Origin of the sequence: Paenibacillus sp. 7541 (assembly GCF_002276395.1) — a bacterium.
Taxonomy (GTDB): Bacteria; Bacillota; Bacilli; order Paenibacillales; family Paenibacillaceae; genus Paenibacillus_AQ; species Paenibacillus_AQ campinasensis.
Genome location: NZ_NQLZ01000040.1, coordinates 1 through 57,671, shown reverse-complemented (window position 1 = coordinate 57,671; position 57,671 = coordinate 1). Strand labels below are relative to the sequence as shown.

43 protein-coding genes and 1 pseudogene (1 of these 44 running past the window's edge) are annotated in these 57,671 nt (G+C 53.5%); 15 read left to right on the top strand and 29 right to left on the bottom strand.

The window, feature by feature from the left end; all coding sequences use genetic code 11:
- Positions 1-1,176, bottom strand: partial view of a 3-hydroxyacyl-CoA dehydrogenase/enoyl-CoA hydratase family protein gene (locus CHH75_RS21650; protein ID WP_095399135.1) — the 5' end (the start) only. The gene continues 1,263 nt to the left of window position 1, outside the view; the window shows 1,176 of its 2,439 coding nt (coding positions 1-1,176); its start codon is at positions 1,174-1,176; the stop codon falls past the left edge of the window.
- Positions 1,173-3,353 carry a (Fe-S)-binding protein gene (locus tag CHH75_RS21645; protein ID WP_095399134.1) on the bottom strand — a complete coding sequence of 727 codons (2,181 nt, stop codon included), beginning with the start codon at positions 3,351-3,353 and terminating at the stop codon, positions 1,173-1,175. The genes CHH75_RS21650 and CHH75_RS21645 overlap by 4 nt, the downstream gene beginning before the upstream one ends.
- A gap of 688 nt (positions 3,354-4,041) precedes the next feature.
- On the opposite strand from CHH75_RS21645, the gene CHH75_RS21640 reads away from it, so the two are divergent.
- The 10 genes from CHH75_RS21640 to CHH75_RS21595 all read left to right on the top strand — a co-directional run bounded on the left by CHH75_RS21640 (position 4,042) and on the right by CHH75_RS21595 (position 12,874).
- Positions 4,042-4,632, top strand: coding sequence for a fatty acid metabolism transcriptional regulator FadR (locus CHH75_RS21640; protein WP_095267756.1), 591 nt, complete (start codon positions 4,042-4,044; stop codon positions 4,630-4,632).
- A gap of 59 nt (positions 4,633-4,691) precedes the next feature.
- Positions 4,692-5,459, top strand: a complete 768-nt coding sequence (locus tag CHH75_RS21635) for an electron transfer flavoprotein subunit beta/FixA family protein (RefSeq protein ID WP_095267755.1) — start codon at positions 4,692-4,694, stop codon at positions 5,457-5,459.
- 381 nt (positions 5,460-5,840) lie between these two features.
- On the top strand, positions 5,841-6,818 hold the full coding sequence (locus CHH75_RS21630) for an electron transfer flavoprotein subunit alpha/FixB family protein (protein ID WP_095267754.1): 978 nt from the start codon (positions 5,841-5,843) through the stop codon (positions 6,816-6,818).
- Positions 6,819-7,162: 344 nt separating this feature from the next.
- Complete coding sequence (locus tag CHH75_RS21625) at positions 7,163-7,741, top strand: LOG family protein (protein ID WP_095267753.1); 579 nt, start codon at positions 7,163-7,165, stop codon at positions 7,739-7,741.
- Between the two features lie 249 nt (positions 7,742-7,990).
- A complete protein-coding gene (locus tag CHH75_RS21615) occupies positions 7,991-8,752 on the top strand; it encodes a kanamycin nucleotidyltransferase C-terminal domain-containing protein (protein ID WP_095267751.1) in 762 nt (253 codons plus the stop codon).
- Positions 8,753-8,823: 71 nt separating this feature from the next.
- Entirely contained in the window at positions 8,824-9,540 is a 717-nt protein-coding gene (locus CHH75_RS21610) for an alpha/beta hydrolase (protein WP_369680158.1), read from the top strand.
- Between the two features lie 71 nt (positions 9,541-9,611).
- On the top strand, positions 9,612-9,830 hold the full coding sequence (locus CHH75_RS25575; protein ID WP_369680157.1) for a hypothetical protein: 219 nt from the start codon (positions 9,612-9,614) through the stop codon (positions 9,828-9,830).
- 124 nt (positions 9,831-9,954) lie between these two features.
- Positions 9,955-11,007, top strand: a complete 1,053-nt coding sequence (locus CHH75_RS21605; RefSeq protein ID WP_095399133.1) for a hypothetical protein — start codon at positions 9,955-9,957, stop codon at positions 11,005-11,007.
- Between the two features lie 357 nt (positions 11,008-11,364).
- Positions 11,365-12,024, top strand: coding sequence for an RNA polymerase sigma factor (locus CHH75_RS21600; RefSeq protein WP_244908310.1), 660 nt, complete (start codon positions 11,365-11,367; stop codon positions 12,022-12,024).
- 19 nt (positions 12,025-12,043) lie between these two features.
- A complete protein-coding gene (locus tag CHH75_RS21595) occupies positions 12,044-12,874 on the top strand; it encodes a DUF4367 domain-containing protein (RefSeq protein ID WP_095267748.1) in 831 nt (276 codons plus the stop codon).
- A gap of 142 nt (positions 12,875-13,016) precedes the next feature.
- On the opposite strand, the gene pdxA is transcribed toward CHH75_RS21595, so the two are convergent.
- From pdxA to CHH75_RS21580, 3 genes are read right to left on the bottom strand one after another with little or no spacing between them, the layout of a single operon-like run.
- On the bottom strand, positions 13,017-14,018 hold the full coding sequence (gene pdxA / locus CHH75_RS21590; RefSeq protein WP_095399132.1) for a 4-hydroxythreonine-4-phosphate dehydrogenase PdxA: 1,002 nt from the start codon (positions 14,016-14,018) through the stop codon (positions 13,017-13,019).
- Positions 14,015-15,313 carry a four-carbon acid sugar kinase family protein gene (locus tag CHH75_RS21585; RefSeq protein ID WP_244908309.1) on the bottom strand — a complete coding sequence of 433 codons (1,299 nt, stop codon included), beginning with the start codon at positions 15,311-15,313 and terminating at the stop codon, positions 14,015-14,017. The genes pdxA and CHH75_RS21585 overlap by 4 nt, the downstream gene beginning before the upstream one ends.
- A gap of 18 nt (positions 15,314-15,331) precedes the next feature.
- Positions 15,332-16,321 carry a 2-keto-3-deoxygluconate permease gene (locus CHH75_RS21580; protein ID WP_095267745.1) on the bottom strand — a complete coding sequence of 330 codons (990 nt, stop codon included), beginning with the start codon at positions 16,319-16,321 and terminating at the stop codon, positions 15,332-15,334.
- A gap of 522 nt (positions 16,322-16,843) precedes the next feature.
- On the opposite strand from CHH75_RS21580, the gene CHH75_RS21575 reads away from it, so the two are divergent.
- Positions 16,844-17,341 (top strand): metallophosphoesterase family protein, encoded by a 498-nt coding sequence (locus CHH75_RS21575; RefSeq protein WP_095267744.1) that lies wholly within the window; start codon positions 16,844-16,846, stop codon positions 17,339-17,341.
- A gap of 162 nt (positions 17,342-17,503) precedes the next feature.
- On the opposite strand, the gene CHH75_RS21570 is transcribed toward CHH75_RS21575, so the two are convergent.
- The 9 genes from CHH75_RS21570 to CHH75_RS21530 all read right to left on the bottom strand — a co-directional run bounded on the left by CHH75_RS21570 (position 17,504) and on the right by CHH75_RS21530 (position 31,842).
- Positions 17,504-19,201 (bottom strand): sigma-54-dependent transcriptional regulator, encoded by a 1,698-nt coding sequence (locus CHH75_RS21570; protein WP_095267743.1) that lies wholly within the window; start codon positions 19,199-19,201, stop codon positions 17,504-17,506.
- 303 nt (positions 19,202-19,504) lie between these two features.
- Complete coding sequence (locus CHH75_RS21565) at positions 19,505-20,845, bottom strand: glycoside hydrolase family 30 protein (protein ID WP_095399131.1); 1,341 nt, start codon at positions 20,843-20,845, stop codon at positions 19,505-19,507.
- A 56-nt stretch (positions 20,846-20,901) separates the two neighbouring features.
- On the bottom strand, positions 20,902-22,512 hold the full coding sequence (locus CHH75_RS21560) for a type 2 periplasmic-binding domain-containing protein (RefSeq protein WP_413773623.1): 1,611 nt from the start codon (positions 22,510-22,512) through the stop codon (positions 20,902-20,904).
- Between the two features lie 114 nt (positions 22,513-22,626).
- On the bottom strand, positions 22,627-23,511 hold the full coding sequence (locus CHH75_RS21555; RefSeq protein WP_095267740.1) for a carbohydrate ABC transporter permease: 885 nt from the start codon (positions 23,509-23,511) through the stop codon (positions 22,627-22,629).
- A gap of 25 nt (positions 23,512-23,536) precedes the next feature.
- A complete protein-coding gene (locus CHH75_RS21550; RefSeq protein ID WP_176475633.1) occupies positions 23,537-24,526 on the bottom strand; it encodes an ABC transporter permease in 990 nt (329 codons plus the stop codon).
- Between the two features lie 270 nt (positions 24,527-24,796).
- Complete coding sequence (locus CHH75_RS21545) at positions 24,797-25,810, bottom strand: LacI family DNA-binding transcriptional regulator (protein ID WP_095399129.1); 1,014 nt, start codon at positions 25,808-25,810, stop codon at positions 24,797-24,799.
- A 401-nt stretch (positions 25,811-26,211) separates the two neighbouring features.
- Entirely contained in the window at positions 26,212-28,398 is a 2,187-nt protein-coding gene (locus tag CHH75_RS21540) for a DEAD/DEAH box helicase (RefSeq protein ID WP_095399128.1), read from the bottom strand.
- Complete coding sequence (locus CHH75_RS21535; protein WP_095267762.1) at positions 28,395-29,732, bottom strand: ATP-binding protein; 1,338 nt, start codon at positions 29,730-29,732, stop codon at positions 28,395-28,397. Before CHH75_RS21535 ends, CHH75_RS21540 begins: the two co-directional genes overlap by 4 nt.
- Before the next feature lie 142 nt (positions 29,733-29,874).
- Positions 29,875-31,842, bottom strand: coding sequence for a TerB N-terminal domain-containing protein (locus tag CHH75_RS21530; protein WP_095399127.1), 1,968 nt, complete (start codon positions 31,840-31,842; stop codon positions 29,875-29,877).
- 168 nt (positions 31,843-32,010) lie between these two features.
- On the opposite strand from CHH75_RS21530, the gene CHH75_RS21525 reads away from it, so the two are divergent.
- A complete protein-coding gene (locus CHH75_RS21525; RefSeq protein WP_095267736.1) occupies positions 32,011-32,670 on the top strand; it encodes a M50 family metallopeptidase in 660 nt (219 codons plus the stop codon).
- A gap of 220 nt (positions 32,671-32,890) precedes the next feature.
- Here the strand turns inward: CHH75_RS21525 and CHH75_RS25620 are convergent.
- Together CHH75_RS25620 and CHH75_RS21520 are read right to left on the bottom strand one after the other, a co-directional pair.
- Positions 32,891-32,988, bottom strand: a pseudogene (locus tag CHH75_RS25620) (transposase); the annotation flags it as partial.
- 15 nt (positions 32,989-33,003) lie between these two features.
- Positions 33,004-33,594, bottom strand: a complete 591-nt coding sequence (locus CHH75_RS21520; RefSeq protein ID WP_095267735.1) for a TetR/AcrR family transcriptional regulator — start codon at positions 33,592-33,594, stop codon at positions 33,004-33,006.
- Between the two features lie 304 nt (positions 33,595-33,898).
- Here CHH75_RS21520 and CHH75_RS21515 point away from each other — a divergent pair, with 304 nt between their 5' ends.
- Positions 33,899-35,071 (top strand): MFS transporter, encoded by a 1,173-nt coding sequence (locus CHH75_RS21515; RefSeq protein WP_095399126.1) that lies wholly within the window; start codon positions 33,899-33,901, stop codon positions 35,069-35,071.
- Positions 35,072-35,293: 222 nt separating this feature from the next.
- Here the strand turns inward: CHH75_RS21515 and CHH75_RS21510 are convergent, their stop codons facing one another.
- Positions 35,294-38,074: a glycoside hydrolase family 2 protein gene (locus tag CHH75_RS21510; RefSeq protein WP_095399125.1), complete on the bottom strand. Its 2,781-nt coding sequence runs from the start codon at positions 38,072-38,074 to the stop codon at positions 35,294-35,296.
- A 147-nt stretch (positions 38,075-38,221) separates the two neighbouring features.
- Here CHH75_RS21510 and CHH75_RS21505 point away from each other — a divergent pair, with 147 nt between their 5' ends.
- A complete protein-coding gene (locus tag CHH75_RS21505; protein ID WP_095267732.1) occupies positions 38,222-39,157 on the top strand; it encodes an ArsR/SmtB family transcription factor in 936 nt (311 codons plus the stop codon).
- Between the two features lie 93 nt (positions 39,158-39,250).
- On the opposite strand, the gene CHH75_RS21500 is transcribed toward CHH75_RS21505, so the two are convergent.
- Positions 39,251-40,222: a hypothetical protein gene (locus CHH75_RS21500; protein ID WP_095267731.1), complete on the bottom strand. Its 972-nt coding sequence runs from the start codon at positions 40,220-40,222 to the stop codon at positions 39,251-39,253.
- Entirely contained in the window at positions 40,183-40,794 is a 612-nt protein-coding gene (locus tag CHH75_RS21495) for an RNA polymerase sigma factor (RefSeq protein WP_095267730.1), read from the bottom strand. Before CHH75_RS21495 ends, CHH75_RS21500 begins: the two co-directional genes overlap by 40 nt.
- 226 nt (positions 40,795-41,020) lie before the next feature.
- Between CHH75_RS21495 and CHH75_RS21490 the strand changes: the two genes are divergently transcribed.
- Entirely contained in the window at positions 41,021-42,397 is a 1,377-nt protein-coding gene (locus CHH75_RS21490) for a helix-turn-helix domain-containing protein (protein ID WP_095267729.1), read from the top strand.
- A gap of 183 nt (positions 42,398-42,580) precedes the next feature.
- Here CHH75_RS21490 and CHH75_RS21485 read toward each other — a convergent pair whose 3' ends face one another.
- The 10 genes from CHH75_RS21485 to CHH75_RS21440 all read right to left on the bottom strand — a co-directional run bounded on the left by CHH75_RS21485 (position 42,581) and on the right by CHH75_RS21440 (position 57,468).
- A complete protein-coding gene (locus tag CHH75_RS21485) occupies positions 42,581-44,386 on the bottom strand; it encodes an adenine deaminase C-terminal domain-containing protein (protein WP_095267761.1) in 1,806 nt (601 codons plus the stop codon).
- 43 nt (positions 44,387-44,429) lie between these two features.
- On the bottom strand, positions 44,430-45,488 hold the full coding sequence (locus tag CHH75_RS21480; protein ID WP_095267728.1) for an ABC transporter ATP-binding protein: 1,059 nt from the start codon (positions 45,486-45,488) through the stop codon (positions 44,430-44,432).
- 17 nt (positions 45,489-45,505) lie between these two features.
- A complete protein-coding gene (locus tag CHH75_RS21475; protein WP_095267727.1) occupies positions 45,506-46,297 on the bottom strand; it encodes an ABC transporter permease in 792 nt (263 codons plus the stop codon).
- A 4-nt stretch (positions 46,298-46,301) separates the two neighbouring features.
- Positions 46,302-47,123 carry an ABC transporter permease gene (locus CHH75_RS21470; RefSeq protein WP_095267726.1) on the bottom strand — a complete coding sequence of 274 codons (822 nt, stop codon included), beginning with the start codon at positions 47,121-47,123 and terminating at the stop codon, positions 46,302-46,304.
- 126 nt (positions 47,124-47,249) lie between these two features.
- Positions 47,250-48,179 (bottom strand): nucleoside hydrolase, encoded by a 930-nt coding sequence (locus CHH75_RS21465; protein ID WP_095267725.1) that lies wholly within the window; start codon positions 48,177-48,179, stop codon positions 47,250-47,252.
- 27 nt (positions 48,180-48,206) lie between these two features.
- Positions 48,207-49,289, bottom strand: a complete 1,083-nt coding sequence (locus tag CHH75_RS21460) for an ABC transporter substrate-binding protein (protein ID WP_095267760.1) — start codon at positions 49,287-49,289, stop codon at positions 48,207-48,209.
- A gap of 334 nt (positions 49,290-49,623) precedes the next feature.
- Positions 49,624-49,965 carry a Na-translocating system protein MpsC family protein gene (locus CHH75_RS21455; protein WP_095267724.1) on the bottom strand — a complete coding sequence of 114 codons (342 nt, stop codon included), beginning with the start codon at positions 49,963-49,965 and terminating at the stop codon, positions 49,624-49,626.
- A 172-nt stretch (positions 49,966-50,137) separates the two neighbouring features.
- Complete coding sequence (locus CHH75_RS21450) at positions 50,138-50,665, bottom strand: TlpA family protein disulfide reductase (protein ID WP_095267723.1); 528 nt, start codon at positions 50,663-50,665, stop codon at positions 50,138-50,140.
- Positions 50,666-50,979: 314 nt separating this feature from the next.
- On the bottom strand, positions 50,980-56,112 hold the full coding sequence (locus CHH75_RS21445; RefSeq protein WP_095399124.1) for an S-layer homology domain-containing protein: 5,133 nt from the start codon (positions 56,110-56,112) through the stop codon (positions 50,980-50,982).
- A gap of 366 nt (positions 56,113-56,478) precedes the next feature.
- Positions 56,479-57,468, bottom strand: coding sequence for an alpha/beta fold hydrolase (locus CHH75_RS21440; RefSeq protein ID WP_176475632.1), 990 nt, complete (start codon positions 57,466-57,468; stop codon positions 56,479-56,481).
- Between the last annotated feature and the right edge of the window lie 203 nt (positions 57,469-57,671).

Below are 57,671 nucleotides of genomic sequence, written 5' to 3'. Positions count from 1 at the left end.
CTCGGCCGCGTAGACCAGCACCTGCTTCAGCACATGCCAGGCCAGCTCCGAATATCGGTCCGGGGTGCTGAGGAAGGCTTTGACCTTCTTCCGGGCCCCCTTTACGGCCTTGGCCGCTTCGAGCGATCCCGAGCTCACTTTGGCCACCGGATGATATTCCATGGAGTCCAGGTGAAGGGACAGAATCTGGCTCCCTTGCTCACCCTTGATTTTTTTGTAAAATCCCTGACCGGACTTCTCCCCGATCCAGCCCCGGGCGACAAGCTGCTCCATGACATGCGGAACCGCGAAGACCTCGCGCTCCTTCCCGGCTGGCGCCTGATCGTAGACGTTGCGGGCAACATGGCCGAAAGTGTCGATGCCCACAAGATCAAGCGTGCGGAAGGTCGCGCTCTTCGGCCGCCCCAGCACCGGTCCGGTCGCCGCATCCACCTCCTCGACCGTGTATCCGCCCCGGATCATTTCCTGCAGCGTCACGAGCAGGCCGTATGTGCCAATCCGGTTGGCGATGAAGTTTGGTGTATCCTTCGCCACCACCACCCCTTTGCCTAGACGCTTGGTACAGAACTGGACCATAAACGCTGTGATCTCAGGGTCGGTATCATAACCCGGAATAATCTCCAGCAGCTTCATATGCCTTGGCGGATTGAAGAAATGCGTTCCGAGAAAATGGCGCCGGAACTCCTCGCTGCAATCCTCGGCCATCGCATTTACGGAAATACCGGACGTGTTGGTACTGACGATTGCCCCTTCCTTGCGAACCGATTCGATCTGCTTCAGGATGCTTTTCTTAATATCCAGGCGCTCCGTGACGACCTCGATGATCCAATCGGCGTCCCTCAGCTGCGCCAGATGATCCTCCGTATTGCCAGGTGTAATTCTGGCGGCATCATCCGCCCGATACAGCGGTGCCGTGCTCGATTTCGGCAGAGCAGCTACAGCTTTTGCAGCCAGCCGGTTTCGGACCTGAGGATGCTCCAGTGTCAGGCCCTTCTGTTCCTCTTCGGGCGTCAGTGACGTTGGCACAATGTCGAGCAGCAGGCATGGAATGCCTGCATTAGCCAGATGGGCAGCGATGCCCGCTCCCATTACCCCGGAGCCGATCACGGCTGCTTTAGCGATGGTCCGGGTGGTCACCCCGGCACCCGCGGGCGTTCTTGCGATGGTTTTGTTCATTGCACGACAACCTCCTGTTCTTGAGTTTGAGACAGACCAAAGACCGATTCCTCCAAAATCTCCGCGATATCCCGCGTTCTGACGTGCTCCTCAACCTCCTTCAGCTTCGTGCCGTCCTCCAGCATCGTCAGACAGTAGGGGCAGGCGGAGCTGATCATCGTTGGCGATACGGCCAGCGCCTGCTCGGTTCGGGCCAGATTGACCCGCTTGCCCTCGTCTTCCTCCATCCACATCCGGCCGCCTCCCGCGCCGCAGCACATGCCGTTCTCCCGGCTGCGCGCCATCTCCAGCAGTTCTACGCCAGGAATCGCGCGCAGCACATTGCGGGGCTGATCGTACACATCGTTGTAGCGCCCAAGGTAGCAGGAATCGTGGTATGTGATTTTTTCCCGGACCGGATGTGTTGGCACCAGTCGACCTTCCTTCAGCAGCTGATCCAGCAGCTCCGTGTGATGAATTACCTCGGCTTCCAGCCCGAAATCGGGGTATTCGTTCTTGAATATATTGAAGGTGTGAGGACAGGCGGTAACGATTTTGGTCACGTTGTATTTGCGGAAGATCTCGATGTTCTCATGACACAATTGCTGAAACAGAAACTCGTTGCCGAGCCGGCGCGGCGTATCGCCGGAGTTCTTCTCCTCATTGCCGAGGATGGCGAAGTTGACATTTGCTTCGTTCATGAGCCGGACGAAGGCGCGGGTGATTTTGCGGCTGCGGTTATCGTAGGAGCCCATCGAGCCGACAAAGAACAGCACCTCAAAATCCGGGTTGTCCTTGACGGTGGGGATGCTCAAGTCCATCGTTCCTTCCGGATCGATCTCCTGCACCCATTTGCTCCGTTCCGAGCGGCTGATTCCCCACGGATTGCCCTGGCGCTCGATGTTCTGCATCGCCCGCTGGCCCTCCTGCGGCACGCTGCCCTCCATGAGGACGAGATGGCGGCGAAGGTCGACGATTTTGTCAACATGCTCGTTCGCCACAGGACACTGATCCTCACAATTCCGGCAAGTTGTACAGGCCCATATTTCCTCCTCGGTCATGACCTCCCCGATCAGCTGGACATCCCTCGGGCTTACACCTTCCACTTGATGCCAGGCGCGCTGCTGCACGGCCATCGTCGGCCCGATGTCTGTCATCCCCTGCCCCTTCCAGCCGACAAGCGCCAGATCCGTGGCAGCCATGCGGTGGACGCCCGGGGAACCGAATATGGCCTGCGGCATCCACGGGGATTTGGAGGTGAGGGCTGCGCCCTTTTCCGTAAGGTGATCGCGGAGTTTTACAATCATGTGCATCGGGGACAGCAGTTTACCGGTACTGGAAGCCGGGCAGACGCTGGTGCATCTCCCGCATTCCACGCAGGCGTATAGATCAAGCAGCTGTTTTTGCGTAAAATCCTCAATCGTGCCCGTGCCGAACGACTCTGCCTCCTCATCCTCCAGATCCAGCTTGCTGAGCTTGCCCGGAGGATCGGTGCGGCGGACCAGAATGTTGACTGGCGCGGTAATGAGATGAAAATGCTTCGACTGAGGTACGTACACCAGAAACGAGAGCAGAATCAGCAGATGAACCCACCAGAACCCATAATAAGCAGCCGCAACAGCCGCCTCCGGCATCCAGGCGAACCCGGCGGCAATGCTCGAAGATACCGGGGCCAAGGCCGACCACGGATGCCCTTCATGCAATCGCTCAAAAGCCATCGTCAGCAGCACCGACACCATCAGCGAGGTGATAAAATAGACCACAATGCTCGGCTTCCACCCCCGTTTCAGCCGTTTCAGCTTCTCGCCATAGCGGCGGTAGGCGGCATATCCGATGGCTGCCAGAATGAGCACCACGGTGATCTCCTGCATCAGAATAAAAGCTTCGTACCCCGGAATCGGCAGCGCATGCCCGCTTAATCCTTTCCAGATGATGTCCAGCGCCCCGAATTGCAAAATAATAAATCCATAAAACACAATGAAGTGCATGACCCCGCTCCTGCGGTCTTTCAACAGCTTGCTCTGGCCGAACACCTGAATGGCAAACTGGGACAGACGCGCTTTCAGCTCCCTTGTCAGCCGAACTGGCTTTCCCAGCCGAATGTACAAGTACCGGCGGTAAACAACGGCGGCAAACATATAGACCGCCCAGCCCGTAATTCCGACAAAGAGCAGGGCGTTGATCCATTGCAGTAACATAGCTTCTCAGCTCCTTGCGTTAATTTCCCCCTCTGCTTCACCTGAGTGTGAACGGTTGAATGGTTTTACTGATCAATAGACATGGTGCAGGTGCTGTTGTTCCGGTTGTCATCGGCATTTCACTCCTTCCGGCGTGTGCGGGATGTCCAATATTGTCACAACCACCATATTAAGCGCTTACATACGAGGAGCATGATTAGACCTTCCATGATCGCCCTGTGCGGTACCTGCGATGTCAGCTAAACGTCTGTCCTAGCGGAGTACGGATACTGCATGCTGCTTGCTGTTTGCTGAGCTCTCTGCCGGAGCACCATTCACAACGTGCTTAAAATGCTGCGTACTTCTACTGTGCGCCGTTGTACTGAGTGCTGAGTACTGAGTGCTGAGTCCTAATGCTAGGCTGAGCCTGGGCACGGATTTCCGTACTCGTTGCTGTTCCGGGCTGCCGTCACCGTTTCCGACTCCTCTCGCTGCCGAGCTCAGCAGTACACTGCCATCTTGTATTGCGATATGAAGGCCTATGTTATTCGATCCCAGAGGATGCCTGCTGCTCCATTTACGCCCGCTTGATCCTGGTTGGGCACAACCCGCCGTTGACAATGACCTGAACGTATTTTATGATGGAAAGCAAGAAATGAATGAGTATTCATTCATAATTTTAACTGTATTCTAACACCGGGGTGAACATATGACAAGTAAAAAAAATGAGAAGTACCACATGATCCTCCAGGGCGCCCTGAAAGTATTCGCCGAGAATGGCTACCATCGCTCACAGGTTTCCAAGATCGCCAAGGCCGCCGGTGTCGCAGACGGCACCATCTATCTGTATTTCAAACGGAAAGAGGATATTCTGATCCGCCTGTTCCAGGAGAAGCTCGGCGAGCTGGTCGGAAAGTTCCACGCCAGCGTGGAAGGAACATCCGGCGCAGTCGAGGCGCTTCGGACCGTGTGCAGCATTCACTTCTCGGAGCTGGAGAGCAATCCCGAGCTGGCTTACGTGACACAGATCGAGCTCCGGCAGAGCGACCTGGAGCTGCGCAAGGAAATTGGCAGTGCCTTGAAGCCATATATTGTGTTGATCGAGAATATTTTGGAACAGGGCATTCGGGAGCAGACCTTTCGTTCTGACCTGAACGTCAAGCTGGTGCGCAACCTCATTTTCGGTGCGATGGACGAAGCGGTAACCTCCTGGCTCATATCGGGACGCAAGTATTCCCTGTCCGAGCAGGTGGAGGAGACGCTGGAGTTTTTTCTGAATGGTGTGTCCAGCAGGAAATAACGCACGGCCTGCTGATTTTCATATTGATGAAGGCACCACTCGAAAGGAGAGCTGAACCGATGAAGATTGTTGTTCTGCTGAAACAAACGTTTGATACGGAGGAGAGAATTGAGATCGATAACGGATCTATTGCCGAAGACGGTGTCAAATTCGTCATCAACCCGTACGACGAGTATGCCGTGGAAGAAGCCGTCAAGCTTCGTGATGAAGCTGGCGGCAGCGTAACGCTCCTCTCCGTCGGGCCCGATCGGACGGTAGAGGCATTGCGAACCGCGCTGGCCATGGGTGCGGACGATGCCGTCCTGATCTCCGATGCGCGCATCCCCGATGACGAGCATGCGGTATCGAAAGTGCTCCATGCCTACCTGGCAACAGCCGCACCGGACCTGATCCTCGGCGGCAACTTCTCGGTGGACCGCGGCTCGGGCCAGGTGGCAATCCGGCTGGCACAGCTGCTCGGATTCGCTCATGCCGGCTCGATCACCAAGCTTGCGATCCGCGGCACGACCGCCGAGGTGCACCGGGACGCCGAGGGCGATCTGGAGGTGCTGGAGGTTCAGCTGCCTGCGGTCTTTACCGCCCAGCAGGGCCTGAACGAGCCGCGCTATCCGTCCTTGCCCGGCATTATGAAAGCGAAGAAGAAGCCGCTGCAGACGCTTACGCTGGATGACCTCGGCCTGTCTGAGGACGATGTCCTCCCAGCTACACGGCGCAGCGACCTGTCGCTTCCGCCGGAGCGAAGCGCCGGCCGTATGCTGAAAGGCGAGCCGGCTGAGGTTGCGCGCGAGCTGGTCACCCTGCTGCGGACACAATCCAAGGTGATCTAGGGAGGACAGCGGGGTCTACACGCTAGCGCGGTTGTCTTTTTACCCGCTTATCCACGTATCCGCTGCCTGCTTGCCGGACCCTAATTCACTCATCCAGCAGCTTGCTTGTAGGGATCGCTGCTATTCTTGCTGGCTTATGCGCCATCTGGCAGCAACTGTTCACACGCAATTGCAATTGTATGCGGTTACATCTCTTGAGCCAGCTATCCTTTGTTTGGCTGTGTACTCTGATTGTATGGCCTACGGGATGTCCGTCATGCACGCTTTTCACCATGCTTTCACCCGCCCTCACGCCAGCCTGCCGCTTGTTTCACTGCTTCAAGATGTGGCATGGGGAAACGGTCTTTTCCAATCTCGATAGGAACCTAAGGAGGTAATGTGATGAGCAAAACGATATTGGTATATGCGGAGAACCGCGACGGGAAGCTGCGTCAGGTCGCGCTGGAAACGCTGGGAGCTGCCCGCCGGATCGCCGCAGACGGAGACAGCATCCGCCTCGTGGTCATCGGCTCGAATGTCACGGAGGCCGTGACCGCGCTGAAGCCGTATGGCGCGGAGACCATATACACCGTGGAGCATGACGACCTGGAGCACTATAATCCGGACGCCTATGTCGCTGCCATAGCTGCTGTGCTGAACGAAGCCAAGCCGGATGCCGTGCTGTTCGGGCACACGGCGATTGGCCGCGATCTAGCCCCGCTCATAGCGGCGTCGCTTGGCGCAGGCCAAATCTCGGATGTCACCACCATCGAAAGCGAGGACGGTCAGGTGGTGTTCACGCGCCCGCTCTATGCTGGCAAGGCCTTTGAGAAGCGCGTGTTCGAGAACGGCCCCTGGGTCGTCACCGTTCGCCCGAACAACATTCCACCAGCCGAACCGTCCGGCAGCGGCGACCCTGCGATTGAGGACGTGGCATACCCCACACCCTCCCTTCGCGCCGTAATCAAGGAGGTCGTCCGGAACACCACAGGCACAATCGACCTCTCCGAAGCCAAGGTTGTCGTCTCGGGCGGCCGGGGCGTAAAGAGCGCGGAAGGCTTCAAGCCGCTGGAGGAGCTGGCCGACCTGCTTGGCGGAGCCGTTGGCGCTTCCCGCGGCGCATGCGATGCCGGATACTGTGATTATGCTCTTCAAATCGGCCAGACAGGCAAAGTGGTAACGCCAGAAATTTATATCGCCTGCGGCATCAGCGGGGCCATCCAGCACTTGGCCGGCATGAGCCAATCGCGGGTCATTATCGCGATTAACAAAGATCCCGAAGCGCCGATCTTCAAGGTGGCCGATTACGGCATCGTCGGCGACCTGTTCGACATCGTGCCGCTGCTGACCGAGGAATTCCGCAAGGTGCTGGTGTCTTAGTCAGCCCGCTGTCTATTCCCACACCTGACGATTTCCTCCCGGATACGGCCGGGCGTTGTATGATCGACTGCGCCCCACTGTCATTATGCGCATAGGCAACTCATAAAGGGCAGCTCCCGTATATCCGATGTGGCCGCGGATGTCGGGGGCTGTCTCTCGTTGTGATGTCATAAATTTTACATATAGAGGGAATCTTCTAGCAAGAGGTTTAACATAAGGCGAGTAGTATAATAACAGGGCTATCCTAGTATGAAGGGGCAGATACTGACCTTATCATGACATATTTTTCTATATATTGTATAATCATTCAGTGATATCACAACATCTTGTTAGGAGTGGCTTATTTGAAATCGATATGTGTATTTGCAGGTTCCAATCCGGGCGAGCACCCGGATTATAAAGCAACAGCAGCTGAGCTTGGCGAGCTGATTGCCCGCCGCGGATACCGGCTCGTGTACGGCGGATCGCGCGTCGGATTGATGGGGGAGGTTGCCAACACGGTTCTTGCCCTTGGCGGTGAAGTGATCGGTGTCATGCCCCGGGGGCTGTTCCGGGGGGAAATCGTACATAACGGCTTGACCCAGCTTATCGAAGTGGAAGATATGCATGAGCGCAAGGCCACGATGGGCAAATATGCGGACGGATTCATCGCCCTTCCCGGCGGCTTCGGCACCTATGAAGAGCTGTTCGAGGTATTATGCTGGTCCCAAATCGGGATTCATCATAAGCCGATCGGACTGCTGAATGTCCGCGGCTATTATGAGCCGCTGATGAATCTTATCCAATACAGCATTACAGAAGGCTTCGTCAATGCCTCGCATTTAAATCTCATCAACATATCCGAAGACCCTTTGAAACTGCTGGAGTTGATGAAGAGCTACACGCCCCCAACGCTGGATATGAAATGGAAGGAGCTTGACTAAACGAAGAGGTCCCTATCGGGGCCTCTCGACATTTCAAACGGACAGGAAGCGAGCCAACTATCCTCAAGCTCGCACACGCACGGTTCAGCAACACCATCGTTACTCCGGCCCCCAAGTGTCAAGAATCCCGCTAGCGGAAACGACTCATGCTCCAAAACCCGGCTTATCTCGTAGGCCTGTGACCATTTTTTAAGGTATAATCGGACTATAACTTTCATAACTGAACAACCTTAAAAGGAGAGTCATCCTATGCTGCCTTACCCTGCCGCTACGACGAGAGAAGCTAAGATGGAAATCATTGATCGCGTAACACAACGGCTGCTTGATCTATACGGAGACGATATTCTGGCCATTGGCCTGTACGGCTCGGTCGCGCAAGGAATTGACGGGCCTTATTCTGACATTGAACTTCGTGTGATCACGAAGGACGGGGTCTCCCTTCCCGGCCACGAATTTATCTATCATCCATTCAAAATCGAAATCGGCATGAAGCAGAAGCACGAGGCATGGCGATCCGCTTCAGCGGTCGACGATGCGTGGGCCATCAAGGCCGGCGCTTATGTTCACCTGCAGGCCCTTTATGATCCGCAGCATCTGCTGGACGAGCTTCGCGCGCTGCCGCTGCAAGCCTCCGATGAAGCCATCCGGGATGTGATGCGAGAGTTCATGATTTGGGAAGCGTATGAAACGATGGGCAAAATCCGCAACAGCAAGCAAGCGGGCAACTACAGCTACCTCCCCCTCGGGGCCAAGGATCTGGCCTGGCAAAGCGCCAAGCTGATCGGCCTCGCGAACAGAGCCTTCTACAATACGAGAGCACGGACATTCGAGGAGTCGCTTCAGATGCCGTCAAGGCCTGCCGGATACGAGGAACTGGTCGAGCTTGTGATGAGCGGGCAGCTGCATGATGCGGAGCTGGTATATGCACGCTGCGAACAGATATGGACAGGACTGAACGAGTGGTATGAAGAGCTCGGTATCGAATACAGGGTGAAGGAGCTTCCTTTTTAACCCCCCATGCAACTGAGCGTCATCGGAACCCGTACATAGCCAATATAATATATAAAAGAGGTTAGTCACCCATGCTATCAGCCATTATCATTTTGTGTACGATCATGTTCATCCTTGTGGCCGCGAGCTTTTACTTCTATCAAGTTGGCGTTGCCCGCGCGGAGAAGGACTTTCTGGAAGGAAACCCGGACCTTGCGGCGAATGCAGATGTCGAGGACCCCTTCGCGGGCAGCAAGGAATGGTGGAGCGCGCAGCGCTTCGAGAGCTGGAGTCAGGTCTCCGAGGATGGACTGAAGCTCCATGCATACTACCTGCCGGCGAAGACGGGCACCGACAGAACCGTCATTCTTGCCCACGGGTACTCGGGCCATGCTGAACAGATGAGCAGCTTTGCCCAAATCTATCATGAGGATTTCGGCTACAACGTGCTGTTGCCCGATGCCCGGGGGCACGGCCTGAGCGAAGGCCATTACATCGGCTTTGGCTGGCCGGAACGAAAGGATATCGTCAAGTGGATTCGGCTGGTCATGGAGCGAACCGGAGCGAATGCACAGATCGTCCTGCACGGGGTGTCGATGGGCGCGGCGACCGTTATGATGGCCAGCGGCGAGCCGCTCCCGCCGAATGTCAAAGCGATCATCGAAGACTGCGGATACACTTCCGTCCGAGATCAGCTGCGCTATCAGCTGAAAAGAATGTACCGGCTGCCTGCATTCCCTCTCCTTCAGACGACCAGCCTGCTTACCAAGCTGAGGGCCGGGTACTTCTTCGGGGAGGCCTCCGCCTGACTCAGGTTCGGCAGTCCAAGACGCCGATCCTGTTCATCCACGGCAGCGGTGACCTGTTCGTCCCTGTCGATATGGGTTATGAATTATATGAGAACGGACCGGCGGAGAAGCGGCTGTTCATCGTACCGGATGCCGGTCATGCGAAGGCGCTGTCGTTCGATCCGGAAGGGTACCAACGAGAGATCGCCGAATTCCTTTCAGCCTATGTATCCACTCGCCCGCAAGAAGCTGAGGAGGCAGGCAATAACTCCCGCAAGCATGCCGTGCAGGTTCAGGGCGCGGGCAGCTAAGTACAGCACTAGATTTCCAAACCAATCCGTTACGCAGCTAGGGACAGCGCATAGGTTTCAACCTCAGACAAGGGCCTCTGTCATCATCAGCAGGCCAAGTCACACGGTTAGAGGAGGGAGAACGATGAATATCGGATCCGCAAGAGCCGCAGCAGCCGACTGGGTCATGCGCTATGCCGCAGGGAGCCCTGGATATGTGGGCGCTTATTTCAGCGGTTCTACCGTAGGTAAGCCGGATCATGACGAGCTTGCCCCGGCATCGGACATCGATGTGGTGATTGTCACCGATGAGGACAGTCCGAGGCTCAAGCCGGGAAAGCTGATTCACCAGGATGCGCTGCTGGAGGTGACCTATATGCCGTGGGAGAGCCTCGGCACACCGGAACGGGTTCTTGGTTCATATCATCTTGCAGGCAGCTTCCGGGTCGATTCTTTAATCTCCGATCCGTCAGGCCGGCTCCGCCGACTACAATCCGAGGTATCCCGTCAATTCGCCGATCGCACCTGGGTTGTCCGCCGCTGTGAGCATGTGCGGCAGCGAATCGTCGACGGCCTTCGCACCATAAACCCTGCATCTGCCTGGCATGAGCAGGTGACATCATGGCTGTTTCCGACCGGTGTCACGACCCATATGCTGCTCGTGGCGGCCTTACGCAACCCAACTGTCAGGCTTCGCTACACTGCCGTTCACGATGTGCTGAAGCAATACGGACAGCCGGATCTGTACGAGGAGCTGCTGCAGCTTCTCGGATGTGCACAGATGACGCCGGAGCAGGCATCGGGGCATCTGGACGGCTTGGCTCGTACCTTCGATGCTGCTGCCAAGGTTGCCAGCACCCCTTTCTTCTTCAGCAGCGACATCACGGCTGCGGCCAGACGTGTAGCCATTGACGGCAGCCAGGCGTTAATTCAGAGCGGCAGCCACCGGGAGGCTGTGTTCTGGATGACGGCCACCTATGCGCGCTGCCACTTCATTCTGGCAGCAGATGCCCCGCCGGAGATGCAGCAGAAATACCTGCCGCTATTTGAGGATCTGACCCGCGACCTCGGTCTGTCTTCAAGCAACAATCTGCATGAGCGGGCCGCCGATGTGCTTCGTTATTTGCCGAAGCTCTGGAAGATCACGATGGCGATTGTGGATGCCAACCCGGAAGTGAAGGGCAGCGGCCGCCTGTAGCGATTTCGTCCGGGTATTGATGATCGGTAGCATGAACGATCGGCAGATACCTGAGATCACACGCGGCCTACGAGCCTCTGGCACTCGTAGTTTCCCGATTCAACAAGCACCTTAACCCCGTGATTCCCTATCACATAGAAAGAAACAAGCAGCCTCCCGACTACATGCCGGGAGGCTGCTTTGTGATGTTCGCTGCAGCACCAGGTATGCAATACGTGTCGTTGTCGCGAATCCTTCGGCACAGGCAACCTGCTTCTTCCCCTTATACTAGGACTTAAAATAGCCGAACGCATGTCACATTAGGCAGGCGATCATTCGTAGTAATACATGACTAGCGATTATAGGAGGTGAAACATTGTGGATGATCATCCATTGTCCCGGATCGTGGCGGACGTGCTTGGAGGAAAAGTTGATCAATATGAGATCATTATGCGCAAATACCAACGGAGCATTTTTCAATACTGTTATCATATGCTCGGGAACTATGCGGAAGCGGAGGATTGCAGTCAGGAGGTGTTTCTGAAGGCATATCGCTCCTTGAAAGCTTACAAGCAGGACATGCCGTTTGAAGCCTGGCTGTACACCATCGCAGGCAATCAATGCATTGACGTGCTCCGCAAACGGAAACTTTCACGCTACCTGCCCTTTCTGTATCAGAAAGACCAAGACAACACCCCTATCGATCAGCACATTGACGCCAAGTACTATCATCACTCCGTCGTTCAGGCGATGTCCAAGCTGTCGCCCGAGGAGCGAAGCCTGTTGATATTGCGATGTGTTGAAGAGAAGAGTTACCAAGAAATCAGCCTCATTATGCAGAAGAACAGCGCCAGCTTACGAAAGAAATATGAACGGTGCGCGGCTAAATTCCGCAAGTATTATACCCAGGTGAAAGGAGAAAAAAAGTCCCATGAAGATACCCAGCGATCAGGAACTGAGAAACATCATCCAGCAGGCTTCCCCGCCAGAGCCCGACTTCACCCGTCAGGTCATGAACAAGCTCCAGACCGGGCATAAACCTAAGGAGAGATTTTATATGAAATATAAAGTGGGGTTGCTGGCCCTTGCAGGCATGCTGCTTACGGCTTCTACCGGCTTTGCGGCGATTCAGTACTATACGCTGCAGAATGAAAAAGGCGAGACGGTATACGAAGAGAAGAATGCGCAAGATTTCCCTGAGAGACCTCAGGTGACCGAGGAAGAGTATAAACGGGTTCATATCTCCAACAAGGTATGGACAGATGAGATTGGACCAGGGGAAGCCGCCGCGATCTATGTTGTTCCCCATAATCCCGATCAGAAAATCGATATACGTGCAAATCCGCTTGACGTCAATAATTTAGCCGATCTTCGTTCCATGATTAAAGACCCTTCGGTCACCATACCGGATGAGCTGACAGGCAGCTATACGTTTGAGACGGGCAGTATTCAAATGTTCATGCAGAACGATATAACCCCGTTGACGGAAGAGGAACGAACAACGATCGCCAAACAGCTTCACGAAGAAGCCGTCGCCTCAGGCAAAGACTATGCCACGATGCCTGTCCCGCTGGCGGATACGTTCTGGAGAGTGACCAGCACCTACAAGAAAGGGGATCTCGGGGTTGATCTCCGGGTAGTCAACCTCGGTCCAGACGGTACGCTCACAACGTATTGGAATGATGAGACGCAAGTAACCAAGAAGAAATTGAATATCAACCAGGTGGAAGTTATCCAGACAAACTGGTTGTCATCGAACTCAGTATCTCTCGATTGGGTTGCGGAACTGCCGGACGGAACAAGACATGCCTATACCTTGGCCACACTGGATCAGCAGGTTACCGAGGACGAATTGATTCAGATCGCTGAAGCCTATATCAGAAAATGATCCCCTGATTACAAAAAAAGAAGCAGTCTCCGCTTGCTAACCGCAAGCCCTGGAGAACTGCTTCTTTATTATGTTGCAGAACAAGCCTTATGTCCCGCTCGCGTGCCGGTCATGCACACCCGAGCATCGCAGGCGTTTCCATTCACTTCGGAGCAAGCTCCGCAGCCTGGCGAAGCGCCTCCATCAGACTCTTCTCGTCCGCAATTCCCTTGCCGGCGATGTCAAATGCCGTACCGTGGTCCACACTCGTGCGGATAATCGGCAGGCCTACTGTAATGTTAACCCCTGCATCAAGGCCAAGCACCTTGACCGGTCCGTGCCCCTGGTCGTGATACATCGCGACCACGATATCGAAATCGCCGCGCACCGTCCGGAAGAAGAGTGTATCCGCAGGCAGCGGTCCTACGACGTTAATGCCCTCGGACTGTGCTTTCTCAACACCCGGAATAACCTTCTCTTCCTCTTCTCCGTAGCCGAACAGCCCATTCTCGCCCGCATGCGGGTTGATGCCGCATACCGCGATTTTCGGTTGCTGGATGCCCGCTTTTTGCAGCGTATCATGCGCAAGCTTGATCACATGGTAGACCCGCTCGGGGTGAATCATTTTCACCGCATCGATCAGTCCGACGTGCGTGGTGACATGGATGACCTTCAAATTCGGTGCCGACAGCATCATGGAGAAATCCTGCGTGCCGGTCAGATCCGCCAAAATCTCGGTATGGCCCGGATATTTATGGCCTCCCTTGTGCAGCGCTTCCTTGTTCAGCGGAGCCGTGCAGATCGCCTGAATCTTATTGTCCTTCGCTAGCGTAATCGCCGTCTCCAAATATTTAAATGCAGCATGTCCCGCCTCTGCGGACACCTGTCCTACCGGAAGATCTGCAGGCAGCAGATCCAGATCCAGCACATGGACTGTCCCTTGCTGATAGGATACCTGATCCAGCTGATCCACTGTGATGGTCTCAATGTTCAGCTCACTGCCTACGAACGCTTTGGCCCGCTCGAGAATTTTGCGGTCACCGATGACGAGCGGATTGCTGATCTGATACATTTCTTCATAACTCAAGCTTTTCAAAATAATTTCAGGACCCACGCCAGCCGCATCGCCCATCGTAATCCCGATCACGGGTTTATGGTTGCTCATACTCTCACCTTTTTCTGTTTTGTCATATATTTCAATGCATCCACCAAGGATTCATCATTTCCGAACCCGCCGGCCTTCGTAATCGCCCAGTAGCTTCCGCTCTCTCCATGAAGCCTTCCGAACGGCAGCCCCGGCTCCACTTCGGAGTACAGCTGCATCTCCCCGGATTCCAGCTCCGTGCAGACCGCTTTGGCCGTATCACCGCCGGTTAAGATCAGACCCTCGATCTCACCGGACGCCTTCAGCAGCGCTTTCGTAATCTGTCCAAGCCCGCTGGATATCGCTTCACTTACTTCATTCAGGGACAGGCCAAGCTCCGCCCCGACCTCTCTGCCAAGCACACGATTGCTTTCCGAGGCATCGACATACAGGACATAATAGTCCTTATCCGAATGGTTCAGCATCTCTTCAACATACGAAGCTGACGAACCGTTCTGCCGAATCAGCTCCTCCGGACTCACTTCCATGAAATGCGCCTGTTCCATCTCCTTCACCCGCTGAAGCTGGCCTCTTGTCGTCTGGGACAAGCTGCCGGACACAACAAGCGTCTTCTTCGTCAAGGCAACCTCTTCGTCTCCGCTGCCTGCTGGCGACAGCTGCAGCGCTTCCGGCAAATATTCTATCAATCCGGCCGAACCGGTCCACAGGATCTGTTTGTCCAGCTTGGCGAAGAAGGATGCGATCGCCACCAGCTCCTCCTCCGACTGGCTGTCGCAGACGAACCAGGTGTTGCCGTTCTCCAGCTCCGCTGTCACTCGGGCCCGGAGTTCACTTTCCGGCAAGCGCAGCATATCCGAGTCTATCAGACTTACCTTGCGATCGGCATCCGCCTGAAGCAGCTTCGGAATGTAGCTTTCCTGAACCGGCGTCTTCGGATCCCTCGCAAATTCCGTTTCTGTAATCAGCACGCCGCCGACATAATGATGTCCGTTCACCGTGGTGCGGTTCATCTTGGGAAAAGCGGGCGCAATCAGCACCAGATCCGGCTGGAACACCTGCTCCACCGCCAGCAGCTCTGCCGCCATGTTACCGCGAAGCGTGGAGTCCACCTTCTTGTATATATGCCGGGAGCCCCGATCCTTCAGGAAACGGGCGGCGCCAAGCGCCGCTTCATAGGCTTCCTCCCGGCTGCGGGCCCGGCTGTCCGTATCGACGACCAGCACATCGGAGACGGCGTCGGCCTTGGCATGACGGTAGTCAAAGACAACCGTCGAGCTCAGGCCCTTCTTCGCCAACTGTACACCCGAATCGTTGGCTCCCGTTAAATCATCTGCAATAATTCCGATTTGATTCATCACTGTTGATCACACCTTTTATGAGTCGGTCTCGGCTGTCTTAGCCTCAAATGAATACCCCTTCTTCTCCAGTCGTTTCACCAAAAATCCGACATAAATCGGCAGCAATATCGCCGAAGTAACCACCGATGCCGCAACCTGTACCGTCGCAATATCGGTGAACGCCGCGAAGGACGCGTTCGCTACCGCAATCGCCGCAGGCGTCGCTACCGCATTTCCTGCCGTCGAGCCTTCCGCTGCGCCGACAATCGGATTCCATTTCAGCGCCTTAAACACGAAGTAACCTGCAGTACCTGTTACGAATACAGTCAACAGACCCAGAATAATACCGGACAACCCGCCTTCGACAATCGCACCAAAATCAATGCCCATACCAAGCGCGAATGCAAAGAATGGAATCAGCATCGAGCTTCCTTTGTCCAGGAACTTGCGCATCTCTTCATCCAGATTCCCCAGCACCATACCGACAATAATCGGCAGCAGCACGGAGATGAAGGAAACGAAGGAGAACATTCCGTCCACAAAGCCCATCGCACCAAAGATCGACAAAGCTACCATCGTCAGAAACGGTCCGTCATTCAGCGCCAGCAGCGAGTATGCTGCACGGTCTTCCTTATTGCCATACTGACCGACCAGCGCCACGAACAATCCGCCGTTACTGTTGGTCATTGCCGCAATGACAGCGATCGGCGCAAGTCCGAGCCATAAGCCATTGTCTCCTGCGAACATATACGCGATGAGACCGAATATCGCACCGACAGCCCATTTGGTCACGAGCAGTGTGGCACCTTTTCCTACAGATACACCGAACGACTTCACATTAATCTGCGCTCCTGTGCAGAGCAAGAACAGGGCAATCAACGCGCTCGCACCGTTAACAAACAAAGCCTCGGTAAAATTCCCGATACGAAGCAGATCTGGAGCTAATGTATTGATCGTTGCTGCAATTAGCAACGGAACAACCATCATACCTCCAGGAATTCGTTCTAACGTCGCTTTAATCTTCATTATATTAACACTCCCCCACATATTGTTTCAATATGAAACACTTTTTCATTAGTTGAAATCGTTTACAGGGATTATTGTAAATGCTTACTTAAAATTTTGCAACATATTTTAAAATAATCGTTGCAATTTTAAACACTCGAATGTGCGAGATGTCCTAGACGGTATGATACCTGATGCAATTCACGCGTATATGCTTGGTAAGCGAAACGGGTATAATATTTTGTATGGCGATATCCCTACCTTCCACTTTGCATGATTATCCCTTTCGTTCAGGAGACGGCCGAGAGGAACCCAGAGAAAAGAAAAGGCTAGAGCTAGAAACGGACGAATATAGATCGAGAAGAAATGAGCATTCCCTGGCAAAGCCCTTCTCCTTCCTAACCTGATCAAAGGGGATACGGTGGCAAGCGTTCGAAAAGCAAGCCTCAACAAGCAGCTGTGCGCAGATCTGCCCGGAACTGATTTTCGCCTTTCGCAAAGGCGGAGTGATTGACATTACTAGTTGAAAGGAGATCATCAACTATGAAAATCATCGTGATTTCCGACACGCATCTGCCCATCCGAGCCCGCAGTCTTCCAGAACCTCTCCTCAAAGTATTGCCCGGAGCTGACCTGATTCTGCATGCCGGTGACTGGTCCGACTGGAGCGTCTATGAGCTGCTTAGCCGCTACGCTCCCGTAGCCGGAGTTGCCGGCAATACCGATCCGCCCGTGATCCGGGAGAAGCTCGGCCTGACCCGCATTGTAGAAGCCGATACATACCGGATCGGGCTCGTGCATGGCCATATCGGCTCGCGTTCAACCGAGCAGAATGCCCGCAGCGCGTTTGATCAGCAGCCCGTGGACGCCATCGTGTTCGGCCACTCCCATATCCCGGTACACAAAAGGGTCGACGGCATACTCCTGTTCAACCCCGGCTCGCCCACGGACCGCCGGCGGCAGCCGAAGTTCTCCTTCGGCATTCTGACGACCGATAACGGGCAGCTGCAGGCAAGGCATGTGTTCTTTGACCGCAAGTAAACAGGCGGCTTCATGTTGGCGGCATTTGGTGTAATGACGGCTGCCGCACGATGATCATCATCCGATCGATCAACGCAACAGTACCGGCTCATGCCGCGGGAGAGGCCCGGCAAGGAGGCCAACTGCCGCATGGGCCACCATACAAAAAAAAGAAAGCTGAGCTTACTGCTTCAGCTTTCTCCATAACGTCGAGCGGTTAATCCCGAGCCTCTCCGCAACCCGCGTCTGATTGTCATTCTCTTCCTTCATAATGGCGTGGATGATCCGCTTTTCAATCTCATCAAGCGTTCCCTGCAGGAATTCCCGGGATTCGGGCACTTCTGCCTGCGCCGGTTTCTTCGCGAGCAGCCCGGCAATTTTCGCCTTGCCGATCACATACCCCTTCTCCCCGGTAACGGCATCCTTGAGCAGCGCCTTCAGCTCATCCACATTCCCCGGCCAGTGATACGCCTCCAGCAGCGCCAGCGCCTCCTCCTTGATCTTAATGGGCGAAGTGCCCAGCGTTCCGTGGAAGGCGGCAATGTAATAGGTCGCCAGCGGCCTGATATCCTCCTTGCGCTCCTGCAGGGAGGGAATATGCACGCGGACACTTCGTTCATCGAACAGAAGCGGCCGGTAGGCCGGCGTTTCCTGTTCCAGTGCGAGCACATAAGTCCGGTGAGGATCATGCTGAGCTCCGAGCACCGACACCAGTCTGGATATGTCCTCAGGCGACAATTCATCCAGACCGTTGATATAGACCGTTCTTACATCCGGATCCACGGCGTCCATCGCATCCAGCACATGCCGGGCCGTCAGATGCGCATAAAGCCCTTCCCCGGCATGCTTCTTATAATGGATATACTGCGATAGCAGCCGTTTCCCAGTTCCCGCTTCCCCGATCAGCACGAGACAGGTGCTGGACAGGTGACGCGCGATACCATCCAGTGTCTCACTCATCGATGGGCTCTTCGCCACAATCATCGGAAGCTGAGACACCGCCTCGATTCGCTCCCCGCTCAGGCCGGCGCGCTCCCGCAGCTCGGAGAAGGTGTACAGATCATACACTTGGCCCCGAACGACCTTCCGCACCCGCTTCTGCTTCAGCTTGCCTTGAGGTACCTCCCGGATTTCGGTGGCGCCCTGCGTTTCCGAATCCTGAAGGCCGCCGCCTCGCAGCTCGCTGACCGGAACGGGACATGCTGCAAAATCCGTCCAATGCTCGTATACCACTTGCCCTTGCGGGCCCAGCACGACAAAGTTCGAGGCTGTTTCCTGAAGCAGCGCATGCAGCAACGAAATTTCCTGCTGCTTGCTCTGATACAAGCGATAAGTGGATTTCACCTTCATGAACGCCTCGAATATCGCTTCGCGCCCGGACTGGATAAGAATGCCCTCCAGACTGTATCTCGCCGCTGCCTCGATCGTAACGACATCGCCCATGATCAGCTCATAACCGTTCATTTTCAGGTCTTTGACCAGCTCGTCCACTTCCTGCGCCTTCTCGATGGTAAACACCTCTACCCCGATGTCCAGCACGTCGGTAATCGCTTTGGCCCCCAGCGTAATGTTGGAGAAGCCAACAATCGCTTTTTTGCCTGGAAAATCATTGGCCAAGGTCAGCACCCGCAGCATATCGTACCCGGAAACATGCACATCAATGACCGGAATGCCTACCTCGGCTTCAATCAGCTTCGCCGTACCGCCCCGGCTAATAATGACATCATAGCCTTGACGCTCACCTTCCTTCGCAACCGGAATCGCTTCCTGCAGGTTGCCAAGCTCAATATGAATGTCCAGATCCTGCTCCTCCTGCTGACATTCCTCAATCAGCGGAATCATTGCCGGATAAGGAGCTATAAACAATGTTTTAATCGTCATGATATATCCACCTATAAATTCATTAGACCTATTCCTTTATTCTAACGTTTCCGCCGCAAATAACCAACTGACCTTGTGAAAACGAAAAGGAGATTTCCAGAAAGTGATATGCTCCCCATACGGTAGACAGGTGAAATAATAAGACCTATTTTCCGGAAGGGGCCTCCGCCTCGCTGCATTCCTCCAATAGCAGGCACACAAAAAAGGCTGGACGGATAACTTTACGTTTTTTCGCCCAACCTTTTTATTTTAGAGACTTATTGGAATCAGACAGCTCCGACGATCATCCTTAAACGCCAGGAGTCAGGCGGTGCAGAAGGTAAGCGCACTCTTCGCCTCCATGCTGAAGCGCAGGCATTCCTCGCCTCTCACCTGCAGCGTCACGTTCTCGGCCTTATCGCTGTCGTTAAACAGGACGACCGCTACCGACCCGTCGGTGTTCTTGAAAGCGACGGATCGCACGAGTTCACCGCTGGTGGAAGCCACACGCACCGCTTTCGGGCGGATGCATTTGCTGAAATGAGCCAGGGCGTAATAATCCAGCGTATAGGTCAGATCCTTCGTTTGCTGATTGACCGTTACGATCCCGCGGCATGTGCTCGTTCCGAACCCGGGCACGGTTGGGCCATTCTGCTCATCCAGCGCCATATTCCATAACACCAAGGATTTGCTGTAGTTCCGCAAAATTTCGATTCCCGTGCGCATCACGTTGGAGAAGGCCTGCTCGAACGGCGGAATCCACTCCCCACCGGACCCTTCTGTGAAATGCACCTCTTTGTCCGGGAAGGCTTCATACACCTGGGTCTGCGCTGAAGGTTTACCGCCATACCAATGCCAGGCCACACCGTCCACCTCTTCCCCCGCCTGCTCCAGCACTTCCAGCGGGTATTCCGGCTTATCCCAGTTATGATCATAGCAAAGGATCTTGGTGTGGATTCCATGCGCCCGGAACCGCGGCTTCAGATGATGCTTGATGAAATCCGCCTGCGCTGCCGGCAGCATAATCATCCCCGGATAGTGGCCCGGGGAATACAGCGCCTCGTTCTGCGGGGTAATCGCGTAGATCGACAGACCATGCTCCGCATAACCCTGAATATAGTGTACAAAATAATCCGCATACACCGAATAATATTCCTGCTTCAGCTCCCCGCCAATCATGGAGCCGCTCGTTTTCATCCAGCCAGGCGGACTCCATGGCGAAGCCATTAGCTTCAGGTCCGGATTCAGCTTCATCGCCTCTTGCAGCAGCGGAATGATGTCCGCTTCGTCATGCTCGATGGAGAATTGCTTCAGCTCCAGGTCTGTTTCCCCAGCAGGCAGATCATTATAACTGTAGAAATCGCGGGCATAATCTGAGGCGCCCATCGGGTTGCGCAGAACGGACAGGCCGATGCCTTGCTTGGCATCAAACAGCTTGACCATAAGCTCTGCCCGCTGCTTTGAATCGAGCACCTGATGGATCAGGTAAGCTGCGGAGTCCGTGAAGGACGCGCCGAAGCCATCCATTTCCTGATAGGTCTGCGCTTCGTCCACAGCGACCGTATGGGACTGTTCACCGGAAGCTTGGGGAGGAAGCTCATCCCTTGTCTTTTGTATGAACAGTTCATTCTCCCCGCTTGATTGATAGATGACGGTATCCAACATGTCATTCCCTCCAGATGTAATTTACTTCCTATCCTAACAAAGCTGACGAGCTCCTCTTATTGCAGGCCCAGCTTCTCCTTGTTCGCTTTCATTTTTTCGTTGCGAATCTCCAGAATTTTGTTCCAGTTATTATCTTCGATGAAGGCTTTGTATTCACTCAAAATATTGTTGAAATGGGCTTCGTCGCTGGCGCGAATCAAGCTTACAAGCGTGGTGTTCCACTTGGTATCGATCGTGCTGAGCGACCGCGCTTCCGGTGTGCCTTGAGCCGGGTTGATATTCTCCAGAATGAAATGCGGCTTCAGCTTGCCTTTGCCCCATTCCTGCATCTGCTTGATCGCATCCGGGAAGGCATCTCCGCTCAGCGCCTTGTGACGGTCGTGACCGAAGAACATGAATTCACCCATGCGGTAGTCTTTCTTGAATGCATCCGGGTTGTTCAGCTGAAGCTCCTTCACCTCCGGCAGGAACTCTACCGTGCCGTCCGCGTTCACTTTATAGGTCTCGCCTTCGATGCCATAGTTCATCAGCATTTGGCCTTCCTCACTCAGAAGATAGGTGAAGAGCTGAATCGACTTGGCCGGGTCGGCGTTTGATTTCGTAATGAAGCTGATCATCCAGCCGGTAATTCCGGACTGGTTCAGGGTCGGTTCGTTGCCAACCGTGCTTTGCGGGCCGTCAATCGCGATATATTCCTTGCCGGGATTGTGGGTCATGAAGCTTTGCAGGTTGCCCCCCTGCTGCGGTGTACCGTCCAGCAGAATCGTTGCGTATTTGCCGGCCTTCACTTTTTCCTCAAATGCCGTGCCGTCATCCGCGAAGCTGTCATCGCTGATGGCATCGCTGCGATATACTTCATTCAATGTTTTCAGCCAGGTAATGTAGTCTTCATCCAGATTGCGGTTATAGAAGTTGCCGTTCTCATCCTCAAGCGGCACACCGATGAAATCCTGAAGCACATCGCCCAGGGACCCGGTACCTTCACCGATCGAATTGAAGCCAAACGGAATCAGCTGCGGGAATTCACGCTTAATCTCGCTAAGCGTCTGTTTGAACTCCTCCGGCGTGCCCATGCTTGGCTTGCCAAGCGCCTCGTACACGTCCTTGCGGATAATGAACGCTGTTTTGGCCGGAATGTTACCGCTGTCATAATCCTCCTGGGTATTGGAGTAGTTCGGGTAACCGTACGTCTTGCCATCCGATAGCTGGAACCAATTCAGCGTATCCTGCGCCGCTACCTGATTGAAATGCGGATCATATTTCTCAGCCAGATCGTTCAGCGGAAGCGCCCAGTTTGCCGCCTTCTGCACCACCGGAGAGTTGGAGTCAAAGGTTGTAATCAGGTCCGGCATATCGCCGCCAGCAAAAAACGTATTCAATTTCGTATCGTCGCCGGTAATGAATTTAATATCGATGTTCAGGTCTTCTTTAATTTTTTGGGTCACCACATCCTTGCCAAAATCGGTGTTCCACCAATCCGCATTCACATACCAGGTCAGCTCGGTGATCTCTTCCTTCGTATCCAGCTGCCAGGCCGGCGTGTTCGGGTCCGGTGTGTACCGGTCCTCAATCGAAATCCAGTTCTCTTTATTCGAATTGCTGTCACCGCCTGATCCGCAGCCCGTGACAACCAGCGCAAGTGTCAGTACGCCGGTGAATAGTCCCATCCCTTTTTTCCAAAACGCTTGTTTGTTGCCCATCTTCTTGTCCTCCTTTATATTAGGTAAAGCGCTTACCTCAATTCGGGGCATCGTGATTGGTCCCCCGTTATTCGGGCATGCCTATTCCTTGACCGCCCCTAGCATAATGCCCGAGATGAAGTACCGCTGCAGCAGCGGGTAAATTATGACAATCGGCAGCGTTGTCACTACAATGGTGGCCAGCTGAACCCCTTTGGTGGTCGTCTGGATGGCCACCGAGCCCATATTCTGCATCGTCTGCGTCTGGGACTGGACTATGATCTCATACAGCATCATCTGCAGCGGGTACAATGACTGATCCGTGATGTAGAGCTTGGTCGTCATAAAATCGTTCCATTGCCCGACCCCGTTGAACAGGGCGATCGTTGCCATCGCCGGCATGGACAGTGGGATGAAGATGCTGAGGAAAATGCGCCAGTCTCCCCCGCCGTCAATCTTCGCCGACTCCTCCAGCGAATCCGGCACGTTGCGGAAAAAGTTCATCAGAATAATGACATCATAGAAACTCAATAGCGCCGGGATGATATATACCCAGAAGCTGTTCAGCAATCCGAGCGATTTGATCAACAGATAGGTCGGAATCATACCGCCGGAGAAGAACATGGTAATGACTCCCATCACCACATACAGCTTCCGTCCGCGAACATACTTTTTGCTCAAGCCGTAGCCGACCATCGCACAGAAAAAGACGTGGGTGGCCACCCCGATCACCGTTTTGGCAACCGAAATAAAGAATGCCTGCCAAATCGAGTCGTCCCGGAACACGGCCTGATAGTTTTCCAGGGAAAACTCCTTGGGCCAGAATATAAAGCCGCCTTCCGCCAAGGATCTGCCCGAGCTGAAGGATGACACAACAACATTCCAGAGCGGAACGACGATGATAATCGTAAACAGCACCAGCAGCACGGTATTGACGACATCAAAGATTCGGCTGTCCAGATCCCCTTTTGCAATCTTTGAATTCAAGCGTAAAGCCTCCTCTCGTTTGCCATTACAGAACGGACTGATTATCGTTTAATTTGCTCGTGATTTTGTTCGCGGTAACAAGCAGAATGACCGACACGATCGATACCCCCAGCCCGACGGCCGTCGCATAAGAGAAGTCCCCTTGCGTCATCCCCATCCGATATACGTAGGAGTTGATGACCTCGGCCTTCTCCCGGTTCTGCGAGTTCATCAGCACCAGTGTCTGATCGAGATTCGAGCCTAATAAACCGCTTACAGTGAGGATCAAATTCAAACTGATAATCGTCTTCATGTTCGGGATCGTAATATACCAGATCTGACGCAGACGACTTGCCCCGTCAATCTTGGCCGCTTCGTAGTATGTGGGATCAATTTTGGCCATAATCGCCAGATACAGAATCGTTCCCCAGCCCGCCTCTTTCCACACATCCGACAGCGTGGCAATCCACCAGTACTTGCCTGGATCAAGCAGGATGTTCTGCGGCTTCGAGATCAGTCCGAGCTCCACCAGAATCTGATTGAACAGCCCCGATGTCGAAAGCCAAGTGATCAGCATCCCGCCGAGCACAATCCAGGATAGAAAGTGCGGAAGGTAAGAAACGGTTTGCACGAATTTCTTGAAGCGCCCCCATCTGACCTCATAAATCATGACCGCCAGAATAATCGGAATGACAAATCCTATCGCCAGTTTCAAGAAGCTGATGCCCAGCGTGTTGACCACCGAATCCCAAAAATACCGGTCCGACATAATAATTCTGAAGTTCTCCAATCCAACCCATGGCGCAGAGTCCAGCGTGTCGATCACGGTGTAATGCTTGAATGCGATAGTCAGCCCATAAATCGGTATGTAGCAAAAGATAATCATGAAAATGACGCCTGGCCATATCATGGACTGAAGCTCCCATTGCCGCATGAAGTCTACCGCAAACTCCCTGACTCTTTGGCCCATCGGCTTCTTGCCGTTCAGACCGGCCTTAGCGGGCCCGGTTGAGTGAACTGCAGCCGGCTTGCCCATTGGCTTCGCCCCCCTTTAAACTGCTATGAGAATGATTTTTTTGCATCTCCAAGTTATTAAAACGTTTTTATTTTTTGGCGATCGCCTCCCTTCATGCATTAAAAAAACAGACCGGCATCGATCTTGCAGCCTCATTCTTCTTCAGATACCGGTCCTAAGCCGTAACAAAACGCCGTTTCCCGCGGGGGCCGCTTCCTTGTGCAGACGCGATCCGCTGCCCTGGGAACGGAGCAGGCCCGCCGCGCCGCTGCCTTCTCTGCCTTCGCTGCCTCAAGACGGCCGGGACAACTTGATATGGCTCGATCCGCGCACGATCAACTCGCCAGCCAGCTTCTCCACCTTGCCCTGCTCCTTGTTCTGAATCATCCGGACCAGATGGTTCACCACCAGCATGCCCTGTCTGGCAATCTGATTTCGCACCGTCGTGAGCGGCGGCGAAAAATACTGCGCAATATCAATGTCGTCAAAGCCTACGACGCTAATATCGTTCGGAATGTCATAGCCAAGGGATTTCAGCGCGCGTATGCAGCCGATTGCACTCAAGTCATTCCCCGCCAGGAAGGCGTCCGGTAGTTTGCCCGGATGGTTGTGAATGAATGATTTGACGGCATTGTAAGAGCCCTCTTCTTCAAAATAACCTTGCAAAATATAGTCCTCGTCCACCGGAAACTGGGCCTCGCGCAGTGCCGCCAGGTAGCCTTCCTTCCGCTGCACGCTGTCAAACATCGTATCGACGCCTGAAATATAGGCGATCTTGCGGTGCCCCAGACTGATCAAATACCGGGTTGCCTCATAGCCGGCCTCATAGGAGTCGAAAATCACGCTTCCCATGCCTTCACTGCGAATGACGCGATCAAGAAAGACCGCCTTCACCTTGTTCTTCTCCATCGCGGCGATATCCTGATCGTCAATTCTCAGTTCTTCAAATATAACGACCCCATCCACGCGCCCGCCAAGAATATTACTCATAATGATCTGCTTATCCGTTGTAACGAACACGTTCAAGCCGTAGCCGAGCCGGTCGCACTCCCGCGACATCGATTCCACCAGCGTGTAGAAATACGGACCCGCCACGCTTGTTGTGAAGAACCCAAGCATCTTGGTCGTTCCGGACTTCAACAGCTTGCCATTCAGATTCGGCACGTAATTGAGCCGCTTGGCCACTTCCAGCACATGGGACTTGGTCTCCGGATTAAGCACATCCACATCATTCAAGGCATTGGACACCGTCGAAATGGAGACTCCCGCCTCCCTTGCCACATCTTTAATGGTTACCTTCCCCATATCCTTCGTCCTTTTCTCTAAAAACGTTTTAATAAAATTAAATTAGCATAAAAACGTTTTCAGCACAATGTTTTTTTTCGTTTATTAGCCAAAAACCGGTCGTGCCGGGAGCGCGAAGCCTGTCGTCCTGAGGCCTAGCACCATTATCCCGTTTGATCAGGCATCCCCCTGAATCAAAGGGATAATGGTGCTAAGGGGGAAGACAACAAACACTCCTCAGGCAACGATCATACCTTATTGTGCCCTAGTGAGCCTTGCCTCCACACATAGAGCCCCTCTTCAAGACTCGACTCCTGACACTTGCCCGTTCCCCGTTACGCACCTCATCCGGACTCATCAAGCACTTCAGGAATCTTTAAGCACTTCAGCCTTCCTTCAGCACTTCAGACTCATGAAGAACTTCAGCCTTCCTTCAGCACGTCAGCCAATCCCTGCACATCCAGTCCATCCACCGCAAAGGCGGTGCGGACCAGCTGCGGCGGCACAAACTCATCATATTTTCCAAGATAAGGAGCCTCGTCGGCATCCAGCAAATCGCTTGCGTCCTGGCAAGCTTTCAGTTCATTAAGAATTTGCTCCATCAGCGTCCTGTCATCCGTCCGGCCGGCAACCACCATGTAATACGGCTCCATCGGCACAATGGACCGCAAGGCAAGCCGATCCGACAGATTATGCTTCAGCAAGCGCTCAAGAGTACGAAACTGCTTGCTGCCCGCCCAGGGCAAAATAAAAAGCGAGTCTCCGCCAGCCGGGATGACCACGCTGCTGAGCAGCCCGCTCTCCCGCGCCAGCCTGCGAGCGCGCTCCAGCCGGTTCACAGCCCCTGGCGCCAAATAAGGGTAAATCGTGCTGTCCATCAGCACTTCCTTTATCTTCTGCATGATCCGGGTATGCACATCCCCGCCGGCTCCAAGCCAGAGGGTGTCCACCTTGCCTTTGGCGGCTTTCACATACAGCGCCTTATGCTTCGTGTCCACCTCTTCGACCTTCCACAGCTTGCCCGCCAGCGAGAAACAGTAGCCCGGGGGCGGCACGGTCGTAATGGAGCCGATCTCCTCTGAGCCGTTGTATACGACATGCTCCTCGTCATCCTTGAACACGGCATAAAACCGGTAGTTGTTCACGATCTTCTCCCCGCCAAGGCCGATGATGAGGCTGCCTTCCTCCGTCCGCTGGATATGATCGGTTTGCAGCAGATATTGAAGCAGCTGCTTGTATTCCTCGGGCTCAATGCCGCGGAAAGCGGGCAGCGTCAGCACTTCCCTCGCCAGGTCCGCAGGCGCAGCTTCTCCCATGCTCTTGAGGACGCTCATCGTCTGATGATACAGCACGCCGACCGGCTTCTTCCGTAGGGATAGCGGCTCCACCCACTTCTCGCGGACGTACAGCTCGATGACCGCGATGGCCCGCAGCAGCGTCCACGGCATCCGTGCCGGCAGCTGCGCCTCTTCGTCCTCTTCCTCCGGACAGAGGAACATCATCTCGGACGTCTGGCTCCCCCGGCGTCCGGAGCGGCCGAGCCGCTGCACAAAGCTGGAGCAGCTGTACGGTGCGCCGAGCTGGATGACCCGCTCCAGCTCGCCAAGATCGATGCCGAGCTCCAGCGTCAAGGTCGCGGCGGCAACGGCAGGGCCAGGCCCGCTGCGAAGGGCGGCCTCCGTCTCCTCGCGCAGCATGGCGGATATGCTTCCATGATGAACATGGAATACATCCGGATCCTGCCGCTTGGCCGCAATCCGGCGCAGCTCCAGCGTTGTCAGCTCCGCATCGGAGCGGCTGTTGGTGAAGACAAGGGCTTTCTTATGATGGGTGTTGTCATACACAAAATCATAATAAGCCTTGCGCGCCAGCTCCAGCTGCTCCGCCTGCTTCTCATCCCTCGCGTCAGGGAAAGAGAAATGCTCCACCGACAGGCGCAGCTTGCGCGCCCCTTGCGGCGCGATCACCTCAACGGCTTGCTTCGTGCCTGCACCGAGCCAGCCTGCGGCGGTGTCGTAGTCGCGAAGCGTGGCCGACAAGCCGATCCGTCTCGGTGCGCATGAGGCCATCCGCTGGATGCGGGCAAGCTGACTGAGCACCTGAATTCCGCGATCGGCCCCCATGAAGGCGTGAACCTCGTCGATAATGACGTACCGCAGGTCCTGGAACAGGGCCGGGATCGCATTCGGACGATTCATCAGCAGCCCTTCCAGCGATTCCGGCGTAATTTGCAGCACGCCGGAGGGCTTCTGCATCAGCTTGGTTTTCTCGGCCTGTGCCACATCCCCATGCCAGTGCCAGACCGGAACCTGGCCCTCCTTCAGCAGCTCGGTGATCCGCTCGAACTGATCGTTGATCAGCGCCTTCAGCGGCCCGATATACAGGATGCCCACCGAGCTTGGAGGCCGGTTGTACAGCTCCGTCAGCGCCGGGAAGAACGCCGCCTCCGTCTTGCCCGAGGCCGTCCCCGAGGCGATCAGCAGATGATTCGGCGTATCAAACAGAACGCGGCAGGCCTCCACCTGGGCTTCCCGCAGCGTTTCCCAACGTTTTTTGTAAATAAACTCCTGAATAAACGGCGCTAGCCTGGAGAACGGATGCCCGCTCATAACTCAAACTCCGCCAGCAGATCATCCAGTTCATCCGCCGGCTGCTCCTTCCGCTCCTTGTCATCCGGCCGCATCGCGGCCCGCTCGCCCAGAAGCTCCTCGAAGGTCACATCATGATGCTGATGCAGCGTATGCAGCACGTCCATGAAGTCGCGGACCACCTCCCGGGTCGTCAGCAGCTCCTCTGCGCCCAGACGCCCCACAGCCATCTGCATAAAGGCAATCAGCTGTTCATCCGTCAGGCTCACCTCATACTGAAAATGCAGCGCATGGATATCGCGCAGCTTCTGCAGCAGCACGAGAATTTCCTCATGAGACAGCATGTCCAGCTTCAGGATCGGGGATGTGTAGGTTCTGAGCGCGCTGCTCCCATAGCGCCCGTCGATCAGCCGGGAGCGGAGCGCGTCATAGCTGAACAGTCCGCGGCGCTCATCCTCCACAAACTGCGGCGTGCCGCCCAAATAGATGCCCAGGTGCTCCGCCTTGCCCTGCATCGTGTCGTTAAACATCGTCAGCAGCTTCTCGTAGTTGCTGTGACGCGAGATGCTGTTCGTTATTTTGTACAGGTTCACACCTTCATCAATAAACAGCAGAAGCCCTCTATACCCGATGGTCGCCGTAAACTCGGCCCACAGCTTCATGTAATCGTACCAGTTGTCGTCATCGATGATGACCCCGACGCCGAGATCCTTGCGCGCCTCCGTCCGTGTCGGGTATTCCCCGCGCAGCCAGCGCAGCGCCGCTCCCTTCCGGTCATCGTCAGCCAGCTTGTAACCGCTCCAGTAAGCGGCCAGCACCTTGGCAAAATCAAATCCGTGCACCAGGTTGCGCATGCTGTTTGCCACCGCATAAATCTTAAGCTCAACCTCCTGATCCAGTTCCGCATCCCCGGGACGCAGCCCCTTCTCCTGCATGATCCCCTGCTGAACGGAGGCGATCCATTTCTGGAGAATGGCTTCCAGCGCACCGCCGTCCGGGCGGGTCTTCGTCGAGAGATGTGTCATCAGCTCCCGGTACGTAGCCAGCCCCTGTCCCTTCGTTCCTACCAGCCTCCGCTCCGGCGACAGATCGGCATCGGCCACGACGAAATCGCGGTCTGTGGCGTAGTTGCGGATCATTTGCAGCAGGAAGCTTTTGCCGCTGCCATAGCGCCCTGTAATCAGGCGAAAGGCTGCCCCGCCCTCGGCGATGTTGTCCATGTCTCTGAGGATCGACTCAACCTCGGGCTTGCGTCCAACCGCGATATACTCAAGCCCCACTCTCGGCACGACCCCGGCTGTGAGCGAATTGACGATCGCCGTCGTGAGCCGCTTGGGAATCTTCAGCTCGTTCATCATTCATCACCTCTTCTGGTTCTCCACTTAAAGCTTATCGTTCTGATCCTTCCTCCGGCCCTCCGCGTAGCATGCTGTTTCACATGCTGATTTCTAAGCCGACTAAAACTTTATCCTCATCTGTATCCTCATCTTCATTTCCTCAGACACGCATCAATGTTTCGAACTTATCCCTATATTCATCCACAATGGCATCCCCGTCGACCAACAGGTCTCCAATCGTATCCATTGCAGCATCGTTAATCTCATCCAGCAGCAGCTCCGGCATGGAGCCTGCCTGATCCGCCGCCCGCTGCATCGCTTCCCGGTCCGGCCCGTGCTTGAGCGCAAGCAGCAGCGCCAGATGAACAGGCGCAAGCCGCTCAGCAAGCTGCTGCCACTCCTCATCCAGCGAGGCGGTGTTCCACATCACCTCGCCTTGCTCAGACACATGAAGCGGCCGTTCTGGCAGTAATGAAGGCGGGACAGGCAACTTTGAGGAATCTGACGTTGCGAACGATTCTCGCGAATCTGATGACTTTGACGACTTTGACGATTCTGAAGACGCTGGCACCTCTGCCGAGTTTGGCGATGCCGCCGCCGCTGGATGCACGGAAGTCTCTGCCAACGGCGCTCGTACTGGCGGTTCGGTATCAAAATCCATCACCGCTTGGAACAGCGGCGCCTGCTCGCTGCCGCCACGCTTGGCAGGCGGGGTCTCCCGCTCCAGCGGTTTCGCCTTCCCAGCTGCCTCGCGCACTCCTTGCCGCTCCTCCGGCGAATCGGTCAACGCCGCAGCAGCCTCTGCCTGCTGCTTAGTGGCAGCAGCCGATACCGCTGCATCCGTATGCGCAGCGTCCGTGAGCAGCATATCTCGCACCTCGTCCGATTCCCGCTGCAGCCGCCGCAGCTTCCGGCTGTCAATCTTCACGGCCGGCGCGGATTTCTTGCGCTCATCCTCGGCTTCCTGATGCAACTCTTTTTTCAGAAAACGGCCTACCAGCTCCTCCAGTTCCGCTGGCACCTCAATCCCTCGGAGCCTGCCTTTATAACCTTTCAGCTCCCGCAGCTTGTTCTCCGTCAGCCGGACAAGCTGGGTCATGTAACTTCGAAGCGGAGCATGCTCGCTGAGCATCAGCACCGTCACGCTTGCCGTCCGTCCATACATCTCATGATCATATACAGCGCTGCGGAACAAATACCGCGTCACCTGACGGGGACGGGGGCGATAACGTTCAATCAGGCGCCCCCCCTCATAGCGGGCCGAGTAGCTGTCCGCCAGCGCAATCACCTTCGGAGACAGCTGCTGCAGCGCCTTGCGTCCGCCCTCCCGGTAGAAGCGGCTTTTCTCCACATCATAATCGATGATGTCGAGCAGGTAATCCCAGCCGAGGTCCACCGGATCAGCCGAGAAGCGCCGCAGCCATTCGAGCTCCTTCAGCACGCTGGACAGGCTTCGCGGCAGACGCTGCGGAATCTCCTTCACCGGCATATCCAGGCCATGAACGAGCATAAAATCATATAGCCACTCCCGCAAGTACGTATCCAGCTTCGGATAACGTCCGCGATAAGCTTCCCATACCGCATTCATCAGCGCGTAGCCCTGCGCCGGATCGCTCCAGCCTATGCCGTGAATCAGCTCATACACATAGATAAACAGGTAGGACAAGTCCGTGTCGGGATAGCGTCCGGACCGCACCTCCTCCCGCCAGTAGAAATACCACCTGTGCTGGTCGCGCGTCATCTGATCATAGGTAGGCCAGTAGCTTTTGAACGGGACAAACGGCGCCGCTTCCTCCACATGCCAGGCCAGCTCTCTGGCCTGCTGCACAAACTGCTGCTCCCTGGATATGTAGCGAAAGCTTTCATTCCAGTCCAAGTCCAGCGACTCCTCCGGCTGTACAAGAGAGGCAGGGCTATCGCCGACACCGGACTGTCCCGCACCGGAACGCGCCGCATCGCTCCCCTGCCCAGGCTGCGAATCGAACAGATCCGGCTCCCGGGTCGGAAGCGGCAGATCCCGCTCCTCGCCGCCCAGCTCGATTTCAGCAAACCGGACGCCGCCCTCGGTCACGACTTTATGGCGCACATGTCTATTGTGAATGTCATTAGGTTTACTCGTTTCACTCATCCTTAACGAACCTCCATCATAACTCCAATTATACCATTTTACGAGCGGACCCGAATGTATTTTCGCATTTTTCCGGGAGCGAACGGCGCGAATCTTTATGAACCCGATCATGTTATAATATACTGAATCCATTTGTCAGCCGACGATAGCTGGAAAGGAAACTTCCCAATGAATAAATGGCTCAAAGCAGTGTTATTTCTTGCAGTCGCCGCGTTCTTGACCCGGCTAATTCCATTCTCCTCCTGGTTCCGCATCCTGGATACGATGATTCACGAGCTCGGGCACGCCTTTGTGACGCTTCTGATGTCAGGGCGTGTGCTCAGCATTGAGCTGAACCCGGACCACAGCGGTGTTACCTACTCTGTTCTGACTGCCGGCTGGGGACCGATCATCGTGTCTCTGGCAGGATATATATCTGCATCGTTATTTGCCATCCTTATGTTTTATTTGTATGCCAAGAAGAAGCAGGAGCAGGGGTTGCTGCTCATTACCGGGCTTGCGCTGGTGATGCTCATCTTCTTCGTGCGCTCGGGGTACGGTGTTTGGTGGCTTGGCATCTTCATCGTCATCAACCTGATCTTTTACTTCCTCGGTGTCCGGATACGCAACTTTTATTATCTGCTGCTCGCCTTCCTCTGTCTGGAGGAATCCGTTGTCGGGCCGTTAAGCCTGGGCATGCGGGCGCTGACCGCCCCCGGACATGCAGGCGATGCCACCAATCTGGCGAATTTAACCTTTTTGCCTGCGATTGTGTGGGCGCTGCTCTTCTTTCTCTTTGCCCTGTGGTGTGCCAAGGTGGCGCTTCAGTTCTTCTGGCAAAAAAGATAGGTGCTGACAGAAGTCAGAACTAGACCAGTACCAGAAGCGAGTCAAATGACTGCAACACCATTCGTTCGTCTTCCGGTACTCATCAATATGAATAAAAGGAGCAGTCCTAAACGTAGTTTTTTCTAGGCAGGGATGGCCTTGTCTCTAACTTTAAGCATAAAAGCGCGAGTCTTGAAGGTTACTTAGCCCCCGAGACTCGCGCTTTTTGGTTCATCATTGCCTATTTGAGCAGATTATGGGCAAACGAAAGCCACCCGACTTCCAACTTACTTTTGGTAAGCCGCGAAGCAAGAGTCGCCGGAAATTCCGGTTGCTCTTCATTAGCGACAGAACCTATCCCAGCAATTCTTTGGCTCCGTTCATCACTAAGGGCATAGTCTGCTCAACGAATATTTCCGCACTTATTAGACGCCCCTCATTGTTCCATACGTAAGCCGCACCATACATCCCCCAACTTAACATGATAGAAGCCGTATTTATTAAGAATTGCGTGTTTGGAGTCAGTAGCATCTTGTCTTTGTCTATCAAGGAAAGAAGTATCGCTTGAATTTTTTTCTTTATTTGAATTTCGAATGCAGGTACAAGCGATGTATTTCTTTTTTTGCATATAGTGCCTAGATCCTTATGAAATTCGCATAACCCCAGGAAAATACTCCGAATTGTTTCTTCAGTTAAAACTTCATGACCACTTATTTTACGATTTATGATCGTCATAAATGATTCCATTAATCTGGCCTCAAGAATTTCGAATTTATCTACAAAGTGCGCATAAAAAGTCGTTCTGTTAACAGTAGCCCGCTCTGCAATATCCCTAACGGTTATCGAATCAAAATCTTTTTCTTGAATTAAGGAATCAAAAGCGTCTTGAAGGAGCCGCCGTGTACGTATCACACGAGGATCTGCTTGATTCTTATTAATTGTCATGGTTAAGATCCCCCCCAGTAAAACGACATTATAGAAACGGTGTTGTCTATACAACGGTTCAAGATTATTGATGATTGCGAACCATTCGGTTGTTATTATAGCATACAAATACAACACGTGTTGTTCAAGCTACTAGTGATGTATAGAAGCAATACGAATGTCGCTTTTTACAAAAGGAGAGAGAACCATGTCCGTTTCATAACAGTCGCTACGAAGGAGCACAAACGTTTTATATTATTCGAGACCGCCTGTCGGTTAGTAACGATAGTCCCGAGATTTTTAAAACACATCAGGAGTGTGAATGATGAAAAGCACATGGAAAATTTACGTTCTAGTCTTGATCACCTTTTTAGTAGGAACATCTAATTATGTTATTTCCGGGATTTTGGACAGGATCGCAGGGGCATTAGGAACAAGCGTTGCGGCAGCAGGCCAGCTCATTACAGTCTATTCTCTGGCCTATGCGGTCGGCACGCCTATTCTAATGGCGCTGACGGCTAAAATGGACCGGCGCAAGCTCCTCCTTTATTCCCTGGGCTTCTTTATTGCTGCAAATCTGCTGACATTTATATTGTCCGGCTTTGGTTTCTTCATTGCGGCGAGAATCATTACGGCGTTAGGTGCCGGGGTGGTTACTGTTAACGCGCTCAGCATCGCCGCCAAAATCGCTTCGCCAGGCAAGCAGGCCAGCGCTATCGCCAACGTCACCATGGGCTTAACTGCATCGCTCATTATCGGAGTCCCGCTCGGCAGATTGGTAGCCTCGGCTTTTGGCTGGAAATCTGTATTTCTGGCCATCGCAATTGTCGGGGTCATAGCCATGTTTGTTATTGCTTCGGTCTTTCCACGTATTCAGGGCGACAAGCCTGTTCGTCTGATCAAGCAATTAGCTTTGTTAAAAGAACCTCAGGTTTTGGTTGCATTGGCGATTACTTTTTTCTGGTTAGGGGGATATTCTCTCGCTTATACCTACATCTCCCCTTTTCTGCTAGAAGTGACTCATTTAGATGAATCATTGATTAGCGCAGCCCTGCTCGTGTTCGGCATCGCTAGCTTGATTGGGTCGAAAGTCGGCGGCTACAGCGCGGATAAACGTGGCGTTCTTTTCACGCTCGTTTCAGGGATGGTACTTCACGTCATTTCGTTGATTTTGCTATCCTTCGTCGGACAGTCGGTCACTGCCGTATTCGCCATTTTGATCTTCTGGTCTTTTGCCGCCTGGTCATCGGCTCCGGCACAGCAATTCAATCTGATTACGCTCGTTCCTGAATCCTCGGGCGTCATGCTAAGCTTGAACAGTTCCATGATGCAGCTTGCCATGGCCTTCGGCGCAGGAATCGGCGGGCTGATCGTTAACCATATTTCTCTTGCATCCATTACTTGGTTCGGTATAATCGGCGTACTCATCGCTATCATTGCCGTGTTTGTATTGTCCAGCATGTCATCACGGTATCCGGCGATAGAGTCAGCGAATTAATGCTTAACATCGAATATTTAATAACAGAAGAAATGGATTTATAGCGGAGGCTACAATTTTAATATTTATTACTTCCTTATAAAAGAGGCCGTCCCTAGTCATCTACGATGACTTTGGGACAGCCTCTTTCGTGATTCGGTCAACCCGGAAGCCCCTGGTCGCCTTCTATGATGCTTGCCTTCTTACTGCCAGCCAGCCAGACATCGGTCTGCCGCCTGGATGTTACCGGCAACGCACCTGCAGATCCAGCGGATAGCGGCCGGCATTGCGGCCGTACAGACTGATGCCGCCTTCCTCTGCCCGCAGCTCCAGCTGGAAGCTGCGCTTGTGGTTCAGCGACGCGGCCAGTCTCCCCGGCACCTGTGCCCGGCACAGGTATCCGTAAGAGCCGGCTTCCTCAAGCCGGTTATGAACCGGCTGGTAATGCCAGGAGAGCACGCCGCGGCTGTCGGCCGGATCGTCCATCAGCACGAACTGGCCTACTTGTTCACCGTCCACCCAGACCGATACGCGGGAAGAGTGCATCTCTTCATCCGTCATGTAATAGGTGCTCGGATTGTATTCCACGTTAGCCGACGCCCCGTGCATATAGTCCGTACCATCCGGATTCAGCCGCTCGCCTTCGATATTGCGCGCCAGCAGATGCTTCGCCCCGGCTTCGAACAGCACCTCAATATCGCGGATGAACGGCATTTCTTCCTGACCCGGAAGCTGGACGTCGTAGACGAACCGCCCTTCGCCACCGCCATTTACCTTGGCGCCCTGGAGCGCATCCCACATATATTCGAAGGAGTGCTCGCGGAAGTCGCCGACCGGAATGCGGATCGTTGTTCCTTCTCCATCCGTGTCCCCGTCCTGTGCCCCGCGCACATCAAATGTAATAAAGTTCCGCGTCACTACACGCCCTTCGGCATCCAGGAGCCGAACGCCCAGAACGGCTACCGCATCCTGCTGCGGCATCCGCGGGTTCAGATCCGCCAGAGGGGATACGCCGTAACCCTTCCATGCCACATCCAGTGAACCCGAATCGGAGACAATCCGCGTCCCCACATCGTCATGCGACAGTTCCCACTCAAGGCGGAGCTGCTGACCATGATACTGATCCGAGTAGCTTGATCCCAGCAGCGAGACGGCCACCGTCGATCCCTGTTCCACCGTTTGGCAAGGCGGAGCGTCGATAACAACAAAATCAGCCGTATGCAAATCTGCAATCGTCATACCGGGCACAAAATCCTCATATCCGAATTTTTTGTCCGTACCGTCCAGACGGTAGTACCCGTTAAACTCATTTGTCACGTCGCGGAACTCCGTAAATACGAAGCCGCACATCTTGTCATGGCGACGGAACTCGTTCAGCATGTACCGGTAGTGCCAAGCCAGGTCGCTGTCGCCAGCGCCGCCCTGAATGCCCCACACATTGCCGCATTCGCTGTTCATCAGCGGCGCGTCGCTTTGCACATTGCCGTCGATATAGTTAAAGCTCGATCCCGGATAGGTCTTCTGCACAACCTCCTCCAGATGCTCCCGAACGACCTCATATCCATTGAGATAGAAGTGCCATGTATTGATGTCCGACTCGACATGATCATAGTTGCACGGGGAGTTGTCCTCTACAATACGGGTCGGATCAAGCTCCTTGGCCCATTTGTACTTGGCTCGCACCCATTCCTGGGTCTCCGGCAGATAGAATCTCTGCTGCGATGCATCTCCTGTGACTCCGGCAGCCTCGCCATCCGTGCGCAGACCCCACGTTTCATTAAACATCACCCAAGAGAAAATGGAAGGATGGTTCCAGTCGCGCTGGATCACCTCTAGCGCCTCGCTCTCATAAGCGGAACGCGCCTGCTCATCCGGATTGCCCCAGAAGCAAGGCATATCCTCCATCACCAGAATGCCCAGCTTATCCGCCCAGTACAGCTTGCGCGGTTCCTCCGGCTTAATGTGAATACGGACAAAATTCAGCCCGAGCCGCTTCATCAAATAGATCTCATCGCGCATTTCCTCATCGGTCGGATACGTAAAGTAGCCTGTCGCATGATAGGACTGATCCAGCGTGCCGTTCAGGTAGACCGGCTTGCCATTCAGCGTAATCCAGCGATAGTCCCGCCCTTCGAATGCGGCTGTGCCGATCTCGCGTATGCCAAAATACGTATGAACCACATCTTCCCCGAACGATCCGGACAGACGGAGCGCGCCTTCATACAGATGCGGGTTCTCCGGGCTCCATAGCTGCGGATCGCTCACCTGAAACCGGGTCGTGTGCTCGTTCAATCCCTGCTCCAGCTCCCACTCATCCTTATGGCTCACTGCCCCTTCTCTGAAAGACAGCTCAAGCTCTGCCTTCCCCGCTTCATGCGCATGAATGACCGTGGTGAGCTGAACCGTTCCGTCAATAGCCGTCTCAAACTTGAATTGACGAATATGCGTATGCGGTCTAGACTCCAGCCATACTGGCTGCCAAATGCCCCTGATCTCCCCGTACCCCTGCTTGCCCCGGGTCTGGTAGTCATGATCATTATCCTCCGCACGCACGACAATGACATTCTCCTGCTCTGCTTGCCACACAGCGGTCACATCGAACTCGAACGGGCTGTAGCCACCCTGGTGAGCGCCAACATGTTGGCCGTTCACCCACACATCACAGCGGTAGTCCACGGCGCCAAACTTCAGAACAACATTCGCCCCCTCTTCAGAAGGCTTCCATTGCACCGCCCGCCGATACCAGCCGACGCCCTTCGTGTCGCTTCCGATACCGGACAACGGGCTTGCCCAGGAAAACGGCACCTGGATCTCGGAGTCGAACAGAGCCGCCGCACCGCCAGCCCGCTGCGCATATGCTTCGTCAGAGCCGCTTCCTTGCTGCGTTGCATCTGCTGCCGAATCTTCAAGCTGGAATGACCATTTGCCGTTCAGGTTCAACCAATCGGTTCGTTCAAAATCCGGTCGAGGATACTCCGGACGCGGGATTTCTGTAGAAATGGCAGGTGCTGCAGGGATCGCCATAATAACAACACAACCTTTCTTTGGTTTCAATTTGCCCCTATTCTAGCATCTATATATAAAAATCGCAATGTATATTATAAATTTACAATATATAAATTTCAGTGTACACTTGGAACCATACAATCTCTTCAGTAAAGGAACGAGACGATGAGTGAATGGAAACAGGAAACCTACCGTTATCCCGCCTCGCGGATTGTAGAAGTAGCCAAAGCATTGTCTAGCGATGTCCGGGTTCGGATTCTCGAAGCGCTGGGGGAAAAACCGATGAGTGTCGGTCAACTTGCCGAGGTGCTTGGCGTTGCGCAGCCGACCGTTTCCATCAATGTTCAGATGCTGGAGCAGGCCGATCTCGTTGTGTCCAGTCAAGGGGCGAATCGGGAGAAGATTTGCGCCGTCACCTGCCGCTCGATCTTCCTGGAGCTGCCGACCAGGCCGGGTGAGGGACTGCAGCGAATCGAGGAAATTCATATGCCGATCGGCATGTTCTCACACTGCTCAATTGAGCCTACCTGCGGCATGGCCGCGAGGGACGGATCGTTGATCGGCTCGCCTGACGATCCGCGCGCGTTCTACATGCCAGAGAGAACCGAGGCCGCACTTCTGTGGTTCTCGGGAGCGGGCTATGTCGAATATTATTTCGCCAATCCGATGCCGCCCGGCGCCGCACTCGACGAGCTTCGCCTGCGCGCGGAGCTGTGCTCGGAGGCCCCTTCCTTCAATTCGAATTGGCCCTCCGATATTTCGCTGATCATCAACGATCTCCCTGTCGGAACGTGGACGAGCCCCGCCGATTTCGGAGACCGCAAAGGCAAGCTCACCCCCGAGCGATGGAGGAGCGGAAGCGAGTACGGCCTGTTGACCGAATGGCGCATCACCGGCAGCGGAAGCCAGGTCAACGGACAGGATGCGAGTCCTACGACCATCGGGGACCTGGAGCTGTCGTTCAACCGTCCGATCCGCGTACGCTTCGAGGTGAGCCGGGATGCTGCTCATCCCAATGGCATGAACCTGTTCGGCTCCGGCTTTGGGGATCATCCCCAGGACATCGTGCTGTCCTTTGTACGCAATCATGAGGGAGCCTAGCTGGGGCACCTCCTTCACAGCCGCAACAACCAAACAACCCCCGGTGCCATCCGTATAGCGGATGGCACCGGGGGTTCGTTGTGCAGCATGAGACTATAAACCGTTATTCATCAGTTCCTCGGCCAGCTTGAGCAGCTGTTCCTTGGTTAATGTTTTCCCGCCATCCATGGTCAGGGAGTAGTAGGCATCCTGTTCTTCGTTGTACCAGTTCAGATAACGGTATTGAACATGCTCCTTCTGAACATCATTGTAAATGATGGTGCGGGAGCCCAGTTCTAATACTTCGGCCTCATTCTCCGCCTCTTGCTGAACTTTGACATCCGCGCCGTACAGCATCATGGCATGGATGCCGATATGCGCCCCTTCCAGGGAGTATATCCCGCTTACCGACGACGCTCGCGTCCACGGGATCGACGCCATGAACAGGCGGCCTGCCTCCGACTGCGCCCTGGCTGTCAATTCGGCGACCGTGCGGTTGTATAACGAGACATCCCCGTCAATCGAATTGACCGTGTAATAGGGCCGTACCGTGCCGTAGTCAAACAGGTATTCTCCGATCTTCTCCGGCATCACAGGGACGTCCACTCTGTTCATCTCCCGGACAAACGCTCCATAATCCTCCAGCTTCCGCTCCTTATAGGCGAACTTCAACGAAGCCTGCTCTCCGGCAGCCTTGGCTCCGCCCACACGTTTGTCCTTGACGTAATAAGCGATAAGCTCTCCGGGCTGCGCCTCGGCCAGCACCTGCTTCTTAAACTTGTCGTCCCCTGACGCGGCCTCCGGCCTGGACTCCGGGGAGACGTACTGAACCTTGACTTCTCCGGCTGCGTTCCGTATCTGAATAAACTCGGCGGTCGCGTAAGCCGTTGCTGATACCAGCAGCAAGACACACATCCCCATTACGGCGCCCATAGGGCTGAGCAGCCTCCGCCATGGCCTGGAAGACGATCTGTGATGAATTCGCTGCATGACCCTCTCCGTCACATCGATGTTTGGCAAATGCTCTTCACGGGCAAGCTTTCGTATCATATTTTCGTGCTCATGACCGAATTCGGTTCTTGGCATGTCATCTCCTCCTCTGCAGCCATTGCCGCCTGCACCTTTCGTTTGATTGTTGTCATCCGTTTCGTCAGCGCATTCGCGCTAATATGCAAAATCTCACTCATCTCGGCAAAAGACCGCTGCTCCAGCACACGCAATACGAGGATGTTTCGTTCCTCCGGCGTCAACTCCGCCAGCGCCTTCTCCAAGGGATAGCTGTACAGGCGTTTCTCCATCTCCTGCTCGGGACTTGCGGCCAGAAGCGACGGTCTGAAAATGTTCATGATCTGCCTATGCAGCTTGCGCCTCCGCAATAGATTCAGGCAGTGATTGCAGGCGATACGGTACAGCCAAGCAGAGAAGCTGACTTCCGGCCTGTACCTCGAGATCGATTGGTAGGCTTTCACCATAATATCCTGAACAGCGTCCTCCGCATCCTGCACATTGCCCAGCATTCTGCAGCAATAACGGAATATCTGCTGCTGATAGGCATCGATGATGATAGCAAACCGCTCGGTTTCACCCCGCTGGACACTCGCAACGACGCTCTCGATCTGCCTGGCGTCTTGTTGATTTTCCTGTAACGTGAGACCCACCTCCTTTAGGTATCTATCTGTATAACAATTAACGAGTGAAAAATCTGCCTGCCAACCATCCTGATGCGGCCGCTATTTTTATGATGAAGAGAGAGGTTAACACCGGATTTCGGTTACCAGATTTAATTACAGAAGGAAATATTGACCAATGTAAAATTAGTATATATTATTTTGATATATGTGGTTTATTAATCCAGATAATGGATTTCAAAGGATGGTGTTCTATATGGTACTGAACACAATACGAGCAGAGATATTAAAATACATACAAGACAATAATTTAACCCTGACTCAGTTCGCTGCTAAAGCTAACATCAATTCTGGATCATTAAGCCGAATCGCGAACCAAAATCAACCTCTTTCCGTAAGTCAACTGGATGCTATTACCAAAGCTATGGAATTAGAAGAGGATCACTTCTACTCCCGCTTCGCCGAGGAGTGCTTTACCTTGGCAGCACCGAACTGGCGGAGACTGCGCCCTTTTCTGATCCGCTCCGCGGAAATTGGACGGCTCGACTGTATTGAAATCATTTTACATAATCTGCTGGAGGACATCAGCTATGGTTCTATGATTTTTGATGTGGCAGAGGAACTCTTTGCCAAGGATATGAAAGAAGCAGCAAAGCTACTCTACCGCGGTGTAAGTATTATTGAGAAATATCAACACTCGGAGCGGCTGGCTATTTGTCATTACCGTTTATTTCTCCTCTCTTTAGGTGACGATCTCAAACAGAATTTACGCGCCGCTACTTTGTTCGAGCCCTATGTAGACCGCCTGGATGAAATTGACCAATTAGAAGGGTTAAAGCATCTGGCTCATGTATATGCCTCTTTGCATGAGTGGGGGAAGGTTAATGAATTATCAGAGGAAATGTATCGTATTGCATCCATACAATATGATCTCTTGCTTCGCTCCAAATGCAAACACACTGATCAAAAACAACCCGCTCGCCCTATATATTTTTATATGCTTTATGCTCGACTGTTGCAATCTGGCGTTTACGAGCATTTCGGAGAGTATAAAAAAGCAATATATTATGCCACATTATATTGCAATGCTGACAGTTGGATTCAGGAGGATTCGGAAGAATCCAGGATTGTTATTAAGCAATTTAACGAGTTCTCCACCGCCAACCAGTATCTATTGCGCCTACTATCCGGAGAAACAGAAATTTTGCAAGATTACATTGAATATCTATCTGAACGACCTGACGAAATTTTTGTTGGTCTTTGTTATATAGTCAGAGCCGCCAATAAATATGATTGCAACATTGATTCGATTTTAATCCGTTTTCAGGATTATATTCCCTATAAGACTTATTACACCGTGTTCGGAGAATACAATAAACCGATCATGGCTGAGCAATATGCACAATTCCTAGCTGATCTAGGAAAATACTATTTGCGGAATAATCAATCAAATGGACTAGATTATTTACTTGAGGGATTAGAATTCTCTGCTAAAATAAATAGTGAAGCAACTATCATAAGATGCCTTACTATGTTTAACCAATATAGAAACATAGCTGACTCTGCTCAACAGCAAAGATTTAAAAAATTAAACGAAGAGGTGTGTACATCTCATGAACAAAAAGTTTACTAAAATAATTGTTAGTGGCGTAATATTACCTGCTGTCATTACAATCCCTACTATATTCCTCACTTTGTTTGTACACGGTATAGGCGGAGGTTAGAAGCTTTAAACGCCGACAACAAGACCCCTTGACCGCGCCTAAACAAGGCACGACCAAAGGGTCTTTCGTCTATAAAATCACACAAGAAAAGATCAATCCACTATCAACGGCACCACTTTACCGGCATTCACATCAATCAGGCCATGATCCGTGATCTTCAAGGCCGGGCTGACGGCAAGCGAATGCGTGCTGAGGGACATAATCGGGTTGTAATGCACATACCCGAGTGACAGCATCGCCGAGCGAAGCTCCTTCACCTGCCGGGACACCTCAGTCAGCGGCTCTTCCGTCAGAATGCCGCCCACCGGCAGCTTCAGCATGGAAAGCACCTGCCCGTCCTCAACCACACAGAAGCCGCCCTGGCTCTCAATTACCTGGTTCGCAGCCAGCACCATGTCAGCCCGATTCCGTCCAACAACCAGCAGGTTATGATTGTCATGTGAATAGGTTGTGGCAATGGCCCCGCGCTTAATGGTGTCGCCTCCAATGAGACCGTAAGCACGGTTGCCGTTCATACCGTAGCGCTCAAAGGTCGCGATCAGGCCATACTCGCTGCCTTCCCACTGCAGTTCTCCGTCAACCGCCTTCACCTGGGCAATATGCTCTTCAACAAAGGTAGATCCGTCCTTCACCATCATCACCCGGCAGCGGAATACATCCTCTTCCGGAACGGCAGCCGAACCACTCTCCCGGACAGCTTCCGTTCTGCTATGCACCTGATCCCCAGCTCTCGTTCCGTTAACCCTGTCATTGCCGCCGGCGTCGGCGACACGGATCACAAAATCATCCGCACCCAGTGAAGACAGCTTCACACTCCGGTAAAAATGCGGCGGGAACTGTCCGCTGCTGCGCTGCTGCTCATAAGGCTCTGATGCGTCGTACACCTTCCGTCCATTTTTGTACACCCGCTCAATCGCCAGTGCGCTAATATCCGACAGCAGCATATAGTCTGCCACCTTGCCCGGAGCAATGCTGCCGCGGTCGGTCATTTTCATGCGCAAGGCCGGGGTGGATGTCGCCGCATAAATCGCATCCTCAGGGCGCATGCCCATGCTTATTGCCTTACGAACGATATGATCCAGATGCCCGCGCGCAACGAAGGTATCCGGCATCACATCATCCGTAACAAAGCAGAAATGCTGAGATACCTCATGCTCCATTAAATATTTCATCACTTCCGGCGTCATCGATTTCTCCTGAATCTCAATGAACATACCCGCTGCAATTCTCGCCTCCAATCCCTCAATACTCTGATGGGTATGGTCGGAATCAACTCCGGCATAAATCAGCCGATGCAGGTCCAGTCCTAGCAATTTCGGAGTATGTCCTTCAATGACAAGGTCCGGATAGTTCTGGCGGATATGTCGCAAAATCTGATTTGTCTTGCAATCAGGGTCCCGGATAACATCCACGTAGTTCATGATCTCCCCGAGGCAGATGATCTCCCCCGTCGCAAGCAGCACATCCATATCCTCAATCTCGATGGAGCCGCCAGTTGTCTCCATCGGCGTGGCCGGAACGGAGCTAGGAATGGAATAGAACATGTCCACCACCGTCTCGCGGCTGGCGGCCATCATCTCCTGCACCCCTTCCAGTCCGAACACATTGGCCATCTCATGCGGCTCAGCAACAATCGTAGTGACCCCGCACTGAAGCAGTCCATGAGAAAATGTAGCCGGCGTCACCATCGAGCTCTCGATGTGCAGATGGATGTCGATCAGCCCGGGGATCATATACTTCCCCTGGCCGTCGATCACCTCATCCGCCTCCAGCAGCTCCGGGCCGCCGGGCCCGATATACATGAACTTGCCATTCAGAACCGCTACGTTATTCGGCTCGAATCTTTTATAGGAACTGTTATACACGTTTACATTCACAATCAGTTGATCTGCACGCATCGGCATAATCTCCTTCTTCATCTGCTGCTTCCTGCTGCCTGCTCTATTCCACGAGCACGAGCTTGTCCTGCGGGAAAATCAGGTTCACCCGTTGCCCGCTGAAGTATGGCGTCTCCATCTCCTGATTGGCGGTGAAATCACCCAGCTCGGTCTCAACGACATACTGATAGCTGCGGCCCAGGTACGTGCTGACCTTGATCATCCCAGGCAGCGCATTCGCGGCCTCCTGGCCAGTATCTCCGCTGACGATGAGGTCGTCGGGACGAATGGCGCCTTTGCGAGCGCCTGGACGCACCGTTCCAGGATTCGCGGTTGCCGTGAACAGCCGGCCACCCACCTTGAGCGAGATCGCATCTCCTGCATCGGACCGCTCGTCAAATTCAATAAAGTTGTGAAATCCGATAAATCGTGCCACAAACTCAGTCGCAGGATATTTGAAGATCGTCTCCGGACGATCCAGCTGCTCCACAATACCCTTGTTCATAATGGCCACCTGATCCGAGATGGAGAAGCATTCCTCTTGATCATGGGATACGTACAGGGTCGTAATGCCAAGCTCCTGCTGGATGCGGCGAATTTCCACCCGCATGTTGACCCGAAGGTTGGCATCCAGGTTGCTGAGCGGCTCATCGAACAGCAGCAGATCCGGCTCAATCACCAGCGCCCGGGCGATCGCCACCCGCTGACGCTGACCACCCGACAGCTCTTGCGGAAACCGCTTCTCGAAGCCGTTCAGGTTCACAACCTCCAGCATGCGCATCACCCGCTCGGAAACATCGCGGTCCTTCACCTTCCGCATCCGCAAACCGAAAGCGACGTTGTCATAGACGGACAAATGCGGGAACAGCGCATAGCTCTGAAACACAAAACCGAAATTCCGCTTATTCACCGGAACCCGGGTATAATCCTTGCCACCGAACAGGAACTTGCCCTGCTTCGCTTCCAGGAAACCTGCGATGAGGCGCAGGGTTGTTGTTTTGCCGCAGCCGCTCGGTCCGAGCAGGGAGAGCAGCTTGCCTTTTTCCAGCTCCAGACTGAAATCCTTGAGAATCGTCTGGTTGTCATACGCGACCGATACCTGGTCCAATGTCAGCAATGCCATCACTTGTGCGCCTCCAATTATCGTTTAGTGAAATAAGTCAGTCCGCCCATAATCCGTTCAATGAAGAACATGAGCAGCCCGGTCAGCACCATCAGCAGCACAGATATGGCCGCAATGGTCGGGTCAAAATAGTTCTCGACATACGTCAGCATCTGAATCGGCAGCGTGCTTACGCCCGGCCCGGTCATGAAGACCGAGATGTCCACGTTGTTGAACGACTCCAGAAAAGCGATCAGCACCGCTGCCAGAATCCCCGAACGGATATTAGGCAGCACCACCTGGAAGAACGTTCTCACGCGTCCCGCCCCCAGACTGAGCGCCGCTTCCTCAACCGCAAAGTCGAAGCTCGACAAGCTGGAAGCAATGACCCGGATGATGAACGGCAGCATGATAATCGTATGGCCAATCAGCAGCCCGAGATACATCGGCAATTGGTACACGACGATCAAATATTTCATCAGGGTAAAACCAAGCACGATCCCGGGAATGAGCACCGGGGACAGGAAGATGGCGTTCAGAAGCGATTTGCCTTTGAAATCATAACGGCTCAGCGCATACGCAGCCGGGATCCCGAGGATTAACGCCAGCAGGTTCCCAAGCAGCGAAACGATGATCGATATTTGAAACGTGCGGATAAATCCGCCTGTCTTAAAAATATTCTCATACCAGCGAAGCGAAAAGCCCTCTGGCGGAAACTTGAGCACCGTCCCGGGCTCAAATGAAGTGACGGATATGATCAGCAGCGGCCCTAACAGAAAGATAAAGACCAGCAGGCTGAACAGGCCTAGACCGAAATGTTTCTCCCGCATATGTCTACCCCTTCGGATTCAAAGTTTTGGCCATTCTGTTCATGACGCCGACCACAATAAACGTAATGGCAATCATAATCGCTGCGATGACCGAAGCCAGGTACCAGTCATTGAGCGTCATGGCATTCTGGTACAGGAACGTGGCGATCACCCGCTGCTTGCCTCCAAGCAGCGCCGGCGTTGTATACGCGGTCAGGCTGCCTACGAAGACGAGCACAGCCCCGATCACAAGTCCCGGTACCGCCAGCGGGAATACCACCCGGCGAAAGGCTGTAAAGCGCGAGGCGCCCAGGCTCTGGGCTGCCTTAAGCAGATCCTGATCAATATTCTCCAGCACCCCGACAAGAGAAATAATCATCAGCGGCAGGAACAGATGTGTCAAACCAATCATCATCGCTGCCGGAGTGTACAATATATCCAGCGGCTGATCAATCAGGCCAAGCCCAACCAAGGCATTGTTGATCAGCCCTTTGCGCCCCAGAATGATCATCCAGCTGAATGAGCGCACAACCGGGCTCGTTAACAGCGGAAAAATCGCGAGCGCGAGCAGTATCCCTTTCCGCCGCGGCGCCTTGCGCGAAATATAGTAAGCCGTCGGAAATCCGAGCACCACACACACCAGGGTGGTGACGACACTGACCTGCAGTGTTGTCAGCAATATTTTCAGAAAGTAGGGGTCCTTGAAGAAATGCAAATACCCGTCAAGGGTGAACGCATTCTCCTGAACAAAAGTCGACCCGATGGTCAGGACGATCGGAATGACCATGAACGCCGCCAGGAACACAAATCCGGGCAGCAGTAGCCAGTACACTGCTGATTTTTTCATCGTGATACTCCTGTACATTAGGAATGAGTGTTATAACATACCAAACATCATTACATCAATATCCTGTTGTTCTGCTGCATGCAACGCATCTTGCTGTTGATCGCGCCGCCCCGAAGGGGGCGGGGATCAGGAATTCAGAACCCCGATGAACATCTCCAGAAACCGATCGGCATCCACCGTCTCACAGACCAGCAGGTTGGGCTCCTGCCCCAGCCGATTCTGAATGTCGCACACCATTTGTCCATCACACAGCCGGCTTGCGGTCTCGACGTCCACATAATACTTCCTGCGGCCCACCAGCTCCGGATTCAGCGCCACGCCCACAGCCAGAGGATCATGCAGGGCACAAGCCCGCACGCCATTCATCTGCTCATAGCGGTTGATGTAAATCTCCGTGCTCTTCGCCACATAACTGCGAAGTGTTGAATCCGTCAGCTTCGCGATGGCCGCATCGTTCAGCAGCGTCTGCCTGGTGACATCCAGGCCGACCTGTGTAAGCTGATCGATCCCGGCATGCAGCACCATCCTGGCCGCCTCCGGATCGGCGAAGGTGTTATATTCCGCCGTCGGGGTCACATTGCCATGCCCGCGTACGACACCGCCCATGAAGATGACCTCTTTCAGATAACGAGGCAGCTCCGGACACTTCATCAGCGCCAGTGCCAGGTTCGTCAGCGGCGCGGTCATGATCAGGGTGACTTCACCCGGGTATTTCATCACCTGCTCGATGATGAAGTCCGGAGCGAATCCTTCCTGCGCCTGCTTAGACACAGGCGGCTCGGGCAGTGCCCCGCCGAGCCCGTCCTGGCCATGAACGCGGTGCTCATAATGGGACTTGCGAATCAGCGGGCTGGCCGCGCCGGCAATCACCGGCACGTCAGTCGCATCTATCAGCTCCAGCACCTTGCAGGTATTCTCTGTCGCCTGCTGCAACGATACATTTCCGCAGACGGTTGTAATCCCGAGCATGTCCAGCTTGCGGCTTTTGACGGCCAGTATAATCGCCAGCGCGTCATCAATTCCGGTATCTACATCAAGGATGATCCGGCTATTCATATTCAATCAGCTCCTGTTAGCAGGCCATTAGCGGGCAATCTCACGGTTCCAGCGATCCGTCCACTCTTTGGCCTTGCGGTTTACAAACTCCATGTCCAGCTTGTTCAGCGATTCCACGAGCTCCGCACCATACGTAATGCCCTCCGCCTCTTCCGCTGTCAGCTCCACCTTGGTATTGACCGGAGAGTCTACCTTGGCTTTAGCCGATGCAGTCTGTACTTCCTGGCTCAGCTGCCAGTTAATGAACTTCTCAGCCAGCTCTTTGTTCTTGGTGCCCTTCACGACATTGATCGTATTCATAACCGCATAACCGCCTTCGCTTGGCGTAACGAATTTGGCATCAGGGACAGCCACCTGCAGATCCTTAAAGTACATCTCCATGATCGGGCCTCCGGCAATCTCCTCCTGAGCGAACATGTTCACGAATTCAGAGGTCTGGCTGTAGAACTTGACGATGTTGCCGCTAAGCTCTTGAAGCTTGGCAAAAGCCGCCTCCTCATCAAAGCTGTCTTTGCCTGCAGCATACGATGCCGCATCCACAACCATCGGACCTGCTGTCGCCGTAATGTTAGGCATAGTCAGGTTGTTCGCAAATGCCGGATCCCACAGATCGCTCCAGGACGAGACTTCTATGGACACCAGGTTTGGATTGTAAGCAATCCCGAGCTGGCCTACCGTGTACGCGGGCCCATAATTCTCACCGAGCGGAGCTTGGGCAATTTCATAGATATCGTTAACGTTTGGAATGTTCGCGCGGTCAATGAATTCGAACAATCCTTCATCAATGGCCTGCTGTGCATAATAATCCGACAGATAAATCACATCAACCTCGGATGTGCCTTGACGAACCTTGTTCAGACGTTCCGCGTTGTTGCCGACCTCAACCACGATATCGACATTATGCTCTTTCTCAAATGGACCGAACACTTCTTCGTTGAAAAAATCCTCAGAGAATCCCCAAGTAGAAACAACCAGCTTCGTTGGCGCCGCAGCGCTGCCGCCCGTATCTCCTGCCGTTTCATTATCACTTGTGTTGCCTGCACCACCACAACCTGCCAGCAATACCGATGTCATAACGACTGCAGTTACCCCGCTCAACCATTTTTTCATCATTGTTCTATAGACCTCCTGAAATATAATGTTAGTTTAAGGTTTGGCTTGTTTCTTCTCATCCATCCTCTGATCGGTGGAATGATCGCATGGCTAAGATGATCCTGCCCCGTCCCTCCTTTTGCCCCTCTGAGATGATTTCTTATTATAAAAAAACAAAAAGAAAAGCATTCTTGTAGAAAACAAGAACACTTTTCTTCGTAAACAAAGGAAAGCGATACCCGCCAGTCAATCGTATCATCGGTTTTTGCCTCAGAATCAATCCGAAGTCAAACGCCATCATATGAAATTGTCAGGGATTGTCATCCTGTGAACCTTCCGGGCCTTGAGACCGTCAAGACTTCAAAATGACATTCGTGATCGCCCACTGTGTAGACGCATCATAATCCCGCAATATAGCTTCAATGGATAGCCCCATGTGCTCCTCCAGCTTCTCCCGGAATTTCTTCTTATACAAGACAGACATGCGGAAGTCCACTTCCAGCTTTAAGCCGGGGGCCTCCCCTTCCAGGGCGTCGGAGCGCGGCGAGCGCCGGTGTTTCGCATAGAAGGTCACAATATTCTGATCGATGCTCACTCTCAGGAGAGTGGTACCGAAGCCGAACAGTTCCTTCGAGATTTCATTGTAATACTGGCACATCTTCTTCTTGCTCTCATTGCTGTCCAGCAGTTCCATGATACCACCTTCATCATTTACTACCGTACATTCGAAGCGTTGACACGTTTGATTATACATAAATATTCGGCATTGGGCAAGCTTTAAGAACAATTTTAGCTTCAAAAAACCTATAAAACCCGAACAATGAAGGTTTAAGCAACCAGGGAATGTCCGGCATTAGCCATCCGAATCAATGATATCCTTCCAGGAAAGAGACAAAAAGCTGCTCTATGGTATCGATATCAGTTGCCCCTACAAGCTCCTGTATAACGTTCCCCTCCGAATCGAAAAAATACAGCGATGGAAATCCGTTTCCGGCATATTGAGCGTATACCTCACCGTCTTCATCGAGCAAGATAGGATATTCGATTTGAAACGATTGAACATATTGCTTCACTTCACTTTCTTCATCACGGTGAGCAAGATTAATGCCATACAGATTAAGTTGGTCCTTGTATTTCTCGTGTAGCGTGACCATCTTGGGTGCATCTTCCTGGCAATATGGGCACCATGATGTAAAAAACAACAGCACCGTCGGCTTCTCCGCAAAATCAACGGTCACCGGCTCCAGATCCTGAAGGCGATTAAGCGTCAGCTGTGCAGCAGCCGATTCCCGAGATTTCGCCGGAGCCTTATAATCCGTCACTACCATAAGAACAGCCGCGATAAAAGCCAGCAAAATGATGCCTGTTCCAATTAGACTCCATTTTCCCCTCATAAAAGCTCCTCCACCCTTTAAATATCAGAACCTGTAATTCCTATCGGCAATAAGCCATCGTACCTTTAGGTGAAAATGATATTGCCTAATCAAAAGTTTACCACCTAGTACAATTGATTCCAGTAACAGAGATTACATGCCTGCATGATGTACGCAAAAAAAACCCATAAGAAGGCCACTTATTAAGAATGTCCTTCCTATGGGTTTGGTTTCAGTCACATCTTGTCCTCTATGCAAGCCGTGCATAGCCCGGACATGCCTGGATGGCTTTCAAAGCAAAGCGTCTGTCTTCTTGCGTCTCCGCCTCGCTTCGGTTACTTCACATCATCCGCGATGTTTCGGATCCATTGCTCGCTTCCATCCGCTTGACGCACCGACTCATGGGAGATGGTGGCCTCCTGGACATCCCCGAATGCCCAATGCGACTTCGGCATATCCGGGAACAATGGTTCAAGGCCTTGCAGCGGACCACGATACAGCATCCGGTTAATCAAGGTCACCGCTTCAGAACGTATGATGGAATTCCGCGGCTTAAAGGATCCGTCCGGATAGCCGCTCAGGAACTTATTGCGATATAAAGCTTCGATCGCATCGGATGCCCAGTGTCCATCGATATCGTTAAAGTGCATCTCTCCTGACTGGCTGACCTCAAGATCAAGGAATCGCGTCATGACCATCGCCAGCTCGCCTCTCGTCACCTGAACATCCGGACGGAAGGTGCCGTCAGCAAATCCGTTGAAATAGCCATGCTTGGTTGCAATTCGAATATAGTTGGCAGCCCAGTAATCCGATGGAACATCGGAATAAGCTATCGGGGTATCCAGCACGCTATTCTCCGTCAGACGGGCAACAATCGCTGCCAATTCAGCACGCGTCAGGGACCGGTTCGGTTTGAACTCCCCGTCCGGGTAGCCGAGAATGTAACGCTGGTGACTTAGCGATTCATAGCGCGTAGAGAAGACTTGGATCTTCAACGAACCGCGCGCTTCCGAAGCCCCCTGTCCGTTCGCTGTGAAGCTGCCTTTGATATCAAACACCGCTTCCTTGCTATCCAGCTGCGGCCATTTCAATGTCACGATAAACTCCCCGGACTGCTGGCCTGCCAGACGTCCGATGCTCCAGGATATCGTGTTGCCTTCCACCTGACCGCCCTGGGCATCAATCACTTCCGTGCCGTCCGGCAGCGTGATGGTAATTACACCCCCTTGCAGAGGAGAAGCAGCTTCGTTCTTGTACCAAACACGCAGTTTGGACTCCGACCCTTCCTGAACAAGATTGCTGTCTACCGCCAGATCCAGGGATACGGCAGGCTGTTGAGGGCTGCTCCCCGGCTGAGCCGGACTTGATACGTCCCCGCTCGCTGGCCGATATAACTTCACATCATGTTTGACGATATCCCACTCTACGGAAATCGTCTGGCTTGTGTAGCTGTTATAGCCGTCCTTGCGAACAACCAGATAATAATCAGTTTCAGGGTAGACCATGTAAGCATAGAAGCCCTTCGAGTCACTCTTCTGGCTCGGACTTTCATTGTTTTTAGGTTCAAAACCAGGCAGCGGCGGCAAGTATACCTTCGTGTCCGGTGTCACGCCGTTCGCCTTGTTTCTTGCCGTGTTGGCATAATACAAGGTTACATCAGCGCCCTCGATCGGCAATTGGGTATGGCCGTCTGATATGGTTCCGTACGGATCTACAAGATCTTGTACGAGATTCACTTCCCCGTTGGCTTTCAATGCAATCTCTGGATAGCGGATCACATCCGGATTCTGTGGATCACGCTTCCCGTTGATCGCAATTTCCTTGTACTTGCCGGTCGGTCCATGCTCGTCATAAATCTCCATCTCATACCATACTTCAAGCACATACTTCTGCCCGGCTTCCAATCCGTCTGCGGTAAAGACACCCTGTTTACCTAACTCGAACGGCTTCTTGGAGCCGGACGCATCCGTAATATAGACGCCATTCTCATCCTTCAGATAAACCTTCATGTTATCAATCATGCTGTTGTTCAGCAAACTGGTGAGGCCGTTGCTCTTCTGGAACAACACCATGCCTGTGACCGTCTTTTCCGAATCAAACACTTCACTGTTGCCAGCGATTTTATCGACTCTCGCCTTCTGCGCATAGGTTACTGGCGTCGGAACGCCGCCGATCATAACTTCCCGGGTAAATTCCACGTTGTACGTGGCATCTCCCTTCGGAACAGGCAACGAGTAGGCCCCGTGCTCGTCCGTTACCACGGTTGCAATGAAGTCGACGCCCGCCTCGATGATGCCATCGCCATTTAGATCAAGTGTAATCCGGATCGGAGTATGGGCGACAGGACGATGAGATTCGCCTTCTGTAATCATGCCTCGAACGACAGCCGGCTGGAACGTAATCTGAATGTTGTCCTTCCCGTACAATCCTCGTGCAGGCTCATCCACGGTTGCGGTGACTTCAATCGTCTCATTGTTCACGCCGCTAATCTTTGGTGATCTAAACACAACCACCGCTTTGCCGTCTTGGTCCGTTACCGCCGTATGTGGACCCACGAACTCGCCCTGACCTGCGGGCGCTTCAAAAGTCACCGCGACCCCTTCCACCGGCTTTCCGTCTCCGTCCTTCACGACAGCAGTTAATTCCGTCGTTGATTTACCGTCCCCTGGAATGGACTCAGGCTTCGCCAGCAGTGTCAGGTTCGTACCCACCACCTTGAACTGGTTATCCTGCAGCTTCATCTCCGCAGGGAGTGATTGCCCGGCTCCGTTAAACGCCTCGAATGTAACCAGGTGCAGGCCGGCTGCCGTATCCATCGGAAGAACGCAATTTCCTGGAGCTATGCCCAGCGCCATGATACAGTGGCTGTTGCTCCAAGTCCGGTACCCCGCCGCCTCGGCTCCTGCCGGATTGACCTCGGTCAGCGGAACCACAACCCCGTTCACGATGGCGTTTACCTTCTGCGCATGCAGGGAGCTGACAGCGTTAAGCGCGAGAGGTTTGCCTGGGATGGCAGTAACGACCTCGTTATCTCCCTGCTGCTGATCGCCTACCCACCCATCGAGGGTACGGTTAATAACAATCGTCACTTCAGCCGGTTCGCTGCTCTGATGATATACATCATCCGTTACGGTGAACCGGAATGAATCTTTCCCGCCAACGAAGCTTGGATCCGGACGATATATCCAATGCTGGCTTCCATTTGCGGAGGGCTCCAGCGTTCCTTTAGCCGGTTGGCTGATAATGTCATAGGCCAGAACGGCACTCTCCGCATCCTCTCCCGTCAGGATCACCGGAATAACACCGGAACCTTCCTCAGCTTCGATGATTTGCGGGTGAGCAATCGGTCTTCCGTCATACGTAATCGTAATGCTGCCTGGCTGCTCCGAGAACTGCTTCCCGTCCTGTGCCCTCCATTGGGTCACAACCGGAGGGTATAGTGGCAGATCCGCTGCAGGCGTAAAGATAACGGAGGCCAGGGTAGCGTAATCAATCGGTCCCGCAATGTCCCGGTAAGTGCCATCGGTTACCGTAGTATACTGAAGCTTCCCTATGGATGGATCCACGTTGACGATGTCAATGAGTTTCAGGTCGTCTCCATCCGCATCGGTCATTTTAAACTCTACTGCTGGGATAACGACCGGCCTGCCTTCAAGTCCTGTCTTCACGACATCCAGAGCGACAGGAGGATGGTTAATGGTAATCGTGACGGTTGCCGGATCTTTCGCATACTGAAGTCCGTCTGATGCGTTCCAGGAAAACGTCACCGTGCCCGTCTGGTTCGCACTCTCCGGCACATACGTCAATGCCGGCAGCTGCGCCCAAGGGATCTCCATTCCCTGCGTGACCGCTGTCTGTCCGAGCATCAAAGTCCCGGTAGATGGCAGTGAAAGTACTGCCACATGGTCAGGTTGCAACGGTGCCTGGTCATCTTGTACCGCCCGGTTTATGCCATCTCCCACCGGAACAGCAGTTGTTCCCTTGTTCACTGGGATGTTGACATTGTCCAGTACTGGCGCCAGGTTCGGCGAAATGACGACTTCGGCATTGAATTGTGCGTACTTCTTCTTGTCCTGATCGTAACCATTCCACTCGAAGGTGACCGGTTGATTGAACCCGCCGCTCGCAGTCGGGATAAATCTCAGGTTCCCTAGCTCCGCAGCATTCAGCTCGTCCCCTGCGGCGACATCATCTTGTCCGAAGACGAGGCGACCGGTGGACGGATCGGGCAGCGTCACGATTTTAACTTTTTCAAGTGTGTTATCCTGCCGCCCATTGATCTTGAACAACTTGTCCTCGAAATCGTTCAGGCTAAACCATGTCGGCTCATACTGAGGTCTGTTGTTCAGCTCGATGTCTTCGACCTTCGGATCAAATGTAGACATCGTATAGATATGCTGTACCTCCATCGGATCGATGTCGATACTGATTGGCGTATTGTTGACATCCTTCGGGCTTTCTGTGAGCGCTCCCCCATCCTCATACAAGATCACGTTAAGCGTGTATTCTTTATTCGGATCGAGCCTCACGTCCTTCAGGACGATTTCATTTTTGTTGAGTGTGTTCGCCTGGCCGCCTCTGATCCGCTTCTGCCCGATGGCCAGGTTCTGATCCACGACATCCCCGCCGATTGTAGCCTTCTCAATTAAGCTGACCTCAATGGAGAAGTCTCCGTTCACCTTCGGCATAAACTCCGTATTAACAATGAGTTCATTATTGACGCTGCCGGGTTCAAGGCTTGCATAAGTAATCTCCCCTTTGCTGCGGGAGCCTCCGTTAATAACAAGCTGCCCCCAGTCCACCGTCATCTGCCAATTGGAGTTGGGATTGCTCGGATCTTGATAGTAGTGATGAATCGTAATCCCTACGTAGTTCTCTCCCTGCACGATTTTGCCGGCCTCGATCGGGAGTACCGTCGTATTCCACTTGGTGTCGCTGCCCGAAAGAGCTCCGACATAAGCGTCTTGGTGCATCTCATTCATATAACCATTATTCGGAATGTTCGCACCGGGAATGGGATATTTCCACTGCGTGTAGCGCTGGTTCATGCGGATATGCTCGGGATTGGACGAGAAATATACGCGGTCCCATTCGCCGTTGGTGCTATCGTTATAGTTCCCGTCTTCCTCATCCACATCATAAGCGCGAATAAGCAGGTAAGCCTCGGCATCACCCGGTACCGGCTTGTCCACATCGAATTTAAACTCGATTGGAAACTTATCATAGTTGTCTGCCGGGGAATTGTTCTGATTCTTGATCCCGATATCCAGGTCTCCATCTATTCCGGTTGAACCCGGCCCTCCCCAGTTATCATGGTCGACGAAGTAAGTAACGCCTTCAACAGCCCCTCCCGCACCTGAGCTGCTGGCGACAGCGGCGGGGGCAAATGAACTCAAGACGATGGCAATCGTCAAGAGCATCGACAAATACCGTCGGCCCCTCCGTAAAGATGATCTGGTACTCAACATAATTCTCCTCTCCTCTTTCCCCTTGATTAGTGGCACTCTTTTGTATATGTCTCGCTAGCTGCATTCATCAGGACAATGGATGCGACCTATAGATTGTGATCGTTCTCCCTTGTTACTAAGTACCTACTCTTTGTTACTTTCTTCCTAACTTAGTAATGATACCAGCTGCATCTCTACAAAAACTCTACAATGCCAAAATGAAATCAAAAAAAATCCCGGCTCCTTTTCTTCTTGATTAAAGGAACACAGGATTTTTGATCAGCACCAATCGGTCGCGTCATAGATCAATGAACAAACGCCGCATGGTCAACCTGTAAAATCTACTTCCCTTATCCTCTTATTACGCCTCATTCATCCGCTCTTCGACTATACCAGCACTTCTTCTGTCATCAGCCTCATGAATCTGTCCGGCTCTTCGAAGCAGGCAAGATGCCCGGATTTCTCGAATACGTCCACATGGATGCTTGGCGCTTTAAGCTGTTTAACGTATTCCATAATGAGGTCATGACATATTCGATCATGCGCCCCAGCCACAAAATACACCGGAACCCGAACTTCCCGAATCTGCTCAAACAGATTATGTCCCACAAATTCATCCCAGAGATGCTCGTTGCTAAACGAGAACCCTTTCATGAAACCTGACAATTCGGGGGTAAACAGATTGCTGATTACATTGATCTGAGTCGGACTTTGCTCAAAAGCGACGCCCCCCAGCTTTGTCAACAGCTTTCGCTGCTGGACAAAATCACTCATCGTTTTATATAGACCGTTCCTCGGGGCCCCCATACGCTCCAGCACTGCAACTGCCTTTTTCAGTCCTCGCTTCTCTGCCTCCTGATATACCCATTCATACGAGCGTCCTTCCTCTGCCGCGCGGTCTGTCGGCTGATTGATGCCCACATAAGCGCGCACCAGCTCCGGGTAAACATTGACAAAACGCAGCCCGAACAAGGCGCCGAATGAATGACCCATGACAAACAGTCGACGCTGCCCGAATTTCTGTAGAAGCTGGACCGCCAGCTCGCGGGCATCCTTAAGCAGATGGCCGATCGTCATTGTTTCAGGCGGGATTCCGGGCTGATAGTTTTTCCCCGCTCCACGGTAATCCCAATTCACCACCGTATACTTCTCTTCGAGCCCCGCCAAATATCTGCGCTGCGCTCCAGTCTGCGAAGCTCCTGGCCCGCCGTGAAAAAACAGCAGCAGCGGATTGTCGGTGTCATGCCCCCGCAGGACCACCCATTGCGGGAAGCCTCTGAGATTGAATATCTCCATAGAGGCGATGCTCTTCGGCGGATGGCTCCCGTCCTTCGACCGGATCGGCGGCGTGTACCCATGAACAATATGAAACGACATTGCGGTTCCTCCCTTATTCGACCTGCGCTGTAGGAAGACAGACAATGAGTGCTTAAGCATCCTACGCGCGATTGAAGTAAGGGTAGCAAAATTCGAAAAAGATAACCTCCGTCTCCGGGCGTTGATCTAACCCGGTCCGGAGGCGGATTATTCGCCCGCCTCCTGCCTTTGCGCCACATGCCGGGCTTGATGCTTTGCGCTTC

Coding starts and splice junctions, on each gene's coding strand:
- CHH75_RS21645 (WP_095399134.1), bottom strand. CDS start 3,353: ATGTTACTGCAATGGATCAACGCCCTGCTCTTTGTCGGAATTACGGGC.
- CHH75_RS21640 (WP_095267756.1), top strand. CDS start 4,042: ATGACAAGTAAAAAAAATGAGAAGTACCACATGATCCTCCAGGGCGCC.
- CHH75_RS21635 (WP_095267755.1), top strand. CDS start 4,692: ATGAAGATTGTTGTTCTGCTGAAACAAACGTTTGATACGGAGGAGAGA.
- CHH75_RS21630 (WP_095267754.1), top strand. CDS start 5,841: ATGAGCAAAACGATATTGGTATATGCGGAGAACCGCGACGGGAAGCTG.
- CHH75_RS21615 (WP_095267751.1), top strand. CDS start 7,991: ATGCTGCCTTACCCTGCCGCTACGACGAGAGAAGCTAAGATGGAAATC.
- CHH75_RS21610 (WP_369680158.1), top strand. CDS start 8,824: ATGCTATCAGCCATTATCATTTTGTGTACGATCATGTTCATCCTTGTG.
- CHH75_RS25575 (WP_369680157.1), top strand. CDS start 9,612: ATGGGTTATGAATTATATGAGAACGGACCGGCGGAGAAGCGGCTGTTC.
- CHH75_RS21605 (WP_095399133.1), top strand. CDS start 9,955: ATGAATATCGGATCCGCAAGAGCCGCAGCAGCCGACTGGGTCATGCGC.
- CHH75_RS21595 (WP_095267748.1), top strand. CDS start 12,044: ATGAAATATAAAGTGGGGTTGCTGGCCCTTGCAGGCATGCTGCTTACG.
- pdxA (WP_095399132.1), bottom strand. CDS start 14,018: ATGAGCAACCATAAACCCGTGATCGGGATTACGATGGGCGATGCGGCT.
- CHH75_RS21585 (WP_244908309.1), bottom strand. CDS start 15,313: ATGAATCAAATCGGAATTATTGCAGATGATTTAACGGGAGCCAACGAT.
- CHH75_RS21580 (WP_095267745.1), bottom strand. CDS start 16,321: ATGAAGATTAAAGCGACGTTAGAACGAATTCCTGGAGGTATGATGGTT.
- CHH75_RS21575 (WP_095267744.1), top strand. CDS start 16,844: ATGAAAATCATCGTGATTTCCGACACGCATCTGCCCATCCGAGCCCGC.
- CHH75_RS21570 (WP_095267743.1), bottom strand. CDS start 19,201: ATGACGATTAAAACATTGTTTATAGCTCCTTATCCGGCAATGATTCCG.
- CHH75_RS21565 (WP_095399131.1), bottom strand. CDS start 20,845: ATGTTGGATACCGTCATCTATCAATCAAGCGGGGAGAATGAACTGTTC.
- CHH75_RS21560 (WP_413773623.1), bottom strand. CDS start 22,512: ATGGGACTATTCACCGGCGTACTGACACTTGCGCTGGTTGTCACGGGC.
- CHH75_RS21550 (WP_176475633.1), bottom strand. CDS start 24,526: ATGGGCAAGCCGGCTGCAGTTCACTCAACCGGGCCCGCTAAGGCCGGT.
- CHH75_RS21545 (WP_095399129.1), bottom strand. CDS start 25,810: ATGGGGAAGGTAACCATTAAAGATGTGGCAAGGGAGGCGGGAGTCTCC.
- CHH75_RS21540 (WP_095399128.1), bottom strand. CDS start 28,398: ATGAGCGGGCATCCGTTCTCCAGGCTAGCGCCGTTTATTCAGGAGTTT.
- CHH75_RS21535 (WP_095267762.1), bottom strand. CDS start 29,732: ATGAACGAGCTGAAGATTCCCAAGCGGCTCACGACGGCGATCGTCAAT.
- CHH75_RS21530 (WP_095399127.1), bottom strand. CDS start 31,842: ATGAGTGAAACGAGTAAACCTAATGACATTCACAATAGACATGTGCGC.
- CHH75_RS21525 (WP_095267736.1), top strand. CDS start 32,011: ATGAATAAATGGCTCAAAGCAGTGTTATTTCTTGCAGTCGCCGCGTTC.
- CHH75_RS21520 (WP_095267735.1), bottom strand. CDS start 33,594: ATGACAATTAATAAGAATCAAGCAGATCCTCGTGTGATACGTACACGG.
- CHH75_RS21515 (WP_095399126.1), top strand. CDS start 33,899: ATGAAAAGCACATGGAAAATTTACGTTCTAGTCTTGATCACCTTTTTA.
- CHH75_RS21510 (WP_095399125.1), bottom strand. CDS start 38,074: ATGGCGATCCCTGCAGCACCTGCCATTTCTACAGAAATCCCGCGTCCG.
- CHH75_RS21505 (WP_095267732.1), top strand. CDS start 38,222: ATGAGTGAATGGAAACAGGAAACCTACCGTTATCCCGCCTCGCGGATT.
- CHH75_RS21500 (WP_095267731.1), bottom strand. CDS start 40,222: ATGCCAAGAACCGAATTCGGTCATGAGCACGAAAATATGATACGAAAG.
- CHH75_RS21490 (WP_095267729.1), top strand. CDS start 41,021: ATGGTACTGAACACAATACGAGCAGAGATATTAAAATACATACAAGAC.
- CHH75_RS21485 (WP_095267761.1), bottom strand. CDS start 44,386: ATGCGTGCAGATCAACTGATTGTGAATGTAAACGTGTATAACAGTTCC.
- CHH75_RS21480 (WP_095267728.1), bottom strand. CDS start 45,488: ATGGCATTGCTGACATTGGACCAGGTATCGGTCGCGTATGACAACCAG.
- CHH75_RS21475 (WP_095267727.1), bottom strand. CDS start 46,297: ATGCGGGAGAAACATTTCGGTCTAGGCCTGTTCAGCCTGCTGGTCTTT.
- CHH75_RS21470 (WP_095267726.1), bottom strand. CDS start 47,123: ATGAAAAAATCAGCAGTGTACTGGCTACTGCTGCCCGGATTTGTGTTC.
- CHH75_RS21465 (WP_095267725.1), bottom strand. CDS start 48,179: ATGAATAGCCGGATCATCCTTGATGTAGATACCGGAATTGATGACGCG.
- CHH75_RS21460 (WP_095267760.1), bottom strand. CDS start 49,289: ATGAAAAAATGGTTGAGCGGGGTAACTGCAGTCGTTATGACATCGGTA.
- CHH75_RS21455 (WP_095267724.1), bottom strand. CDS start 49,965: ATGGAACTGCTGGACAGCAATGAGAGCAAGAAGAAGATGTGCCAGTAT.
- CHH75_RS21450 (WP_095267723.1), bottom strand. CDS start 50,665: ATGAGGGGAAAATGGAGTCTAATTGGAACAGGCATCATTTTGCTGGCT.
- CHH75_RS21445 (WP_095399124.1), bottom strand. CDS start 56,112: ATGTTGAGTACCAGATCATCTTTACGGAGGGGCCGACGGTATTTGTCG.
- CHH75_RS21440 (WP_176475632.1), bottom strand. CDS start 57,468: ATGTCGTTTCATATTGTTCATGGGTACACGCCGCCGATCCGGTCGAAG.